This window comes from Thermoplasmata archaeon, assembly GCA_015063285.1.
Lineage (GTDB): Archaea > Thermoplasmatota > Thermoplasmata > Methanomassiliicoccales > Methanomethylophilaceae > Methanoprimaticola.
In genome coordinates, this window is record SUST01000006.1 from 1 (window position 1) to 57230 (window position 57230).

Here is a 57230-nt window from a genome sequence, read left to right on the forward strand (position 1 = left end):
CATGATTCATGCGGGGTCATCAAGGGAGAGGTCAGGAACACAGGGAAGCTCTCCAGATTCGGTTACATCACCGTGTCATCGGACGATCCCGGGTCAATTCTGAAGGATGGTCCAGTCAAGGGACATGAGTTCCACTATTGGGACAGCGACAACTGCGGATCCTCCTGGAAGGCCGTGAAGACCAATGGGAAGGAGTACACATGCATGCATGAGGAGGGGAATCTCATCGCAGGATATCCTCATCTGTACTTCTATTCGAATCCTAGTGCCGCTTATAATTTCCTTTTGAAAGTCGCGGACTACAAGAAGAAAGGAAAACCCTGAGACACTGGTTATCAGATACTTCACCCGTGTGTCTCAGGGAATGGGCGGATACTCTAACGGACGCAATGGTATGATCAGATGCCAAGCCGCCCTCTTGGCATTTGAGCGTTCAAGCAGTTTCTGTGGTAGGCATTTCGATGCTTACCCTGTTGGCAATGAAGACCATGATTGCCCAGATGGCCAAGATTATCAGAAGCATCGGTACTCCTATCTCTCCCATTTCGACAAGCATTTCTGCCGTGTCCTCAGGGTCTGACATGGCTGTCAGGAAGGGGGGCCAGGGCACAATCTCTCCATGCCAGATGTGCTCTACAAGAAGTGCTAGCACACCTCCCCAAATCATTACGTTCAACCAACCAATATGATATTTCTCAGGAATCTTATTCCTGAATGCTGTGGTAAAGACGCCGACTGTGGCGGCGACTAAGAAACATGCCATTACTGTGCCTCCTCTGTTGCATTCTTGTTTTTATTTTCTGTTTTAGTGATTTTTACTCTGTCCAGGATGACTGCAATCTCCCAGATCATGAAGACTGGAATTATCATGCATAGACTGAGCATGAACGGATCTACTCCAACCTCCAAGAAGTCTCCCTCAGCACCCTCTAGGAACCAACCGATCACATGATCCACGAATATCATGGCAGTGAGCGCCCAAAAAGCGAGTGCGAGATGACCATAACGGTTCACTCCCGGTTTATTGATCCAAGCGAAGGTTGCTACTAAAGCGCAAATCGCTGCTATAACTAGCCACATTTTTGCTTATTCCTCCATAGTGTTACTTTTTGTAAAAAAGTATGCAATATATAAAAATTTACCAAATAATAGCATTAAAAACTGAGTGTTTTAACATGTTTATTGCACTTTTTATCCAATAATATATAAATATATCTAATTCAACAGACAGCAAGAAAAAGGCAGATATGATGTCAAAAAATATGTCGGTATGTCGTGTCTTTCAAACGTTACTTTGATAATCCTCTTCTTCTTCCATATATTACGCGCACGTGAACCCGTAGATATCTTTATATTAAGGACCAGTATACAACGGCTTACCCAATGTCGGGAGAGTCAGAAATATGACAACAGCAAAGACAAACCCCCAGTTGGTTGCCACGATCGATAATCTGAAGGCAATCACAAGGGACAACAACGCTGCTATCTGGCGAGACATCGCGCTTAGGCTCGAGAAACCCAAGAGGAACTGGGCCGAAGCGAATCTCAGCAAAATCGAGAGGTATGCCAAGGACGGAGAGACAATCCTCGTCCCCGGTAAAGTTCTCGCAGCAGGTAGCATCAGCAAGAAGGTAACAGTAGCCGCATACAGCTTCAGCGATGCTGCCGCGAAAGCAATCGTAGCCGCTGGCGGAAAGACGCTGTCCATCGAGGATCTCGCAAAGGAGAACCCCAAGGGAACCGGTGTCAGGATCATGAGGTGATTTGGATGGTTACAGTTATCGACGGAAGGAACCTCATTCACGGAAGGCTTGCAGCCATTGTCGCGAAGAGGATCATGGACGGCGAGGAGATCGTTGTCCTCAACGCAGAGGCCATTGTCATCACCGGTAAGAAGGAGAACACCTTCGCCGACTTCAAGGCAAAGGTCGACCGCGGAGACACCACCAAGAGGAAAGGACCGTTCTACCCCCGCAGGGCAGACCTCCTGTTCAAGAGGTGCGTCAGAGGAATGATCCCCTGGACATCCACCAGCGGAAGGGACGCTTACAGGAGACTCCACGTCTTCGTCGGAACACCCAAACAGTTCCAGGACGTTGAGACGGAGAGGCCTGAGGGCGCAGTCAAGAAGATCGGCGGATACTACACAACCCTGGGAGCCGTATCCAAATACCTGGGTTCAAAAGTGAGATGATTCCATGGTTGAGTGCGTAAACACAAGTGGAAAGAGAAAGACCGCGATCGCAAGGGCTGTCGTCAAGGCAGGTACCGGAAAGGTCACCATCAACAAGGTCCCTATTGAGGTCTTCACGCCTGAACTTGCAAGGCTCAAGATCGAGGAGCCCCTCGGTCTCGTTCCTGAGAAGGCAGAGAAAGTCGACATCGCTGTCGTTGTGAACGGCGGAGGAGTCATGGGACAGGCAGCAGCCGCAAGGACTGCCATCGCCAGGGGACTCGTCCAGTTCTACAAGGACGACGAGCTCGAGGCTGTCTTCAGGGCTTACGACAGGACTCTTATCATCAACGATGACAGGAGAAAGCTGCCTAAGAACCCCCAGGGACCCGGAGCACGTGCAAAGAAGCAGAAGTCCTACCGTTGAAGTGATAGCATGATAATACCCGTGAGATGTTTCACATGCGGAAAGGTCGTCGGCTCAGCCTACCCCGAGTACGCGAAGCGCGTGAAGGCAGGCGAGAACCCCAAGGATGTCCTGGACGACCTCGGATTCGAGAGATACTGCTGCCGCAGGATGATCGTCTCCCATGCTGATCTGATCGGCGAGATCGCGCCTCTAGGATAAAACTATCAAAACCCGTCTGGACAGTACGTCCGGGCGGGTTCCTTAAACAATAAACTTTTTAATCAAAACAGATTACCCCGATTCTGTCGGGCCCGTGGGGTAGCTTGGTATCCTTCGTGCTTGGGGTGCACGTAACTCCAGTTCAAATCTGGGCGGGCCCACTTCGATTTATGTCATCTGACGTAAGTTTTGCACCCACTCAAACCTAGTCTGGATAGATACAAAATGCCCTCAAACCCCCTTAGGAAGACGGTGTTGTCGTGGCGTTCGACTGCGAGGCACCGGGACTGGACGGGACCTTCCTGAATCCTGAAGGGACCTGGTCATATTCGATAAATCCGTTGAACTGGAGGACCGACGGTACCGTTGCGGACAGATCGTTGAACATATGCTCACGCGTGTACGACCTCCTTGGAAATCCAAAGGAGGAGATACCCAACCATTGCGGCTGCTACATAGAACCTGGGAGAGGGGTCCTGAAGGTCACGGACGTGGAACCGGAAAATATCGAACAGCTGATCCCGGGACTTCCGAAGGAATGCTTCCATGTCCAGGACTACCAGTTCTTCTTCTACAATCTGAAGAAGAATGTCATGGATGGGAAGGCTGCATTCTTTGGGAAAAGACGAATCTGATCCGAAGTGCGATTTCATTAGGTCTTTTCTGATCGGAATGTGGCTCCGACCATTATCCAAATCAATTTGAAAAAACTGGTGTTCAGCCGGCATAAATGATGCCGACTTTACACCAAATTGGTTTATGCAGTTATGGTAAGTTTCACGGATGCATTATATTCAATTTTCTGCATAGTGACCTTACCTTCTTGTTTGAGGATCGTTCCCTTGTAGACATAGACGTTGACACCGTCGTAGATCTCTTTTTCTTCAGTCTCCCCAGTGATCGTATAGATGGTCACACTCTTTCCCTCGAAGGTGCCCGATTTCTCTGTGATTTTGCATTTTTTGTAGTCGTCAGGATCATAACCGAAGTTACCTTCTGTGTAGAAGTCTTTGACATCACAATCATCATCTTTGGTTGTCACAGAATCGAATGTGATTGTCAATTTCCCGCTGCTAGTACCTAAATGAAGAGTTGTGGTCATTGTACCAGATTCCGAGGTCATTTTCGATTCCAAGGATCCGCTGACCATAGTAACGTTCGTCCCATCATAAGTGATTGTTAGGTCGTAGACGTAATGCATACCATACAGTGTATCATACTTACCGGTAATTGTATAGTTGTTGCCATCATGTTTTACATTGACGCCCTGAGGAATCGTATCGGAAGTATAATCGAAACCGAACATTTCCTCGAAGGACTCAGGTGAAAATGAGTCAAGCTGATACGCATCGTACATAGGAGCTCCAATAATTTTAGTTGTTTCCGTGTAACTGACTTTTCCGTTCGAAACGGACTTCACTTCGTGAGTGGTCTCGAGCTTCATATCCCCGATTGTACCGGACAATTCCATTTTCATGCCCTTCTTTATGTTATCTGTAGAGTCCAAAAGGTCGTATTGCGAATCTTTAGAATCATTGTTGTTGTTCAAGACGAAGAATGCTGCGCATCCTCCGATGGCTACAACAGCGATGACCGCTATGGCGATAATCTTTGCATCCATAATGGAAGAGTTGATTTGATTGATTTAAAAGTATTGAGTTAGTCCAGCTTTACGCATGATTTCGACATAAAAACACATCTTAGAACAGCCAAAAAGACCGACGTTAGTGCTCACAAGGCATTGAATCTGCCTTCGACGGCCATAGTGAGGTTATCTCGTAGATCTTATCCTGAGCGAGGTTCTGAATAGATATTATGTTTGTTCATGTGGGGTCACAATAGAAACGATTCATTGTCGAAATGATATGCAGAACAATTATTATACGTAGAATCTGCCATACTACAGAGAGTTCTGTAGAAGCAGATTTGTTGGATTATATGAGGCCGAAAATTCCGCGATAGCGTAAAAAAGGAGAGGCAACCGTTGGGCCACCTCTTGTTGGGTTTCAGAGTTTTATGAGGCTGGTGCCCTTCAGGGTCATTTCCTGAGTCTCGTCCTGTGTGGTCTTGTAGAGGACGTCATTCGAACCGAAGTAGTATATCTGGACTACTTTGCCATCGATATCGTCGTTGTATGTCATCTGCTGGGCTGTGAGTTTCTTCTTTCCGAAGGTGGTATCGATAGTCTCGTAGTATTTTTCACCGTAGGCTACTTTGTATTGCGCTTCCATGACCTTCTTCGCATACTCGTATGAAACGAAGGCGAGGAACTGATCCTTGGTGAACTTGAGGCCTGATTCGGTCGTTATTTTGTCTCCATCGATGGATTTGATGACGAATTTTGCAGTCCTTGTCGAATCGGTCTTCACGACACTGGTTGCTGTGCATGTTTCGCCGTCGCAGTTGGAGACAGTGACAGTTTGCTCGTTGTCCTGTATAATGCTGTTCTTTGCTTTGACGAATGAGCCGTTGGTGACAACCTGCTCGTCAATAGTCTTCTTGACATCCAGGTTTGTATCTGTCAATTCCAAGGTACCGGTAGCCATAGCCGACTTAACGGTCATTTTGTAGTATACGCCTGAGGTCTGATCGATCCACATGGCAGAATCGTTGCCTGATTCGTAGCTGTACGTATAAACGTCGCAGATGACGTCTTGTCCTTTGAACTTGATCGTTTCGGTACCGGTTTTTCAAACATGCTGGCGTCACGGTAAAGGTAGCCGGTCAGGAATTCATAGATCGGCAGGTCGTCATAGATTGTTGTCGTCGTGTCGTGCTCCGACATCTCGACTTCGATGTAACCGCCTACTTTCAAATCCGTTCTGATGCTGTCATCCCGCTGTTGCCCGAAAGTAGGAAATATGCTCCTACTCCAGCCACAGCGATGATCGCTACTATGATAATCGCAATGTAAGTGGATTTTATGATGATTTAGTAGACCAACTCATTAAAAAAAGAATTTTCAAGTATGTCGGAGAATGTGCCTCATGAACCATAGCTGTGATGACATCCATCTTTTCCTTGAATGAGATGTTTCGCATCATTTGAGGTTACGGCGGATGTCTTTCTCATCGATCGACATCAGATGTTGGGGATGACGGTATAGGTCAGTACGAAATACACTAGGAAGACGACCCCGATCACCTTCATCACCGTAGGTATCTCCGATTTCTTACCTGTGAGAACCATTCCCCAAAGATATACCATGGAGCCGAGAGCTATCCCGTCCGTTATGGATCCGGCCAATCCCATCATGAAGATCGTTGTGAATGCTGTCGCCAAGGATATGGGGTTCATCCAGTTGATGTCCTTCACGGTCCTGATCATCATGAAACCCACGATCACGAGCGCCCCGACCGTGCATGCTGACGTGACGATCGAGAAGACTGGTGTGAAGAACAATGCCAAGAAGAACATGATGCCGACGACCACAGCCATCAGACCCGTCCTTGCACCGGCAGTTATCCCTGTTGTGGACTCGACAAAGGATGTCGTGGTGGATGTACCTGCAACCGCACCGAACACCGTGGCCAAGGAGTCCGTCATGAATACCTTCTCGTTCCCTTCGACGTTGCCCTCGTCGTCGATTACGCCTGCCGCATTTCCGGCAGCCACAAGGGTGCCGGTCGTGTCGAACACATCGACCACGAGCAATGATATCACAGAGACAATGAAAGCGGGCCACATCTTGATGTCGAACAGTTCGAAATGTGTGAAGACATCTCCGAAGAGACCGAAATTCGGTGTGGTGACTATAGCATCCACAGTAGCCGTTCCCACTCCCGGAATCAGGCTCATGCCGTTCACGGTGGTGTCCCACCCGAACAATTGGCCTCCGATGAATCCGACGATCACGGTCAGGATCGCCCCTATCAGGACCGCGGACCAATGATTTCTGTACCACAGGGCCAGTGTGGTCAGGATGCAGAACAGGCCAAGCAGCACGCCCGGGGATCCGAGTTCTCCAAGCGTGAGCGCGGAACCTTCCCCGTGGACGATGATTCCCGCATTGAACAATCCAACCATGACGATGAAGAACCCTATACCCCCAGAGATGGCGAGCTTGATGATCAGCGGGATCCCGTCCATGATCTTATGCCTTATACCGGTGACCGTGAGGATGAGGAAAAGCACTCCAGATATGAACACGGCCATCAGCGCAGAGTAGTAGTCGAATCCCATCGCGCCCACTATGGTGAATGCCACGAAGGCGTTGATCCCCATCCCGGGGGCTAAGGCCAGCGGGAATCTCGCATAGAGTCCCATGAGCAGACATGATACACATGCTGCCAGTGCCGTCGCGCCGACCAGATCTTGGAAGTCTATCCCCGTGGTGCTGGACAGGATGGATGGGTTGACCGCCAGTATGTACAGCATAGCGAGGAACGTGATTATTCCGCCTCTGATCTCCGTACGGATATCGGAGCCCCTCTCGGATATGTGGAAGAAATCATCGATTTTGGTCGACAGTTCAGACATGTTTCGCCTTTTGGTTAGTATTACATTGACTTTAAGGTATTTACTTATCCTATGGATGCTTCTTCAAACCTCGAGAATTTCCTCATTCCAGAATAGGGAACCTCTTGACGATGCCCAATTCCTTCCATTTGCTGTGGAGCGACAGGCGCTCATACCCTCCGAGGAAGTACGTCGCCGCCAATCCCGCTATGAGGATGATGCGATGGTCTATGAGGGGATTATCCTTCGGAGGGATGCATAACGAGTACATGATCAGAAGGAACGCGACCATGAAGACCGTAGTAAGTTTGGATGCTATCCCGAGGATCAATGTTATCCCCATGATCAGAAGGCCGGCCATCAACAGCAGGTCGACGAACTGATTGCCTCCTATCGAGTCGTAGAAGTCCTTGAATATCCCTCCGGTCACATAGGTGACGAAGGACGACGGGGATGCCCCGTCGATCAATCCGGATCCGCTGGGCGTCTGGAACCCCAGTCCCAATAATTTGTCGAAGAACGGCCAGAGCATTATCCATCCTACCAGTATCCTGAATGCAGCCAGGCAGTATTCCCCTTTCTCTTTGTTTTCCATGCCGGTGAATCCCGGTTCATGATAATTAGGATGTCTGTCAGCGCGTGAAGGCCATGAGGATTTTCTCGGGAAGAGTCTTCTTCTTCTCGGAATGGACATGCTCCACGCCGATGGCGCCCTCGTGGCGGGCGATGAGCCTCACGAGCTTCTCCTCGTATGCCCACTGGTCTCTGATGTGGTCGTTCATCAGATGGATGGACCACATGGTGGAGATGATCGAGAACAGACCGAATGTGAGGATCATGGGGATCACGAACTTCCACAGAGGTATCTTGGCGTCAAAGGCTTCGATCGTTCCGAGATTGGGGAAAATATCCGACATCTCCTCTGCGAACAGTTCCGTGAACCTGTGCTGCAGAACCGTATGCTTGGCGATGTGGCGGTAGATGTAGATGCTGGTGAACGAAAGCTGGACGATCATCACGAATATCAGGATGTTGATGGTCATCACGGCCATGTGCGGTTCCAAGTTGCGCAGGCTGATGAACAATGCCTGGAATACGCATACGGTTATCACGAACGCGAACCAGATGAGGAATCCCCTCGCTACGCGTCTGATCCTATCCAGATATATCTGGTTGCGTATCGATATCAACTCTTCGGTCCCGCGCCCGTATGATTCCATGTATGTTATCAGGGAATCCATCCAGACGACGTCGCGTTCGTTGTGTTCGAGATACGTCTTCAGGATCAGGTAGAGGATGAACGTCCCGATGGTGTATTCCATGAGATGGGCGCCCGCGAAATCGTCCATGTGGTCCAGTATGAAATTGGGCAGTTCAATCACATCGGTGGGGTCTGCAATGAACCTGTTGTAGACCCACAGGATGTCCAGAGTGAGAAGTATTGCAACGACCGGAGTGACGACCATGATCAGGAGCAGTGCTCCGATGCGGATTATGGAATCCTTGTCCGAGCGTCTGACGACGCACGTTAGGAATCTGTCGGCACCCGTGTCGGTCATAAAACAGCAATTATAATTACTGTTAATACAGTTTCCGTTCGCGCTCTTATGTTCTCAATTTGGAAGGATAGGAAAAAAATGAGGACCGACCTCAGAAGTATGCCCAGGGTTCTGATAATCGGAGAACTGTTGCTGGCCTTCGTCCTTCTGCGTTATCTGATGAACTTCACAAGCATGGTATCTCCTACCGAGGGGGATTGGATCCAAGTCTGGGCCAATCTTCAGTCCATCATCGTCTCCTTGGTCATGGCGGTCCTGACCGTGTACTCCATCGTGGGGATCCCCTCTGCCAAGCCCCAGTCGTGGCGCAGTGTCGTCCGCTCGGCGATCCTCTTGAACATCATCAACTGGTTTTACATCTTCCTGGAAAGGAGGGACCTCCTAATCTCAGGAGTGGTGTTCGATGCCAGGCTTGTCGCCCTCCTGATGGTCGCGGTCGTGGCGATCATGTTGCTCCCGACGGTCAGGAAATTCTATACGCCTCCGATGATGGATACACCCCCAATGAGGGTCTGGGTGCGCTACATCTTCAACATTCCCATGGATGTGGCCGACTCTTTCAAATTCAGATATCCGGAGAAGAACGAATCAGAAGAGAAGCTCAACGAGTGAAGACCATCCATGCCTTCTCTATGAATGTCTTCGGTTTGTCGGAGAATACCTTCTCGACGCCGATGGCGCCCTCGTGTGCCGCCATCGATCTCAGTAGCATCTCCTCGTACTCCCACTCGTCCCTTATATGGTCGTTCATCAGATGGATGGACCACAACGCGGAGATGATCGAGTAGAATCCAAGTGTGACCGCCATCAGGACCAGGAACTGCCACAGTTTGGCCTGATGCTCGAGCTCACCGACCGTCTCCAGTTTCGGAAATTCGTCCGACATCTGCTCCTTGAACGATTCCGCGAACTCATGCTGCAATTTGGTGTGCCTGTAAATGTGGATGTAGATGTAGATGCTCGTGAACGACAGCTGCAGGATCGTCACGAGGATCAGGATGTTGATCACCATCACCGCCAGATCGGGCTGCATGTCCCTCAGGCTGATGAACAGTGCCTGCATCATGCAGAGGAAGAGCACGATGATGAACCAAATCAGGAACCCCTTGGTCACGTTTCTCGTCCTGGTCACATCCGCTTCGTTGCGAATGCGCCTCATGACCGAAGTGTCGCGCCCGTAGGAGTCGACGTATTCTATCAGGGATTCCATCCATTCGTGGTCGCGCTTACAGTGGTTGAGATATGTATTGAAGACCAGGTACAGTATGAACGTTCCTATGGTGTACTCCATAAGATGGGCACCCACGAAATCGTCCATGTGCTCGATTATGAAGTTCGGGAGTTCGATGACATCAGTGGGGTCTGCGATGAACCTGTTGTAGACCCATAGGATGTCTAGAGTGAGGAGTATGGCGAACACCGGGACTACGATCATGATCAGTATTAATGCGCCAATGCGGATAATGGAATCACGTTCAGAACGCCTCACTACACATGTTAGAAAACGATCCATCCCCGGTCTGTCCATGGATGAGGATGAAGGTGCTTTTAGAAAATCGTTTGGATGATTAAACTTTCAGCTCTTTCTCCAGAACAGGAGCGGCACGGTCCATAGCTATCAGGGATTCAGTCGGCGCCGTATTGCTCCTTGACAGGTTCTGCGAATATGCGGGGGTAGTGGTCCTGAGCGGATTTAGAATTCTTTGAAGGACTCTGCTGTAGAAGACGTAACCGAGCACAAGCGCGATTGCCCCTACAGCTAACATCAACATAGGGCGGAAAAACTTAATCTAATATATAAACGGTTAATAGGGGCGCGGTCGCCCGCGCCTCCTAACATCAGCGTTTCGTGATCAGACCTTTGGCGGTCAGAAATTCGGCGCAGAGGACTGCTCCTCCGGCGGCTCCGCGCAGGGTGTTGTGGGAGAGCCCTACGAACTTCCAATCGTAGATGGAATCGGGTCTGAGCCTTCCGACGGTGACACCCATCCCGTGCTCGTAGTTGACGTCCATCAGGACCTGGGGCCTGTTGTCCTCCTCAAGGTACTTGATGAACTGTTTCGGAGCATTGGGCAGGTTGAGGTCCTGGGGCTCTCCCTTGAACTTCTCCATGGCCTCGATGAGCTGTTCCTTGGTCGCAGGCTTCTTAAGCTTGACGAAGACCGATGCGGTGTGTCCATACAGTACAGGCACACGAATGCATTGGCTGGTGATCTTTGGGGTGGTCGCGGGGACGATCTCTCCGTTCTCCACCTTACCCCAGATACGCATGGGCTCCCTTTCGCTCTTCTCCTCCTCTCCGGAGATGAAGGGGATGATGTTGCCGACCATCTCGGGCCAGGAATCGAAGTTCTTTCCGGCCCCAGATATGGCCTGGTAGGTGCTGACGACGACCTCGTACGGCTCGAACTCCTTCCATGCCTCCAACACAGGGGTGTAGCTCTGGATGGAGCAGTTGGGTTTCACCACGATGAATCCGCGCTTGGTGCCGAGACGCTTCTTCTGGGCTTCGATGACCTCCACGTGATGGGGGTTGATCTCGGGAAGGATCATGGGGACGTCGGGGGTCCATCTGTGGGCACTGTTGTTGGATACGACGGGGATCTCGCGTTTGGCGTAGTCCTCCTCGATCTTCTTGATCTCCTCCTTGGACATCGCAACGGCACTGAACACGAAGTCGACCTTGCTGCAGATGTCGTCGATGTCGGCTACATTCTGGACTATCATGCCTTTGACGTTCTCGGGGAGGGGGGTCTCGATGCTCCAGCGTCCGCCAAGAGCCTCTTCATAAGTCTTTCCTGCGGAGCGCTCGCTTGCAGCCAGAACAACGATCTCATACCAGGGGTGGTCCGCCAGAAGGGATACGAATCTCTGTCCCACCATACCGGTTGCCCCCAGAATACCTACCTTGAGTTTCTCAGACATGGTTATCAGCCCATAGATTGAATTGTAATCTGGGGTAACAGGCTGATTATATAATTAATTGGGGGACGGAGTCCCCCTAGAAGAATCAATTCGATTTCTTGCGCACTGCGATCGTTATCAGGTAAAGGACGACGATTGCGATTGCGAAGACCGCTGTGAATATGAGGTTATCAGCGTACTGGTAGACGATGATGGCCCCTCCCACTGCGATCAGGATGAATCCGTAGAGCGTGGCTGCTCCCGAATCGGATGTTCCGTAACGGTCGGGTTCGCTGCTCCTGAGGAATGCAGATAGCAGCTCGTAGACACCGAACACCAGTATCGGCAGACCGATAGCAGGTAACCAGAGTCCCGTGAAGTAGTAGTACAGCAGTCCGATGACAACTGCAATCAGAACGACCGCTGCCGTGATCGCTCCCCAATTTCTGTCGCCTCCTTCGCTCATTGTGTGTTCCTCCATATGGATTTTGCAAGATGCGAATGGCAGTGCTGATATTTACACAATGGCGCTTGGGAAGGCTCACTGTTCTTCGGTCTTCTGCTCTTCTTCCTTGTGCTCATAGGGCAGGTCGGGAAGTGCGGGACCCTTCTTCTTGAAGATCATCTTCCAGAGGTGATACATCACCAGCACGATGAGCACCAATATCGCAACGACCACGTGGTAGATCGTACCGAGGTTGTTCGGAACGACGATGATTATCAGGATGTCGAGAGCACCTGCGAGGATCATGGGGTTGATGAACTCATAGAACTTGCTCTCGTTCTCGCTCAGATTCATGGATTCGGCTGCTTTCCTCTTTCCGACGTCCATGATGTACAGGACCAGACGAAGGTTCGATATGAGCCCTTTGCAGGGTATCAGCAGAATGAGGAAGTTCACTGCAACTATGCCTGTTCTCCACCACACCTCTTGGCCTCCGAAGTGTGTGACCAGCCATTCTGTCAGGAAATCATATGAGAAGAAGAACAGGACCTCTATGATAATTATCAGGAATGCGTCGAAGTAGATGTTGGCGAGACCCTTGGAGAAAGCTTCCTTCGTTCCTGTTGCGACATTCTCGAGACTCGTGTAGACGTTGTCCCTGATCGCTGTGAGCTTGTGCCCTATGCCCTTGATAGGTGCGGGCGTATGCTTCTCCAATCCAGTGAATGTCCTGTCCGCATATCTTGTGAATATCGGCAATGTGATCATCGAGACCAATGCGGCACCGATGACCGATGAATAGAAGTTGATGTCGACGACTCCGTTGTCCAGAGCCTGCTTCGAGATGATGAACGCAAATTCTCCCATGGCGCATAGGCTGATCGCGGAAAGGAATCCGATACGGTTGTCCCCGTTGCCGATCCAGTAACCGAGATAGACTGTGGCGCTCTTGCATACCGCGAATACGGCGAAGATGATGAAGATAAGGCCTATGTTGTCGGCGAGACTGCTGAGCGTGACCTCCATTCCCACCGAGATGAAGAACATCGCCATGAACAGGCTCTTCAGAGGTTCTACGAAGTGCTCGACAGCATCCTTCGGACGGGATGTTCCCACGATTATTCCCATCAGGAATGCCCCGATAGCGACGGACAGGCCCATCTTTGTTCCTGCGTAGCACAGTGTGAACAATCCGCCGAGACAAAGAAGGGAAATCAGTTCGTCGTTGGATCTCTTGTACATCCAATCTATGACGCGGGGGACGATGAGCAGTCCTGCGGTGAAACAAGCGATCATGAAGATCGCAATCTGAATGATGAGAAGGGCCAGGTCATCTGCGCTCATCTCGCTTCCGACGAGCATAGGCGTCAGCATGGACAGCATGATGACCTGTCCGATGTCCTCCATGATTGTAATGAGGACGAGCGTCTCGATGTTCTCCTTATCCAATGTCCCCTGTGATTTCAGTACGGCCATCACGACGGCTGTACTGGAACCGGAGATGATACATCCCAAACAGATACTCTGGAGCATATTGAATCCTAGGAATGTACCGGCCAGTATTCCGCCTATGACCATCAGGGGCAATTGGACGAGTGCAACGACGATTGCGAATCTTCCCTGTTTCTTCAGTTTACGAAGGTCGATCTCCATACCGATGGAGAACATCAGCATGATCAAACCGAGCTCCGAGAAGACTTCCACGACATTCATACCGCTCTCGTCGATACTCAGATAGTTCGCGATGATGATACCTGCCGCCAGGAATCCGATCAGCGGCGGGAACTTCAGTCTGCTCATGACTATCGATAAGAAAGCGGCCAGAAGGACCAGGGTTGCCATTGACGCTATGAGCACGACTTCATCCATTTTATGCGTACCTCGGATTAGGGTGAGTTGTCGTAACGGCCCTTTTATTATATACTTTCGCACGACTGAACGATGCATGTTTTTGGTTTTTTCACTTCATTCGGACATGTTTTTCGGTTTTTAGGTTGGATGAATAATATAACCATGTTCAGACTTAACATCCCTTGGTTGTTTTCTGAAAAATCGATACTGGTACATATCAAAAAAAATGGTAAGAAATGCTTGATTTTTAGGAAAACACTATATATAGACTATGCGATTTCGAAGGCATGGCATTCTTTAGCGCTAAAAACGCGGGATTGGCATTCATGATTGTGGCAGTGCTGTCCATCATCTCAGCAATTGCCCTCATCGTCATGTCAATCATGGACGTGGATGTGGAGTCCATCAAGGCCCACGAGTTAACATATTTCATCATTCTTGCAATCGGAGAGGTCATCTGTGCATGCCTGTACTTCACATACGGACAGAAAGTCAGGAGTGGAGCAATTGACAAGAAGATCGATATTCTCGCCAACTATGTCAAGATCGTAGGAATCACAACAATCATCGGCGGACTCTTCTCTGCTGTTGCAGTGATCGTTGAGGGCGGAGATCTCGGATCTGCTCTTGTCGGAGCAATAATCGCAATCGTCCTCGGTCTTATCATCTTGTTCATCGCGAGCAAGATCAACGATGGAAAGCAGACCACCGGAGACAAGCTCATTTGGATCATTCTCCTCGTTGTGTTTGTCATCTGTCTGCTCTGGGCAATCCTGGAGATCATCGCAATCATCACCATCATCAGCGGTATCTGCGACCTGATCATCTTCTCCTTCATGATCCTCCTCCTCATTGACGAAGACGTTAAGAAAGAGATGGGAATCTGATTCTGTAAGACCAGATAAACTTTTCAAGGGGCTTCGGCCCCTATACCTTTCTTTTCCACTTTCGGACTTATTTTCGGGATGCTGGATTGCTCTCTTGTGCAAAGTTGTTCGGTCACCCCCCTGTGAGATTCTTAAACTGTTGCGGATGTAAGGCATTCCGTGACGCATAACGATGACATGAGAAGGCTGATGTCCAGAGCATTGGTGGAATTGGACCGCAGTTTCGGAAGGTACGACTCGGGCAGGGTGATATCGGGTAACAAGGTCCCGTCCTACAAGGATGTCATCGACAAGGAGGATCCGCTCAGGCTGACGCAGAGAGTCCTGGTGAACCCTGTGATGGAGTACCTCGGATACGCATCCATGTTCTCGGAGGATGTTTTCAGCGGTAAGGTCCCCGGTGTATCATTGGCGACCGTATCGATGAATTCGGTACTGTCATCTGCATCGTCCAGGGTGTTCTCGGCCATGAATGCGGACCATGCATCCCTTGGGATCGCCACCGATGGGTTCCGTTGGGCTTTGGCCGTCAGGAGGGGGTGTGTGAACAGGATCTGTGCAATGTCCGATCTGCGGCCCTATTACATCGAGATACTCGACAGGGATAGGTTCCGCGAGGCCTATACGGAGGATGACAGAGCGCTGTCGGAGTTTCTACAAACCTTTACTAAAAACCGCTAAGCTTTATCATCTGTTGCTCTTTTCCTTCAAATATGACGGGAAAGGCCATCGCACTCCTTCTGTTGGCAGCTATCGTAGCGGTAGCAGCCGTTGCAGTGGTGGCCATGTCGTCTGATGATGGGCCCGATCCGGTCGTAGATCCGGACGATCCCGTCTCAGATCCCCTTCCCAAGGGGATTTCCTTCGATGAGAAGACCGGTGTTCTGAAATCCAAGAGCGAGGTCACATGGAATGTCATCGACGAGCTGAAGGAGTTCTATAAGTTCGACAGAGGGAAGAGCACCCCACAGAGAGTCCTCGAACCCGTCACAAGCAAGAGCATAACACTTTCACCCGGACTGTATACGATCACGGTCGGAGAGGATACCTTCCAGCTGGTCGTGGATGGAACGCATACGAACACTGCATCATGGAAGTACTACTTCAACGGGGAGACATATGATGTGTCCGTGACATACGACATCAGCATATCGGAGCTCGCCAAGATAACCGTTGAGAACTGTGAGTACAACAGCAGTCTCAAACCTTCTCAGGCACATCCCTTCAAAGAGCTTCCCCAACAGGTATATGTCGGAGACACCGCGCGTTCGATAGTGAAGCAGCTGGAAACAAGGTTCGTCCAGATCGGAGGCGATATGGCCGACAGGCAGTCGTATGCCGATTTCCTTGTATCCTTTGCACAGTTGGGAATCAAATATCCCGATAGAGTCGACGACTCCACAGACAAGCTGGTCTGGGGACAGAGCGAATACTGGGCAAACAGCCTCGAGACGATGTTCTTTATGAAAGGGGACTGCGAGGATTCGGCGGCGGTCGCATGTTCTATCTTCAAAGCAGCAGGATACGATACCGCGATGGTCGGAATACCTGGACATGTGGCGGCAGGAGTCGTATTGACCGATTTCAGGGAAGTCACGCCTCAGGAGATTTCGAAGTACAACAAGTTCTACACCAGTTTCAAATTGGGAGCGTCAGCATCAGTGGTCGAGACGGATCCGCAGGATGTCATATACTACGGAGTGGACACAACCTGGGGGCAGCTTCCCGTCGGGTACATGCTCGGAGGATCCGTAGATACGATCAACAAATCCACCATGTGGTGGGGAATGGCAGGATTCTATCCCGTTTCCTCAAACTGACGACGGCGGGATCCATTCATCGTCGAACGTTTCCGCCTCTGAGAATTTCAATTCGTCACCGACATTCAACACCATCAGGTCATGGCCAGCAATGGTCCTGATCCCTGTTGCTTCCTGTGCTAATGCGGCTTCCTTATCCGGTCCTCTGCGGATTATCACGACCCCGAGATGGATGAAGATGGCGATCTCGGGTTTCACGATGTCTATGAACTTTATCGCATCGTCTGTGCATAGATGATACTTGATGCGGTTGCCCATGGGGGTGGTGACTGGAAGGATGAGCACGCGCGTACCGACGTATTGTTCAGCGATCTCCTCGGTGAATTCGGTGTCGCTAACGTATGAAACGAGACCTCCGCTGGTGTGGAAGACGAATCCTACATTGGTGGGATCGCTGTGCTTCGCATATTTGATGTCCACCTGCATGCCGTCGATATCTAGGACGTCGCCGGGCCGGAATACCTGATAGCCGTCAACGATGCCGAGATGGTATTTTGATATGCAAGGGCCGAGTCCCCCTTCGCCTTCCAGAACCGTGGGGGAGCCGTAGATGCGTCCTCCTCTTTTCCATCCTCCGCGGGACATTCCCTCGGCCACCGATTCCGCATCGGAATAATGGTCGGGATGGCAGTGGGAGACGATCATCGATGTGGTGTTGTTCACATCGTAATGGATCCGATGCATCTGCACGAGAGCCCCGGGCCCCGGGTCCACGTTCAGCATCTTCCCGTCATGCTCTATGAGCATCCCTCCGGTGGACCGGACCTGATACATGGTGGTGTGCCTGCCTCCACCTGTGCCGAGGAATGTGATGCGGAACGACATGATATGCCCCAGAACTATACATCGGTGTAGTCTGTGCATCAATATATCCGTTCCTAATCGGGGGACTTTCCAAATGATTTTGGTATACCGTAGGGAGTATAGTTACATTTTATATCGCACGTAAAGATGCGGAGAAACATGATAACAGCGATTCGTAACGCATGGATCGTCACACAGGACGCATCCAGGAGGATCATCAAAGGAGATGTGGTGATCGACGGCGAGAAGATCGTATCCGTCGGTCCGGAGTACAACGGTACAGCGGACAGGGAGATCGATGCCACCGGCGACATCGTCATGCCCGGTATGATCAACACCCACACCCATGTGGCCATGTCCGTCATGAAGGGCGTCGTCGACGACCTCACGTTCCCCGATTTCCTTGACAAGGTCTTTAAGATCGATTCCGACAGGACAGATGACGATCTTGACATCGGAACGAAGATCGGATGCATGGAGATGATCCGCAGCGGTACGACCACTTTCATGGACCTCTATTATTCTGAGGATGTCATCGCCAAAGCTACTCAGCAGGCGGGCATCAGGGGAGTCCTCTGCTGGTGTTGTCTCGATGAGGACAAGACCACGCAGAAAGGCAACCCCGTACAGAACTGCAAGAACTTCTACTCCAAGTTCAAGAACGAGAGGAAGATCGTCCCCGGAGTCGGTCTCCAGGGAGTGTACGTCTGCAACGAGGAGACATGCGTCAGTGCGGCTCAGTTCGCAGAGGAGGTCAACGCACCTCTGAACTTCCATCTCTCCGAGACTAGAGGGGAAGTTGCGGACCACAAGAAGAAGACCGGAATGAGGCCCGCGGAATGGCTGTCCGAGATCGGAGCTCTCAACTCTCACATGGTCGCAGCGCACTCCGCATGGCTGACCAAGAGGGAGGTCATGCTCATGGGCAAGGCGGGCATGTCCATCTCATCATGTCCTGTATCCAACATGAAGCTCGCTACCGGAGGCGTTGCACCCATCCCAGAGTTCATGGAGGCAGGTGTCAACGTATCTTTCGGAACAGACGGCAACACCACCAACAACACTCTCGACATGTTCGCGGAGATGAAGTCACTCGGACTCCTCCAGAAGTCCAGCAGATGGGATCCCGTCGTATGCAGCGCGCAGCAGCTCCTCGATTTCGCAACCATCAACGGAGCTAAAGCGGTCGGAATGCAGGACAAGATCGGTTCCATAGAGGTCGGGAAGTACGCCGACCTGATCATCCTCGACGGAAAGGCTCCCAACATGAGGCCCCTCCTCCCGGACAACATGATCGCGAACATCGTCTATTCCGGAAACGGGCTCAACACCAAGACAGTCTTCTGCCAGGGGGACATGGTCATGCAGGACGGTAACATCCTGACCCTGGACAAGGACAGGATCCTCGACCAGTCAGAGGACATCTGGAAGACCCTCTGTCTAAGATGAACAAAACTCCGGGAGCACTCCCGGGTCTTTTATCAATACCTTTTGTCGCCGGAATCTATTGCTACCGACTTCTGACTCTGACTTTCCTCTTCAATCTTCTTGGCGTATTTGGAATCCAGCAGTTTTCTGAATGAATCCTCGTCCATATAGTCCGGCCCATCCTCTTCGAAGGGGATCAGGTCCGTTCTCTTGGTGACGGTCCTTCTGTTGACGTACAGCAATATCAGCAGCGCAACGACTAGTACGACGATGTGTTCCCAGATGCTCAATCCGTTGGGGACCACGATCAGGATGACGATCGCTATCATGAGCGCGATAAGCCATGTGTTGGAGATCAGGAATCTGTCCAGGATGCTGTATTCCCTTCTGCTCCGCTGTCTGTTGGTTTGGATATCGGCCAGGATCATGATGTCTTTGACCGTGTCGACCAAACGGAACGTGGGGATGTAAAGCACGACCATGTTCAGTATGAGGAGCAGGAAGCTCCAGAGCCATTCGTCCCCTCCGAAGTATGCGATACCCCATTCCCTGAGCGGAGGCGTGATCAGGATGAAGATGAGTTCGACCGCGACCATACCGATCATGCTGAGGTATGCGCGGGTCATGGATCCGCTAACCTCTTTCCTGGTCTTCCTGGAGCTGAGGGCAATCCTCTCGTAGAACGTGACTTTCACATTGTCGATCGCCTTGAAGGTGCGCAGCAATGCACCCGGCATCTTTGATACGGTCTTGTCCCATCTCTCCGCTGCATCTTTGGACAGGATAGGGAGCGTGATCATGGAAAGAAGCGCGGCACCGACTATGGATGTGTAGATGTCCTCGGAGAAAACGTTGTAATCGAGGGCCTGTTTGGCGATGATGAATGCGAACTCTCCCATGGCGACGAAACTGATGGCGCTCGCAAAGCTTTCGCGGGACGTCTCGTTGGCCAGCCAGTATCCGGAGAACACGGCCAGGGTCTTCAGCACGATGAACATGATGAGGAATATGAGGGTCAGACCTAGGTTGTCTACTAGTGTGCCCAGACCTATCTCCATTCCGACGGAGATGAAGAACATCGCCATGAAGATGCTCTTCATGGGTTCTATGTCGTGAAGGATCTCCTTGTTCCTACGGCTGGGAGCGATCATCATACCCATCAGGAACGCTCCGATAGCGACGGACAGCCCCACATAGCTTGCCAGCAGAGCCATTCCGAACGCCAGTCCTACCGCGAATATGACAAGAATCTCAGAAGTGACGTTATCGGACACCCAGTTGATGATGCGCGGCATGAATCTCAGACCGACGACTATACTGACGACCATGAAGGCCAGGATGCTCATGATAAGGGCTGCCAATCCGCCCGCATCCAATTCGGAACCGGCCATCATGGGAGTGATCATCGACAGGATGACGACCTGCGCTATGTCCTCCATGATGATGATCAGGATGAGCGTGTCGACGCGGTCCTTATCCAAGCGGTTCTGCATCTTCAGGACGCCTAGCACCACAGCGGTGCTCGAACCTGCGATGACCGCTCCAAGACAGATGCTCTGGATGGAATCCAGTCCGAGAAGTCCGCCCACGATCGTACCTCCGAGGACCATGAAAGGTATCTCGACCAGTGCGACTCTCATCGCGAAGATTCCCTGTTTGCGTATCTTCTTCAGATTGATCTCCATACCGATGCAGAACATCAGCAGGATCAGACCCATGTTGGAGAGGATCTCGACCACTGCATCGGATTCCTCCGAGACATTCCAGATATTGGCCACTATGATTCCTGTGACGAGGTATCCAATCAGGGATGGCATCTTGATCTTGTTGAAAATGATGGAACATACCGCGGCCAGGAGCAGAAAAACTGCTATACTGGTCATTAACATGATCTCATCCAAGTGCATCCCCTCTTTGTTCACGCAGGTGTGCGCTTATATATCTTATATGTAAGGATGCCACGTAACTTACTATTTCCGGGAGAATTAAGGGGTGTAATTGTTGTTCGAGACCATCGGACAGGAGCGTGGAAACAACACCTTTCTGCCCGATTGACGCGTTCATCTCAAAAACCCCGAAAAATGTACGCGTTGACACGATAAAATATTGAGCACCAGTGCCACCGTGTTTGGAAGATGCGTCGCCATGAAACGGTTATATCGTAAAGCGGTATTGACAATCGATGAAGATCATACCGCGCATGTCGAAAAGGATGATGGGGTTAGTTTTCAACACCAGATACAGACTCGCGGCGTTCACCAGGAAATCGAAGACGTTCAACAGGATCGTCGGTAAGATGTTCTTCGAAGGCGACGATATGATAGTCGTACCCAAGGACAAAGTGGCGACAAGAACGATCGATGCGAACATCGAGATAGATGACGCGGGCGAATCAACGGTCCTGCCGAGCGATGTGGTGAAGAATCTCATCAACCGCGCAGATGACATCTTCATCATGAACTTCTGCATCTGCAGGAAATCTAACAAGTGTGAGGATTACCCCGTTGATCACGGCTGTGTGTTCATGGGCAAAGGGGTGTACAAGATCCCTCCGGAGTTTGGCCATCTGGCCACTCCTGAAGAGGCCTGTGCATACATAGACGAATGCGGGGAACAGGGTCTGGTCCACATCATCGGGAGGAACAAGCTCGACAGCATATGGCTGAGCACCGGTGACAAGAAGGATCTGATGACGATCTGCAACTGCTGTCCGTGCTGCTGTCTTTGGAACATGACCCGCAACATCTCGGACGAGATAGGGAGTCTTTTCAAACGCATGGAAGGCGTGACGGTCAAACTTGACGACGGCAAGTGTGTCCAGTGCGGTTCATGCAGCGAGATATGCTTCACGAAGGCGGTAAAGGTCGCCGACGGAAGATTCGAGATAGATCAGAACCTCTGCAGAGGCTGTGGAAGATGTGCAGAACAGTGTCCGGCAGATGCCATCACCGTGGTCTATGATGAAGGTGCTATTGACGGTATCGCTGACAGGATCGGATCCCTCGTCAGACTGAACGACAGGGATCAGGTAGCGGATTGAGAGAAGAAGGGGGCCTTTCGGCATCCCTTGGAAATTCAGAATGTGGCGATGAAATCGTCAATTGGTTTGGGATTCTCCTTGACGAGCTTCTTACCTTTGTTGAAGAAGACGTGGTTGGAGATACCGACCTCAGATGCAAGTGCGTCGCATTGCTTCTGGCCTTTGTCGTCGTTGTACATACAGCAGACGAAGAATGCAGATTTCTTCTGAGAGATGACATCCTTGTTCTTCTGGACGTAGCTGACCAGTTCCTTGGGGATGCCTCCTGCCCAGACCCTTCCGCCGATTACGACGGTGTCATAGGATGCGAGGTCCTTTGAATCTGCATCGGAGACGCTCACTGCCTCTCCGCCGGTCTTGCTGGCGATGTATTCGGCGACGGCCTTGGTGTTGCCGCCGGTTGACGCGTAAACGATGATTGTGCTCATGGAAAATCGCAGTTCGTTGTTGTATTTTAGGATATCCTATATGGTTACGAATTGTCCGCGATATCTGGCGATATGAGTTGATTCTGCCAACCTGATGCCGAAAACTGCGGGGCTTCAGCAGAAGAGATTCTTCTTGGTGATGATGTAGGGGTAGATGAAGAAGGACCAGATCATCATAAACGCTCCACCCAGACCGATGCCCCAATCCGGGAACGAAATCATGAAAACCAACAGGATAAGTGCACCTATGGTCATTCCGACAAAGAATCTGAGGGCGTGCTCTTTGATACCTGTCTGCGGCACCTCATATCTCAGGTAGAGACGGTCCATGGTCCTGCCTATGAGCATCCCGTAGAGGAATCCTGCATACAATGCAATCCTGTCCGCATCGGCACCCCAGCATACCAAGCTTATGATAAACAGTGCTGTGAAGAAGATGACGTAGGCCGCGTTTACGAAGAGATATGTGCGGTCATCCTCGTATGCGTATTCCATTGATTTCCATGCCACTACAATGGCAATGAGGCCAACAGCTATGCCCGATAATATGTCCAAGGGCGTGTGGACGCACAGCACCAGTCTCCCCACGGTTATCAGCACCATTACGGCAATCAGAACGGTCTTGAACAGACGGTTCCTGACGAATGAGGCCGCAGGCAGGAATGTGGAGATTGCGCTTGCAGCATGCCCGCTCGGTAGGGATAGTCCGTGAGCATTGACGCCATCGACCTTGATGATGCTCGGGTCCAGATCCCAAGGTCTTGGCTGATTGAATCCGTATTTGGAGACGACGGCGAACACCATCGCGGGAACGAACGATAGCGCCAGTATCTCTCCCTGCTTTTTGTTGATGCACCAGTAGAACAGAAGGGCCAGGGCTACAGGTACGGCCAGGTAGACGATCCTCGAGGACATCGCAGCGAAGAGATCCTCCAGGAATGGAAATTCCAGCCTGATGTCCTGAAGTGCATGAAGAAGCTCTACCCCTGTCCACATCGGGACCATAAATGCTTGTTATGGTTTTATGGATATTGCACAGATTCTTCCTTTACCGATTCTATATTGTTATTATTATGGAGTAAAAAACCAACAAGAAACGATTGATTATAGGTCTGTTTAAACACCCATCCATTTGGATGAAATCTGGCTATAATTGGATAATAAATCCAGTTAAATACATGGAGAATTCAACCAACTTATTAATATGAAATATTGATACATCATCGTAATCGGATAGTTAAACAAACTAAATTCGATACGGTGCCCGAGGAATACAGGTCCGGAGGCATCTACCATTGGATGGTGAAAAAAATGCACATAATGGAAGGATATTTAGATCCCATTTGGTGTGTAGTTTGGTTCGCGGTAATGGCGCCCTTCTTCATCGTCGGAGTAATCAAGCTCCGCAAGATCCTGAGGGACCACCCCGAGCAGAAGATGACAGTAGCTCTCTCTGGAGCATTCATCTTCCTGCTTTCCTCGCTCAAGTTGCCCTCGGTAACTGGATCATGCTCACACCCCACAGGAACAGGAATTGCAGTCGTATTCTACGGAGTCGGTGTTTGTGCCGTTCTCTCCACTATCGTTCTCGTTTTCCAGGCACTCTTGCTCGCACACGGTGGATTCACAACACTCGGTGCAAACTGCGTGTCCATGGGAATCATCGGACCTTTGATCGGTCTGGTCTTCTGGAAGATCCTCAGGGGAGCAAACGCACCTGTCTTCGTCAGCATGTTTGTCGCAGCATTCTTGGCTGACCTCATGACATATGTCGTAACTGCATTCCAGATGTCTCTGAACCTTATGACCTCAGTTGGAGCAGACTTCATGGACACACTCGTCGAGATGCTCTCCATCTACGCGGTCACCCAGATTCCCCTCGCAATCGTTGAGGGAATCGTCCTCGGAATGTTCGCACACTACCTGGCAACCTCCAGGGCAGACATCTTCGAGATCGCTGACAACAACAAGCTGAACCCCTTCTCCACGGAGGCATGAAAATGGCAAATGACAAGATGCTCTACATCGCAGGATTCGCAGTTGTCGCAATCATCGTCGTCGGAATCCTTGCATTCATCCCCGGAGACTTCGGCGGATCCGATGATTCCGGAGGAGAGGCTGCAGAAGACCACGGTTACGAGCCTTGGCTGACAGACTGGATCGATGCAATCTACGGAGAACTCCCTGGAGAGATCGAGTCCATGCTGTTCGCAGTACAGGCAGCTATTGGAGCAGTCCTTATCGGCTACTTCATTGGATTCAGTCGTTCCAAGAAGAAAGTAGAGATGGAATGATCTCAATAATCCGAGAGTGGCCGAGTGTCTGAACAAGTAGAGATGGACGAGCTGGCTTACAGCTCGCGTATGGTAAACTGGGCCCCTCTCGGAAAACTCCTTTTTGTTCTATCCCTTTTGATTATCGGGATAGTAACAAACAGTATTCTGGTGCCCATGATCACATTTTCGATAGGCATGATTATGATGGCCTATTCGACAAACCTTAAGGTACCTTTATTGATTTTCTTGGCAATCGGAGAAGCGATTCTGATCATGGTCCTGGGAAGCGGTATGATATCGATCCTGGGAGACCATTCTCAGCCTGCCCTTTGGCAGGATCAGATCCTCTGGTTCAACATCTACATGACGGAACAGAGTTTCAACCAGGCCTGGTTGATCTTCTTCCGTGCTATTGCCGGTGTCACACTCATGCTATCTTTCGCATGTTCGACACCTATCCCTTATCTTTCATTCGCAATCAAGAGTCTCCGCTGCCCCAACGAGATCACCGAACTCATCGTTCTGATCTACAGGTATGCATTCCTCCTTCTGGAGAGATTCCTTGTCATGATCGATGCGGCACAGTGCCGTCTCGGGTACAACGGCCCGATGACCGCTATGAAATCATACGGCGGGGCGATGGCAGGGACATTCATCTTCTCGATGGAATTGGCAGAGAAGTCCGAGGCCGCTTTGGCGTGCAGGAACTACAACGGAACCTTCCCAATATTCCGCGAGCCCAAGAAGCTCTCGATTAAATGGGTGGTCATCTCCGTCGGCGCGGTCGTCGCATTGTACTTCATCGGGGAGTACTCCAGCGATTGGGTCAACATGGCGCAGCTGTTCGCACCTCTCTTCGGGTGGGACATATGAGCGAGATATTCAGATTGGAGGACGTGACGTTCGCTCATCCTAACAGCACAAGGAACGTCCTCAATAACATGAGTCTCAGCATCGAAGAGGGTTCCCGCAATGCTATCCTGGGGGCCAACGGTGCAGGTAAGACAACGTTCTTCTACACTCTGACAGGCGTCTACAAGCCTCAGAGCGGTACTGTTTACAATCATGGTGAGCCCGTCGAATACACCAGGGAAGGGCTCCTTAATCTGAGGTCCGAAGTGGCTGTCATCCTGCAGAATCCGGATGAGCAGATATTCTGTTCACTGGTCGAGGAGGATGTAGCGTTCGGGCCACTCAACCTCGGTCTTGACAGAGATGAGGTCGGGGAAAGGGTCGCAAAGGCCCTCAGGGATGTCAGGATGACTCCTTACGCAAGGCGTCCTCTGCAGCAGCTGTCCGGAGGACAGAGGAAGAGGGTCGCTATCGCAGGTGCCCTTGCGATGCATCCCAAGATAATGATCATGGACGAGCCTACAGCGGGTCTCGACCCCCAGGCATCCATGGAGGTCATGGAATTGGCCGAGAAGCTCCACCTGCAGGGTGTCACGGTTCTGATATCCACTCACGACATCGATATCGTGTACAAGTGGGCGGACACCTCAGATATAATCTACAATGGCAAGTTCGAATACAGCGGGGCTGTGGAGGAGTTCTACAGTGATTCCGAGCGCGTATACAGATGCGGTCTGCTGACGCCATCAGTGTTCAACATGAACAGGGACATCTGCGCCATAGACGGATTGTCCGTTTCTCCGTATCCGCGCAACAGCTGCGAGTTCACGGCCAAGTTCGGTCAGCCGAATAAGTCGGGCAGACTGGTCTGTGTACCGGTCGAAGAAGAGACCGCAGTGGGAAGATACGAGGACGTCATGAAGGATCTCAGCAATGTATCCTCGGGAGTCTACGGCTCTGACGCCAGGTATGCTCTGACAGAGAAACATGTCGATTACCGCTTCGATGCCATCGACACATGTTTCACGGAAGCGGTCGAAGGCAAGGACTCCGTCCTGTTCTACGATTCGATCTACGCTCCAACGGTCCAAGCACAGTGCGATAGGCTGAAAGAATTCGGTTTCGAAGTTGATATGGAGGTGATCTGATGGGAACACTCTTAGAGGCAGATAAGGTCACTTACTCCTACAGCAGGAAGGGACCGAAGGTCCTGGATGAGCTGTGCATGAAGATCGAGGAAGGTAAGAAGACAGCGATTATGGGATGCAACGGTGCTGGTAAGTCCACACTGTTCAGCGTATTGAACGCGCTCTACAAGCCTGACCATGGCAAAGTCCTTTTCAGGGATAAGCCTCTGACATACAGGCATAAGGACATCATCAAGATGCGTTCCGAGGTGTCTATCCTATTCCAGAATCCGAACGATATGATGTTCAAACCTTATGTCGAGCAGGATGTGGCCTATGGGCCCGAGAACATGAGGCTCCCGAAGGAGGAAGTGGAGGAGAGGGTCCAGGAGGCACTCTTCGCCGTCGGAATGGAGGAGTACCGCAAGTCTCCGATCATGAAGCTGTCCTACGGACAGAGGAAGAGAGTCACGCTCGCCGGAGTCCTAGCGATGAGGCCTAGTGTCATCATTATGGATGAGCCTACCGCAGGATTGGATCCCCAGATGGCCTATGAGGTCATGGAGATCGCTGAGCAGATGCATTCGTCCGGTGTCACTGTCATCATGTCTTCGCACGATACCGATTTGACATACTCGTGGGCGGATGAGCTTCGTGTCCTTTACGGCGGTAAGTGCGCATACAGCGGAGAGCCTGAACCGTTCTATTCGGATTACGAGAGTGTTCAGAAGGCAGGATTGCTTCTGCCCACGGTATTCATGATGAACCGTACCCTGGCAAGTCTAGGAAAGATGGATCTGGAACCATATCCGAAGGCACAATCCCAGTTGGCACTCAAGACAGCACAGCACAAGGATGTCAACCTCGGTGCCTTGCATGTCATCAGGGCCGAGAGGGAAACCGATCTCAATGCGATAATCGAGGAATACGACCTCGGTAAGATGCCCAAAGGTGTGTATGGAATGAGCGCCAGATTCGCGGTCAGGAACACAGCACTGGATGTGGACTTCCTGTACAACGGTCCTGAGAATTGTACCATGAAGTGTCTGGACGGACAGGATTCCGTCCTGATCTGTGATCCCATGATGCTCGATAAGGCTGTATCCTCAGCCACGTTCATCAATGAGAACGGGTTCGGCAAGATCAATATCGATGTCATCTGAATAATAACACGACCTGAATAATAAAGCTATATTCGTGTTACTAGTGGAATTCCTTAGTAACACGAATTGATTATTTTTAGCATACTTTACCAATAATCCAGATATGATGTTACCAGAGTAGCAAGATTCCATAATTGGTGTTACTTTTGGTCATCATGATGCATACCCTATTAATCCTACCAATCGATGTAAATGATTCGATATGATGGATGCAGGCGAAGGTATTCTGAGTGATAACGTAAAACGCATCGTGTTACTGCTCATAGCGGTAATCTCGGTAGTCACATTCCTAATGAGAGATGACCCGGTCAGCGAATATCTGCCTTGGGCAGTCTATGTACTGTGCGGGCTGCTCGCACTTTGGTATATTCTGACCGGAGTAGCTGAGAAGGAGGAGATTGATCCCAACACGATGGTCGCTCTGATGCTGATCTACGTTATGTTCAACGGCCATTATCTCGTCGTAGGTCTTGTCCCGATCATTCTGCTCGTTCTCGATTTCATCAAAGATGAAGTGAAGAAAGGGTTGCTGGTCCTGATAATCGCAGGCATATCATTGATTCTGTCCCTCACCATCCCAGAAGCATTCCACGCCGATCCTGCATGGATCGCGATCGTGATATGCGGAGCACCCATCATATGGGATGCCGTAACCGGGCTGATCCTCCACCATGACATCAAAGCTGATGTCCTGGTCGCGATAGCGATCATCGCCGCCCTGTATCTAGGCGAATGGTTCGCTGCCGGAGAAGTCGCTCTGATCATGGAGATCGGAGGATTCCTCGAGGATTACTCGGCTGCAAAGGCCAACAAAGGAATCGAAGCCCTTCAGGACATGTCCCCCAAGACCGGAAGGGTTGTAGATGGAGATACCGAGCGCGAGGTACCTGTCGAGGAAATCCAGGTCGGGTCTATCGTGAGGGTACGTCCGGGAGAGGCCGTGCCTGTGGACGGAAAGGTCGTTTCGGGAGAGACATCGATCGACCAATCCGTCATCACAGGCGAATCCCTCCCTGTGGACAAGCTTGTTGGCGATACGGTTTTCAGCGGAACGATCAACCAGATGGGGTCCTTCGACATGGAGGTCACCAAGAATGCAGAGGATTCCTCGTTCCAGAGGATGGTCGGAATGGTCTCCTCCGTGGATGCGGACAAGACGCGTATGGTCAAGGTAGCGGACAAGTGGGCCACATGGCTGGTCGCCACCGTCATGGTGCTGGCGGTTGCCACATACTTCCTCACGGAAGACATCTATCGTGCCGTGACAGTATGTATCGTGTTCTGTCCCTGTGCATTCATCCTTGCGACCCCCACAGCTGTCGTAGCGACCATCGGTAACCTTGCAAAGCGCGGTGTGCTCGTCAGGGACGGAGACTCCCTGGAGAGGATGTCGCAGATCGATACTATAGCCTTCGATAAGACAGGCACCATAACGGAAGGAAGACCGAAGATCCAAGAGGTTTCATCAGTCAATGACAGGTTCGAGTTCGTATCACTCATCGCTTCGGCAGAATCTGCTTCAGAGCATCCTCTGGCCAAAGCATTCGTGTCCTTTGCAGACAAAGAAGGTGTCGAGCATGTAAAGGCTGATTCCTTCTCCATGTCCGTAGGCCGCGGTATCTCCGCAAAGGTAAGCGGAAAGGATGTCATGATAGGCAATTCAAAGATGATGGAGGAGAAGGGTATTTCGATTCCGGCAGAAGCCGCGGAACGCACCGCAAACTTGTATGCAGAGGGATGCACCGTCGTCTATGTATCGATCAATGGTAATTACGAAGGATTCGTAGCATTCTCGGATTCCATCCGTCAGACTTCCAAGGACACCGTATCCGAATTGTCCTCTCTAGGGGTGAACAGCATCCTCCTAACAGGTGACAACAGCCGTGCAGCATCGCATATGGCTGCGGAGGCAGGGATCAAGGATATCGTCTCTGACTGTACTCCTGAGGTCAAGGTCTCGTCAATAGAGGAGAGACAGGGTTCCGGTGGCAAGGTCTGTATGGTAGGAGACGGAGTGAACGATGCCCCGGCCCTCAGGAAGGCCTGGGTCGGTATCGCGATGGGATCCACAGGAACGGATATAGCCGCAGATGCTTCGGATATGGTCCTGGTCAAGGACGGTCTCGAGTCGCTTCCGCATCTGGTATCGATCTCCAGAAAGATGATGGGTAAGGTCAAGTTCAACATCACGTTCTCCCTGTGCTGGAATTGCTTGGCCGTAGCACTGTCTATGCTTGCGGTACTGGGGCCTGTGACCGGTGCCCTGGTGCATAACGTCGGTTCGGTGGCAGTGGTTGTGAACTCGGCACTGCTCCTCATGTACGGAAGAAAGAAATAAACAACAATTGGCGGGGGAGACCCCGCTCTAGTTTTTTTTAATTGTATTTCCATTTTTCAATAATAATTAAATTAATAATGAGAGAAATAAATATAATATTTGTAGAAATTAATTATTAAAAAATAATAAAAAATATTAATTTAAGAATAATAAATACAAAAATAATATAAATATACACGATAGTTGATCGTTTATGAGAAGGATGCAGGAATCTCTAGTTTTAGAAGCGAAATCCACTAAAGGAGGGTTACCCAAAAGTCTATGGGAGACTTATTCTGCATTCTGCAATACGAACGGCGGGAGGATAATTCTCGGCGCAATCGAGGATAAGGCGACTCACAAGATTTCCATCGAAGGGCTTGAAGATCCGAACAAGATGCTAAAACAGTTTTGGGATATCGTCAATGATAGCAGCAAGGTGAGTTATTGCTGTCTGAAGGATAGCGATGTACAAGTTTTGGAGTCGAACGGGAAGTGTTACATCGTCATAAACGTCCCCCAAGTACCTCGTGAATTCAGGCCTGTGTACATCAATGGCAATGTGAACAGCGGCACATTCAAACGCAATCATGAAGGAGACTATCACTGCACAAAATATGAGATAGGGAGTATGATCTCCGAATCGTCAGATAAATCGCCGGATAGTACCACCATCGATGCCGATTGGGAAGCAGTCATCAGTCAAGATACAATTAGGAGGTATTTGGATGCGCTAAGATCATTCAGACCAAATCACCCTCTGCTGAATACTGATACCGAGCAATTTCTCATAGAAACGGGTGCTGCCTTGAAGATGGGAGGCGTACTCAAACTGACGATGGCTGGATTACTGATGTTCGGAAGGAACATGAGCATAGTCCTGGAATGTCCTGATTATTTCTTGGACTATCGCGAAGTGTCATCATCCGCACGTTGGGATTATAGGTTATTCTCAGGTTCAGGCGACTGGAGCGGTAACATTTTCGATTTCCTGAATGAGGTTGAGGGGAGATTGATCAAACACTTTGGATCTAGATTCGAAATGGCGTCCATGAACCAGACGATGCCCAAATCCTATGGTCTTTCTAGAGAGGCGGTTGTCAACGCCGTTGTCCATGCCGACTACAGAGGGAGGTGCGGAATATCCATTGTCCTAGAGGGAGATCACTTAGAGATCACGAATCCAGGTAACATGAGGGTTCCGTTTTCCAAGGCCATACGCGGAGGTACATCTGACCCTCGTAATTCAATCATCGTACGGATGCTCATGCTGATAGGGTATGTGGAGCGTACGGGGTATGGTATCAGGGCGATGAGCGATGCAAATGATTCAGGCTTGCTGTATGATTTCATGATGGCGGAGGAGAACGATCCTCCTTTGGTCAGAACGTTATTGGGCTTCACAAAGTCCAAGGAGGATGGAACGGTCACCGATGCTGATATAATCATGTCCATGATGGAGAACGATTCCAAAGTTACCATAGCTAAGATCAGGGAAATCACCGGCATGTCTGCCACCAAGATATCTATTGAGATCGAGCATCTGAAAAGGAAGGGGATGATCGAGCGCGTAGGGGGGACCAGAGGCGAATGGGTAGTGCACAGATGATCGGCAGCAGGATCTGATCAGAGGCTCCTGAGAGATTCAGGAAGCTTCCTGTCCGCGGGCAGTTCCGATATGAGATCCGCTATTGTCGTTCTGGACAGGTCTTCGAGCATAGCGTCCATCGCTGATGTGAAATGGGAATCCAGCAGACTGTGGATCTCCTTCCCTATAGGGCACTGGAGATTGGCAGGGTACATGTTGAATGTCTCTTCAACGGATTCCTCCTGAGTAGCGATGAAGACATCCTTCAGTGTGATCCGGTCGGCCGGTTTCGCAAGAACGGTTCTGGCATTCCCTTTGCCGGGATTCAGAAGCCCGGCTTTGGATAGTTTGCTGAAGACCTTTCTGACTATCACTGGATTGCAGCCTATGCTCCTGGATACCGTCTCGCTAGTGACCTTATCCTCATTGAAGTAGGCGTAGATCAGCAGAGTATGGATGCCTACGGTGAATTCGGAGTCTACGTGCATGGTCAAGCTTGAAGGAAGGATTTGCACTTGCTGTAGATGTCATCGGTCGGCTGGAGATCCACCCATCCGGCCTCAGCCTCTTTGATCTTGAGATGTGTCCTCTCGGATACCTTCTGAAGATCTTTCTCGAAGTTCTCCCTGTCTCCGATGCCGGTGTCCAGCTTGAGGATGTATTCGTAATTGCCCAGCTGAAGGAGCCATCTCAGATATCCGTCGCGGCCAGGTTCTATCCCCAGGACCTCTCTCATCTCGGGAGTGAGGCTGGCCTCTGTGGCCGCAGATTCCGCCTGGTCAGCTTCCATGAAGTCGTCGAAGTTCGTAGCCATCGCTGGGAAGACATACAGGTGTCCCGTGTATTTCTGTTGCATCTGATTGTATTTGGGGCCTCCAGCGATGTTTATTCCGACGCAGTCGTGGCAGAGGTATCCGTTCTTGTCGCAGAACACCGCACCGGGTTTGAAATGCTTCTCCTCGCACCATTTGGGAATGTTCCATTCGTAGTTGCCGCAGGTCCCTAGATAGAAGCCTATGCCGTCCACGAAGGGCTGCATCTCGGTCGTTATCTCCTCGACAGTGGACTTGAGGACCTCCGGTCTCGAGTGAAGGCCCAGGTCCGTCATGTAGATCAGTAGTGTGAACTTATCCTTGGGCAGATCGTAATTGCGCGACAGTATATCGTTCCAGAATACCAGTTCGTATTTCATGCCGGCTTCTTCCAGTTTCCTTCTGATGGAACCGTTGTTCTTGTTCTGGACGACTATGATATTCTTCTCTTCGTCATCCTTCTTGAGACTGTAGATCAGATTATCGTCGACCATAGGACAGACAATCAGGCCCAGGACTCCGTGTGTCATAAAAATTGTTACAAACTAAAAGGATAAAAAGATGTTGCTCAGGCAGATGATCTCCTGCGGACCTCTTCCTTGATCAGTCTGACGGATCTGCTTGCTGAATTGGAGTAGATGTCGCATTCCGCCTTCTCCGCTATCTTGTCCGATATGGCGGCACCGCCGATGTTGAGCACTATGCGTTCCCTGATCCCTGCTTCTTTCAGCATCTCGGAGATGTCCAAGGCCTCCGGGCAGTCATAGGTGGTCTGTACCGACATGCATAGTACCGTGACCTCAGGATCCATGCATTCCTCTACGATATCCTTCAGTTCGGCATCACGGTCTACCACAATCACAGAGAACCCCTGCATGGTCAGGAGAGCGGCCATGAGGTCCCTTCCTTCGCTGTGCCTCCCGAAACATGTCACCACGGCTTTTCCCAGAGAAGGGTCGCAGATTATCACATCGCCCTCCTCGCGGAGACGGTTCACAGAACGTATGAATTCCAAAAGAGGGATCCTCCCTGATTCGAATCCTTCGAGCAGCTCGTTCACTCTGTGGTCCGACTCCATGATATCATCATAGAAAGACATGGCGAGAATATATCGTTTGATGCATTCACTGACAATTCTGAAAAAAATCCTTAATAATTCCCAATAGGTTTCGGATGTATGAGCGGAGTCTGTGATGCGGACCAGTCATATGATGCTACATCAGATGACCCTGTAGACGAATTCTCCGTTCAGTTCAGAGTGATGCTCGATAAACTGACCACCGTGCGCGCTCTGGGATTCATCCTTGTGTCGCTGGCGCTCACATTCATGATGTATCTGCTTACATACCTGCTAACAGAGTTCATCTCTAGCAGAGGATATCTTGTCCATGTCTCCGTAAGCACGATCCTCATGGAGCTCATACCGCTTCTGACAACAATCGGCGCAGCGTATGTAGCAACAGAGAAGGAAGGCCTTTTGAAGATATCAGGCAAACATGCCGTTGCAGGAAGATATCTGGGGGCGGTCGCGGTCTCATCCATCCTCATGATTCCGGTGTATGTGATGATAGTCGTCGCTCAGATCATGCATGGTACGGGAGATCTGGCCGCGTCTATGCAGTCATTCGCTCTAGCTGTGGTCTTTGCAGCGATAGTAATCGCAGTGGCCATGATTATAAACACCCGCTCGGAGCATGCCGTAGCGCTGACAATCCTGTCTGTGTTCATAGTTGTTCCCTTGGTAATATACATCCTCGGACCTGCGACGGGCCTGGTGGACTATGAGGCCATGTGTTCAGTAATACCGGTGCCCGATATGATAGCCGCAGTGAATGCCAGCGGTCACGGCGGGCTGACAACACTCAGCATAATGTCTGTAGTGAAGGCGTCATCCGGGCTCCCTTTGGATCCTCTGGCAAGCTTCATATTATTCCTCGGATGGGCTGTATTGATGTATTCGATACTTGTCTTGGTTATCGACAGGAGGCAGTCCGAATGAAGAAGGCGGCAATAGCAGTACTCATTATCGCTGTGCTTCTGGCCACAACAGCCGCGCCCATGGTGGATGCCGATTCATCATCATCTTCTTCGGAGTCCAAGAGCGATATCATCGACGTCGTGATCAGGGCAATCGCTGATACATCGGCTGTTATTGAGCTTACGGATGATTCGGACGAGAACAGGAAGATACTGATGGAAAGACTGAATGAGATCATCAAACCCATACTGCCTTCATTCACGATGGATGAGAGGAATTTCGAGGCCCTGGCAAGCATCCTTGCCGGTTTTGCTACATCAAAGCTTGTCGCATCGCATTTTCTGCCTCAAGGAAAACCCGAATTCTCGAAAGGACATCTGAGCGCCGGATTTGATCTTCCGCAACCTTTGAGGGATGCACTCAAGATCGAAGACAGGAAAGAGGGGTCTGACAGTCAGTACGGAGAGCTCGGAGTAGCTCTCTCAGATTCCATTTCAGTCAATGCTACCACATTCAAAGATATCGGCCATGTCGGAGGGATGTCCTGGGCAGGATCGTTCCTAAATGACTATGGGGGCGTCATCTTCAGACTCCTTAAGGTGGATGATACAAGCATCCTATACGGAAAGGATCTTGAGAACCCGATCCAGAAGGGTTCGGTGTATCACGTAGATACAACTCTCAATGTCTACATCTACATCGGTATGAATGCCTATTATGATGAAAAAGAGGATATATTGGACGTTAGGATGATATTCAAAGGAAAAGGTTCGATCCAAGAGGATATGGAACTGATTAGTGGTTCCGGACCTAAGAATATTAGCACCACCACCACAGCTAGGGAGATCCTACTCGATATCAATCTGACCATGATCAATCCCGGCAGTCCAGATAAGACGCTATATCTCGGTTTGAATGATTTCGATCTCGATTTCTATTATGGGATGAGCATCGATGGCGTTGAAGACAGTACCGAGATAAAGGGCAGCGGATTGGCAGCGGTCTTCAATGGTATCCTCATAAGACTGATTGGAGATGATGTTATCGATAAACAGAGGAAGCTGGATTATGACCAGTCGCTCATCAACATGGCTTCTGAAGGAAGAAGCAAGGATATGAACAAGCTTATAGAGGAAGCTAAGGAAAACACCTATTTCGAGGATGAATCCGACAGTACGTTTACAATTGTGACCGGTATCGTTCTGGCGTTAATCGGGGTAGCGATACTTTTCGTGCCCAGATATATCAAGCGCTCATGAAATGAGCGATACCGAATTCCTCTAGAAGCGCCAATATTCCGATAAATAACAGAAGGCAGCCTCCGGCAATTGTGGCGGCTTTCCCGTATCTTATACCGAACTTTCCGCCGAGGAACAGTCCGGCAGCACTTACGCATCCGGCGATTACTCCGAGCGCGATGATGCCTTCTATGACATCTGTCGCACTTGCTGAAATGAAAACTCCCGCAGCGAGCGCATCCAGACTTGTCGCTATCGCCAGAGGGAACATGGTCCTGACCGTGAGGTCCTTCGACAGTTTGCCATCATCCTCATTATCTTGGAGGCCTTCCCTGATGAACATGATTCCAAGGATGAGCATCACCAGGAACATAACCCAATTGTCATATATGTCAATGAATTCGTGGAAAGTTGTTCCTGCCAGCCACCCTATCAGAGGCATAATGGCATGGAACGCGCCGAACCATATGCTGACAGTTAGAACAGCTCTTTTATCGATTTTCTTCAGAGCTAGTCCTTTTCCAAGCGATACGACGAAAGCATCTGCTGAGATCGCTACGCACATCAGAAGCGTAGCCCAAGTGATCATTTCTTGACCTCTTTATTCCTCGGACGGTTACCCTTAGTTTTCTTTTCAGATTGTCTGCGATCGGTACGGGCTTTCCACTGTCTGACGGTATCTTTGGCATCTTTGTTTCCGCGTTCGGCAGCCATCACCATGTATCTGTGATACAGGTCCATGTTCTGTTCGACGCCCTTTCCGTCCTTGTACAGTAAGGCCATCTTGTACATGGCTCCGGCATCGCCATATTCCACAGCACTCCTGATGAGATCGAGCGACTCCTGCGGGAATTGTTCGGACTCATTCTTCGATTCGATCATCTCGGCCAGCTTCACACGGGGCGAACCTCCTGCAACGGATGCTTTCCTCATGAGTTCCATGGCGGCCTTCTCGTTCTTCTTGAATCCCTTTCCGGACTGGTATTTGAGGGCCAGAGTGGTCATGGACGGAGGCTGGTTGCTGCGTGACATGGCCTTCAGCATGTCGTTGGACAAGGCAATGTCCCCTTTGCGGGCCCTCAGTGTATCCATTGCTTTCTTGCGGGAATCGTTAACCATTGTGCTGGAGTATCTGGCGAACCATTGTTTGGCCAGATCTTCGTTCTTCTCCACCCCTTGTCCGGAGGCATACATCAGTCCTACCTGATACTGGGATCTGGCGTTGCCCACCGATGCTGACATCAGATACCATCTGAATGCCTGTTCATAGTCCTTTTTCTGGTATTTTCCGTCATAGAACAGGTCGCCCAGCATGTACATTGCCTTGTTGTTCCCATTCTCAGCCGCTTTGGTGAGGTATGAGATACATTTGTCAAGGTTCCTTTCACCGTTACTACCGTCGCGGTACATCTGTCCAAGGAGCAGATCCGCGTCGGTCCATCCCATTTCCGAGGCCCTTGTCAGGTATTCTTTGGCCTCTTCATAATCCTCAGCAGACAGGGCAGATCTGAGCATGAGTTCGCCGTAATTGCAATAATCATAGGGGTAGCCGGAGGAGCAGAGGTCCTTCAGGATGGAGCGCAACTCCCTGATCTCATCCATCGTCTCTCCCTGGAGTGTGGCGTATTTCCTTCTGGCTTCGATGCTGCCGTTCTCAGCCGCTCTTTGATAGAGGTCCATAGCCTCTTCCGTCTTTCCCTCAGACATCTTTATGTCGGCAAGATCGTTGAGCGCCATTGGGTGATCCCTCAATGCAGCCTCATTCAGCCAGTGCAACCACTCATCCTTGTTCTTCTCAACACCTACGCCGTCCCTGTAGAAGATGGCGATCCTGTATTGTGCGGAGGATGAGCCGTCGTTCGCAAGGCCCAGGGTCTCTTCGAACGAGTCGTTGATGGAACGCGAGTATTCGTCGACGACATCATCTGCCGGACCATCCATCTTTATCATGTGGTCCGAGATCCAAACCGCACGGCTGCATGTGCGTTTGATGGTGTTCATACTGTGGGATGTGAAAAGGACGGTCTTGCCGCTGCGGACAAGGTCCTTCAGATGCTCCGATGCTTTGGAGGCGAATGCAGCATCTCCGGTGCTCAGTGCCTCATCGATCAGGAATATGTCCGCATCGACGTTGACCATGACGGAGAATGCGAGACGGGACCTCATACCTGACGAGTACGTCCTGACAGGATTGTCGATGAACACTCCGAGGTCCGTATATTCGATTATCTTGTCCAGATGTTCCATGACCTCTTCCCTGGGGATGCCGTACAATTCGCTCCTGAGGATGATGTTGTCCCTTCCGGAAAGGTCCGCGTGGAATCCCATGCTCAGCTCGAGAATGCTGGCGACCTTGCCTTTGACCTCTACCGTCCCCTCGTCGGGTTCCAGGATGCCTGAGACCATCTTCAGGAATGTACTCTTTCCGCATCCGTTGCGTCCGAGGATACCGACGATATCGCCTCTTTTGATATCCAGGTCGATTCCGTCGAAGATCGGGTACTGTATCTTCTTCTTGAACAGGAATCTGCTGTCGTTAAGGTTGGGATCGATGATCGTATAGGACTTCTTCAGCCCTCTGATCCTGATGACAATATCGTCCTCCATCAGAGCACCTCCGGGAACTTCTTCTCATATGTGAAGAACACGAACGCTCCGAGCAGGTACATCCCTGCCGCCAATATCAGGCTCATCAGGAGATACTCCGTGTGCGGGAAGATTCCATAGTACAGGATGTCATGGAAAGTTTCCACATAATAAGTGAACGGATTATACCACACGATCGTTCCCAGAAGGCCCTTGGCCTCGCTGGCCAGGAAGAATGTGGGGGTTATCCAAATGACCAATCTCATCACTATGCTCATGATGTATCCCACGTCCTTGATGAAGACTGTGATCGTCGATACCAGATACGAGCTTCCCAATGAAAATACGAACATCAGGAACAATTCGACAGGGAGCATGGCCATACCGAACCAGTTGACATACTGTCCTGAAAGCAGGATCACGATGATTATGACCATGTAAGCGAAGACCACGCTCAGGAACTCTGTGATGACCGTTGAGAAGACGATGATCTCTCTGGGGATCTTCATTTTCGTGACGTAGCTAGCATTCGCTGTGATGGCTCTTCCCCTCAGACAGCTGGAGATGAAATAGACGGGGAATATTCCTGCACTCAAGTAGATCCAGAAATCTTCCATGGCACGCGGTCTGATGTAAGTGAACGTTATCGTCAGCACGACGATCATCAGGACGGGCAGAAGCAGATGCCATACGAATCCGACGTATGTGCTCTTGTAACGTCCGGCAGTGTTCCTTCTGATCATCGCCAGCAGGATCGTCTTGTTTGCACGGACGTCTCTGACGGACTGTGCTAATCTGGTAAAGATGTTGATCATTCTCGCACACCTCTGAACATTCTGACGATGAATAGTACGACAAGTATGCAGACCAGTACTCCGAGCAGATTCTCGTAGGGGTACGGGCGCTCTCCCAAGATGTGTATGTCCAATGTTGTGTTATCGCCATTCACATTTTCGGGGATGAAAAGGTCTTTGGGAACCGTCAGATTAAGGATGACGGGATCCTCTTCAGTTCCGATATCTAACGAGTATGAATTCAGAATCACGTCGGGGCTGTAGATTATGAATTCGGTAAGATTACAGGATTTGCAAAACGCAGTATAACCCACATCAACCCTGGAATTTTCAGGTATTGTGACTTTCTTAAGATTCTTGCAATCGTTGAATGCCGAAAGACCAATGGATGTTACGGAGCTCGGAACGACAAGCTCTTCCAGGCCTGTTCCTTTGAACGCCAGTAATCCGATCACCGTTATTTGTTCACCGAAAGTAATATTGGTCAAAGATTCGCATCCATTGAATGCGGCGTATTCAACGACCGAGACATTACTCAGATCGATTTCTTCAAGGGACCGACAGTTTTCGAACGCATCTTCGTTTATGACGGCCATGGTCTTGGGCAGGACTATCTTCTTCAAATTGGAGCATCCGGAGAATGCCATGGGTTCTATTTCCGTGACATTTTCATCCATGTATAGTTCGGTCCTCTCACTGGCTGCTGGATAGGCTATCAGTTTTTTGTTGTGGGATACATCGTACAGGATTCCCTCTTCCTCCTGATATTTGTAATTGTCAGATGTTATACTCTTTAGGTTGGGGCAATCGCTGAAAACCCTCTCGCCCATCGAATACAGTCCCGAAGGTATGTTGATCCGTTCTATGCCCGATTCCGCGAATACGCAGTCGCCCATCAGTTTCAGATCATCAGGCAGTTTGAGGTTGGTTAGTTTCTTGCATCCTTCGAACACTGAGGAGTCCAGAATGCTCACGGAGCTCGGCAACTCGTTAGCAATTCCAATGCCGTTGATCGATTCCAGATTCTCGCAGCAAGCGAACGCTTCGAATCTGATTTCTTTGAGTCCCACAGGCATAACCACGGCGACGAGATTTGTTCTGCAAAACGCACCTGTGTCGATCGTCGTTACATCTTTGGGAATGACATAAGCGCTGCCCTCTTTGCATGCAGGATATGCTATAAGCGTGCGCATATCCTTGGTAAAAATGACTCCGTCCACGCTGCAATAGTTCTTGTTATTCTCATCCACGGAGATGTAATACAAATCCGATGATGTGAACACCCAGACATCGATGAATTCCACCGTCGCGGGGATATGTACGGTCCTAACAGGTTCTTTAAACGTCGCATAGATCGATACGATGGTATACTCCTTGTCATCGTGCATCACGGTAGACGGTACGATCATATCTTCCGTAGTGGAATCTTCCAAAACTGTGATTATCGAGACAGTTGTGGAGGTTTCGACTGAGTATTCGAAATCCCCGTCCTCGAAGTAATCGTACCCGTCGACAGAACTAAACGCAAGCGGGAATAGGATGATAGAAGCGGTCAATATCAACAGGACGGAGAGACGAATTCCCATGCGGTCGTGTAGAGCGTTTTGATTAGTAAAAGTTTGTTTTTTTTAGGTGATATGCGGAAAGTCAAGAACCTTTTCTCAGAACGATCCCTTAGGTATCTTACCGGCTGTGACCAGCCTTCCGTGAAGGAAATAGTATAGGATAAGGGAGAACGTCGCAACGGCGGCCATGGCCATGTAGCTGTCGCGGTAGCCCATATCATCTATCAGCATTCCGATTACTATCGGGCCGATCACATAGGCCAGGTCCACGAAGATATTGAATGTGGAGATGGCGACCGCCACCCTGTCCCTTTTGGTGAGTTTGATCACCACTGCGTTGCCGATGGACAGCATTAGGGCCACATTGACACCCATCATTGCTCCTGATAGAAGGAGCAGCCATCCGTTGTCGGTGGTCGCGAAGATGGCCATTCCCAGAATGAAGAGGAGGAACGATGGTATCATGAGAGCATTCTCCCCCCGGGTGTCATACATCTTTCCGAGGAACATCCTGGATACCAATGTGCTGACCGACAGTGCAACGAAGAAGAATGTGGCGAATTCCGCAAGACCTATCTCGTTCCCGTAGGACGATATAAACGAGAGGACGCCCGAATACGAGAAGAAGAACACCAGCGCGACGACCGAGATGGGGATGGCGCTGCGCTCCACTAATCCCTTGGGCCTGTCATGACGTTCTGCGACCGGCACGTCTTTTGTCAGGAAAAGCGAGCACAGGAATCCCATAAGGCTCATCGCGAATCCCAGCAGGAACACGTCTGTGAACACTCCGTCCTCGGAAAGCATCATGCAGGCCATCGGACCCAATGCCGAGCCTATGCTGACGCTCATCATGAAGTATCCCATGCCCTCACCCATCCTTTCGGACGGTATTGTCAGTGAAACCTTGGTGTTCACCGCGGTTCCCATGGCGCCATAGGCCATTCCGTGCACCAATCTGAGGATGCACATCGAAGCCACATCCCACGCTGCCAGATACATTATGGAAAGGATGCTGCTGACCAAAAGGGATGCGACCACGGTCATCCTTAGACCTAATCTGTCGATGATCCTGTGGGAGAACAATCTGGCGATCAGGTCGCCGACTATGAAGATGCTCACCGCTATCGCTGCTATCATGCTGTCCGTCTGGAATTCGTCCCTGACGTATGCGGTCATCCCGGTATACGTCATGAAGAACATCATGATGTAGAAGAATGCGATCATCGAGCAGATGACGAAATCTCTGCTGAGGAGCGGTCTTTTCTCCATGGTCTTCAAGTCCCTGACGAAGTCCACGGTTGAAATAGATGATGTAGGCTATTCCGGAGAACTGGTTCAAAACAAGGCGGAATAAGACACATATTATCAACAAACACATTCATTCCAGGTGCATGAATAGATTCATCGCATACTGTGGATTGGATTGCGAGAAGTGCGAGGCACGCATCGCTACCCTGAATGACGATGACGATCTGCGCAGAAAGGTTTCTAAGGAATGGTCGGAACTGAATCAGGTGGAGATCACTCCAGATATGATCAACTGTACCGGATGCCGCATGGAAGGGGCCAAGACCGTTTACTGCGGCACCCTTTGCCCGATAAGGAAATGCGCCGTCTCTAAGGGATACGAGACGTGCGGATCCTGTCCAGAGTTGGAGACTTGCGGCAAGGTATCGATGATCATCGGCAACAACAAGGATGCTCTGAGCAATCTGAGGCAGCAGGGCCCGGCCTGATGATCACCTTCTTGTCTTCTCTGCCAGTTCCTTTGTACGTTCGGACATTCTGGCCAGTTCGTCATGGTCCATCTCGTGTAGCATCTCCAGTATTGCCAGGAAATTGAGTACTTCTTCGTTTCCCTTAGCCTTCACTACCTCTACGTAGAATCCCGCGATGATCCCGATGAATTTGGAATCAGGTCGTGTCCTCTCTAGGTGGTTTTTGTCATTGATAAATTATTAGGAATTCCTAAATTATTTTAATCTAAAGTAATATGACCTTGCATGAAAGAGAAAGTCTCAATCGAGAAAGGGAGCGTCCAGGAAACTCTGATGCTTCCTTTGTTCGGGAGATACAAGGCAAATCAGAGGTACCCTCGTCTGTTCAGGGACACGACGGCAAAAACGATCATCGATCGCATAGACTACGATATCGAGCAGGCGGATATGGGCAAGGGACCACAGTTGGTCTACGGTATGAGACAGGACATCACCGAGAGGGTGGCCAGAAAGTTCCTCAATGAACATCCGGATGCACTGATCATCAACATAGGTTGCGGTCTGGACACGATTTTCGACCACATAGACAACGGAAGATGCCGTTTTGCGAATGTGGACTTTCCTGAGGTAATAGAATTCAGAACCAGATTATTCGACCGCAAAGAGAGGACAGTGAACATAGGTATGGACGCCAATGATCATAATTGGATGGATTACGTCGGATACAACGAAGGGGACAGCGTCTTCATTATGAGCTGCGGCGTATTGTTCTATTTCCAAAGGGAAGATGTACAGAGGCTCATAGATGCGATCGGAAAGAGGTTCCCGGGCGCCGTGATGTGCTTCGACTATGAGAACGCAAAAATGCTGGCCCGCTCTAACAGAGCTGTCAGGAAGACAGGCAACAAGGGAGCATACATGCCATTCAGCATGGAGGACGGCAAGAAGGAGATCAAGGAATTTTCCGATACAGTGGAATCCGTGACGGTTCTTGATCGCCTTCCAGAGGATTACAACTGCATCCCGCTGTTCTTCAAGTGGTATTTCAAAAGGTGTCTCAGGACGGGGTCAATGACTTTCGCAGAAGTGAAGTTCAAAGGCTGAACGGTTGAATTAGGATAAGGAAACTGATTGAAATAACGCAGACATTATATTGTTCGGTTTGATTAGTGTCATCTAAGCACTCTGGCAACCCATCTGAGGGAATCGTGATGAACAAATCAATACCGAACATCATCTCATTTTCGAGGATAATCCTATCCTTATCGATGCTCCTGTTCGAACCTCTCACTCTGGAGTTCTTCATTGTGATCTGCCTATGCGGAATAACGGACTTCTTGGACGGATATCTCGCCAGAAAGTACAATCTGGTAAGCGAGTTCGGAAGTCATTTGGACAGTTTGGGAGATTTCGCCTTCATAGTATCGTTGGTGGTCAGTTTCCTGTTGTACTACGAACTCAAGCCATGGATGATAGCGTGGATCATCATCCTTGCAGCGATCCGTCTCTTGGCCATGATAATCGGCTACGTCAGATACAAGAAGTTCACATCCGTCCATTCATACATCAACAAGACCGCAGGATTCATCGTATACTTCCTGCCGTTCATGGTGTTGTTGTTGGGATTCGATCTGACGTTCATCCTGTTCTGTGCGCTCTATACCATTTCCGGTATCGAGTACGTCATCATCAACGCCTACAGCAAGGAATACAGGACGGATTTCACATGCATTCTGATCGAGCATCCATGACGATCGGGTGAGCCAATCGGATATCGATCTCTGACAACAATTAATGTAATCGAATATCCTTAGACTTGATATGGCAGACGGAACACCGGACCAGGAATTGAACGCATTGTTGGAAAGACTCAATGCCGGTCAGACGATAGGTCCCGACGGCAATGGTATGAGTGTTCTCAGGAAATATGCGAGAGAAGCACAGATGGTCACTGCCAGGATCAATACGGGATTCCATGAGGATAAGGAGCTCCGGGAGATGGTGTCCGAGCTCATTGGCAAGGATGTTCCCGATGATTTCTGTCTATTCCCTCCCATATATGCGGACTTCGGTAAGAACATCACGATCGGCAAAAGCGTGTTCATCAACTCAGGATGCTGTTTCCAGGACCAAGGAGGAATCAGGATAGGGGACGGTTGCTTCATCGGACACCAGGTGGTATTCGCTACCATAGACCACGATCTAGATCCGAATAGAAGGGCAGAGAATCATGTGGCCCCGATAGTCCTTGGGAAGAATGTATGGGTCGGTTCCCACGCGACCATCCTGAAAGGTGTGACCATCGGGGACGGTTCTGTGGTTGCTGCAGGCGCGGTCGTGACGAAGGATGTTCCCCCGATGACAGTGGTCGGAGGGGTGCCGGCCCGTGTGATTCGCAAGATCGAGTGATGCTCAGAACAGGATCGAGTCATCTACTTCGAAAGTGGCGAACAGAATCGCTTTGCCGCTCAGTTTAACCCTGTCTCCTATAATTTCAACGGTGAGCGTGCCTCCACGTTCTGATACCTGGCGTGCGACCATACGGTTCTTTCCAAGTTTCTTGCTCCAGAAATCGACCAGGCTGCAGTGCATAGAACCGCATACCGGGTCCTCATCCACATTCAATTTGGGCCAGAATGCTCTGGAGACGAAATCGAATCCATCATATCCGGGGGCTGTGACGAAAAGGCCGAGTCCATCCTTGAGTTCTTTCACTTTTCCCATATCAGGATCGAGGTCGATGACATCCTTTGCAGTCTTTAGCAGCAATATGGGGTCCCTGTAACCTATTGCTGCTTCTTCTATGTCGCACCCAATTGCATCGACGAAGTCCTCGGTGACATCTATAGGCTGGGTCTTGATAAGCGGGAAATCCATTGAATAGCAATCTCCTTCTCTGGTGACCCTCAGGATACCGCTCTTGGTGCTGAATTCTATCTGGGATGCATCAGGTTCGATATAGTTCAGAATTACAAATCCCGTCGCCAGGGTCGCGTGCCCGCATAGGTCGATCTCCCCGCCGGGGGTGAACCATCTAAGTTCATATCTCCCATCGCTTCCGACCGCGAAGGCCGTCTCAGAGAGGTTGTTCTCTATAGCTAGCTTCTGCATGACGTCGTCGCTCAGAGCTTTTTTCGAAACGCAAACAGCAGCAGGGTTTCCCGAGAACGGACGGTCAGTGAATGCATCGACTTGATACATCTTCATGCTTCTTGGATTACATTTTCCATATTTTACAGGGATGCATATTCTAGTTCGAAAAACATTCGAAGATGGATTAACTGACTGTAGCAAGGGAATCGATATAATTGATAGATGAGATTTCTTCCTGATGAACAGGTCTTACACAGTACTGTTGGCAATCACGGCAGTATTCACATTAGTGGTAGCTGCCCTGGTTCTGATAGTTCCGGACCACACAGGTGAGTTGAGAACGGATCTGGAGGTCGGGGACGACGTCATGACCATTGAACTGGACATGTCTGAGGTGCCGTACATCTCCTCAGCGGGACTGAGGGTCATACTGAACGCGGACGAGATCATGCAGGACAGGAACGGGATCAAGCTGATAGGCGTCAACAACGACGTCCGTGCGATCCTTGAGATGACCGGATTCTACGATACATTGGACATAGAATGATTCACTGTTTCATCACGGACTGCACCCCTCTTGAAGACCAACAGACGTATGACAGGGCATATGCGCTCCTGTCGGACGAAAGGAAGGGCAAGGCCGATTTCTACAGATTCCCCAAGGACAAGATGCTCAGTATCACCGCTGGATTGTTCATCAGATTGGTGGAACGGTCCTATGGGAAGGTGACCGCCGATGAGAACGGTAAGCTCCATGTAAAAGGGGTGGAATTCAATCTTTCTCATTCAGGACATTACGTAGCTTTTGCTGTATCGGATTCACCTGTCGGTATCGATATCGAATCTGTCGGTCGCAATATGGACATAGCCCGCAGAGTGATGACCGAAGAAGAATACGAAGATTACATCGATAAGGTGGAAGAGAAGGATCGCGAGGACGTCTTCATCAGGATGTGGACTGCCAAAGAGAGCTATATGAAGGCCTTGGGCCTAGGATTCAGATTGGCGCCGGAGACATTCAGAGTCCTTTACGGATACGAGCTTAGATCTCCGGATGGAACCATGAGGATACAGGAACTCGATGCGCCGGAGAACTATCAAGTTTCAGTATGTTCAGAGGATGGGGAATCTTCGATCAGAACCTTGGAGGTCGGGGATCTGATCAATGCCGATTCCTTGAAAGGGATTATAGGCAACGGTTCAACCGTTACACAGATGTGACGAAGGTAGTCGACCATTTGTTATCGATTATCAAAAAGCGAGAAAAACAAATGCTGAATATGCGGCCGTTACGGTCCTCATCATTATATATTGTTTAAGAGAGTGCGTATTGGATTATCAATCCAAGTGGCATCTGTGGAAAAGAGAGCGTTGGCTGTGATAGTGATAGCCGTTGTTATACTATCGACAGCGGTCTACATGTCGCTGAGCGGCGAAGATCATGAGAAAGGAAACAAGGATTATCTAGCTGATGCTCTGCGGGCGATGTATGAAAATGACAGCGATTATCCTGCTCGTCTACTCATCCTGGGCAATGCCGATCTAGATGACGACCTCGATGAAGATGATCTGGAGATCGTCAATCACATCGCAAGTTTGAGTTCATATGATTATGTTGATAATTTCATGTGCGATGCCAATTATGACGGAGTCATAGATGACGGCGATGTGGAACGCTTGGAGCAGATGATCGCCAAGGATTCGAACGGCCTATACACATACAATGATGTTGCCTATTATGTGGACTGCGATTTCGTGGTATCTAAATACCACATGGATTGGCCGCTCCATACATCGAACATCCTCACGCAGACTCTCCAGATGTTGATGATCCTGGATGTGGATTCAATCATCGCACTCGACGACAGGTGTGCCAATTCAGAAGTCAGTATAACCCCTGATAACGGGACATACTGGAAGGAGTTTGCAGGAGTTTTGGATTACTCTGAACTGGGGAGTACGGGGTCATATAGGCATATCAGTGCCGAGCAGTATCTGCAGGTCGCGAAGGAGTATGGTGACGGTTATCTCACGGCAGTGATGAATTCCAGGTATGCAAGGAACACCGGATATCTCGAGGAGCAGCTTGAGAATTGTACAGTTCAGCTGGTCCGTATACAGTCTTGGGAGAGGGGTGCCGTCTGCAATGGAATGCTCACGCTCGGATATCTCTTCCACAAGTATGACAGGGCATCGGAATGGGTTTCCTGGCATGACGGTTACTATAACGCGATAATGGAGAAGGTCGCAGCATTGACCGATGAGGAGAGGAAGGCAGTGGTCATCGCAGTGCTGAGCGATACCGACAACGTTTCCATGGACACCTTCGATATGCTCGGTGTAACATCCGGCGAGTATCAGAGCCTCAAGAAGATGGGCATAATAGATGTGACTCACGAGTATCTCGAGAGTATCGGTGCACCTGCTACGAGTTGGTCCGTTTCTGTTAATAAGGAGACTCTGGCGGAGATTTACAGGATATATCATTTCGACTTTTTCATCGGCACTTTTTCGGGACCATACAACATCGGCCCCATAAATCCGGACAGACCGGATGCGGATGTCATCTACAATCAGACGAAGCAATACCTGGACAAATACTGCGGAAAGGATGCAGTCACACTTCAGACATTCGGATGGGTCTACGCCACCGGACCCCATGAATTGGCCTACATAGCGGGTCTCGCGAATGTGCTTTACGGATGGACGGAGTTCGATGTCAAGAAGATCGTCAACGAAAGCCTTCAATGGATGGGGATATACGATGAGGACGGGTCCATGGGGGAGTATTTCTACAACTATGAGAGCCTGGAGGATTCCCTCTATTGGCCAAGGATCATGGTGATATGATGGGCGACGAATCATTGGGATCGAAAGGTTCCGCACTTCTGATGTGCGTGGTCCTGATAGCAGGATCGATGGTGATGTTCGCCCTTTACCAAGGTATGTCCAGTATGCACCCTGACCCCCATGAGGGGATTCAGAATCTTGCGGTCACCGGAACGCTGATGGGTGAGGAATGCTCTGGAGAATGCACCATCGAGTATGTTCCCGAGACCGGGATGTACCGTTTGTATCAGGGCAAATCGACCATCACTTCTGTCAGTTGCAGCAAAGACATAGAATTCGGTATTGTTTTCGGCAGCGACGATCTGCCCGTCAAGAGCTCATACAAATGCATAGGCAAGGAACTGATCGGCGATATCGAAACAACTGTCTGGACTCATTCGGAGGACAGAACGGATTATACATTTTACATAGGCGACCTCTGCAGGATGCTGCGTATGGTCGTCATCAACGAGGATTTCAGCATAACGGGGGATCTGAAGGGATGAGGGAGGCGGCCGAATGAAGATAAAGTACAAGAGCAAGATAGCCAACCTGGGCCTGAAGCTGCGTCTGTCCGAGAGTTCATCCAAGGTTGTGAAGAAGCAATCGGATGGTGCAGTGACCAATCAGGACATCATCAGACAATACAGCGCATACAAGTATGCCAAGTTCATGATGCTGTTGGTCGTGGCCGTACTGTGTCTGATAACATTCGGTATCGACATCGGTCTCGGAGCGTATTCCCTGAGTTTCATCGACGTATATGCAGCCATCTTCGAGAGGCTGATGGATTGGGACCAGGTCATGTCCACTGACATGATGGTTGTTTGGGAGCTTAGGATGCCCCGTGTCATAATGGGCCTATTGGCTGGAATGGGACTGGCAATAGCTGGAGCCGCTATGCAGAGCATGATGAAGAACCCGTTGGCCGATCCATACACCACAGGAATATCCTCAGGAGCTGCTCTAGGTGCCACCATAGCCATCACCTTGGGGATTGCCATCATAGGAGGCAGCTTCGGAACGGTCATCAACGCATTCGTGTTCGCACTTCTGCCCGCGGCGTTCATCATTCTCATATCCCTTTACAAGAAACCGTCCCCAGCCATGATAATCCTGTCAGGTATATCCCTGATGTACATCTTCAACGCGGTGCAGTCTTATCTCATGCTGGTCGCAGATCCGGACGCTGCCGCCAGCGTCATAGCGTGGACCATCGGGTCCCTGAATTCGGCCAGTTGGGAGACCGTTCCATATGTGTTCCTCATGACCTTGCTCGGAGGCATCGTACTGTTGTATATGGCGAGGGTGCTCAACACAATGAATGCCGGAGATTCATATTCGAAGAGCATAGGTGTGGATGTCAACAAGGCGCGCATAATAACGCTTGTCACCGTTTCGCTGCTCGCAGCCGGAATAGTATCGTTCACGGGAGTCATAGGGTTCATCGGACTGGTCGGACCGCACATAGCCCGTATCTTTGTCGGTTCAGATAACAAGATACTTATCCCGGCGGCCGGGCTCATGGGTGCAGGTTTGATGCTATTAGCTGACTGTGTCGTGCAGATTGTTCTTCCCACGCTGCCCATCGGAATCATCACGTCGATCATCGGAGGACCTGTGTTCATGATCCTATTGCTCAGACAGAAGAAGGAGGTGTGGTGATGTCATTGAAGATTGAGGCTCAGGATCTAGGGGTATCTTATGGTGACAACTTGATATGGGAGCATATCAACCTGACCATCGATCAGCCTGGTCTGATCAGTATCTTGGGGCCGAACGGAGTCGGTAAATCGACATTCATGTACACGATAAACAAGATCCTGGAGCCGACCTCAGGCCGTGTCTTGCTTGACGGAAAGGATGTCATGGAGCTTTCCTACAAGGATATAGCGAAAAGGGTCGCGTATGTCCCTCAGGCATCCGGAGAGACTTTCGCCATGACTGTCATGGATACCGTACTGATGGGAAGGTATCCCCATTCAGGATATACCGTGACCAAAGAGGATATGGAAATCGCCGCAGACAGTCTTCAGAAGATGCATATGGGCGAGTTCGCGATGAGGAACTTCAACGAACTCTCAGCCGGACAGCACCAGAGGGTCATGATCGCAAGAGGGCTTGCGCAGATGCCCGATCTCCTTATGCTCGATGAACCTACTTCCAATCTAGACATCTATCATCAACTGTACACGATGAAGTTATTGCGCGACCTGGCGCATGAGAGGAACATAACGGTTCTCGTGATTTGTCATGATCTAAATGTTGCTGCGAAATTCTCCGATCGCGTTATCATGTTCTGTAAGGGAAAGGTCTACTCGGACGGACCGGCTGACGAGACACTCACCGCAGACACGATCAAAGATGTTTACGGAGTCACCTCTGACATCATAACGGTGGATGAGCATCCGTATGTCATCTATCATTCGGACGATATCGATACAGGAATGGCGCCATCGCAGAAGACTACCACTGTGCCGAAGGGCGAGAAGGGCAACGATGATGTGGAGAACTGAATACCGATAATAGAAGATCGTGTCCCTCATAGCCCCTATTCTCTTGTTTCATTACACTAGTAGTCGACAGTAGCTGGGATGAGGATTAGATTAATGCCGTTTATGGTAGATGCTACAGACAAATATCAACACATATCGAGACGATAGGAATAATCATTCATAATTGACTGTTTATTGGATCATTTATGATGGTCTTTATGAACTGAACCAGTATCAATATAAAGTCAGGTTAAAATATGCTTATGTCGTACTCAGTTAAGAACAAGCAGGGGCATCAATACTATCAGGCTTGCTGTAATCTTTAACTTTGTTTAGAGACAGAATGATGGTGATGGAGTGTATTACGCGGCGATAATAAGTGATGCAAAGATTACTATCAGTCTGACTGAGAAATTCTTACATCATTTCAACAAGGACATCAAATCCGTAGTCGTCGGCGATGTTAACCAATTGATGAGCTTGATTAACGCTGCAGAGCTTATTGATGTTATCATCATAGAGCAGACTGAAACGCTAAGGTTTGTGGAAATCATGAAGGCGTTGAATCGTTTCAACGTGGATTTGCCCCTTATTCTGATGTCCAAAGAATGCGATCCTGAGCTGATGTCTTCTGCAGTGAATGAGCATGTGGACAATTATCTTTGTATTGCCGACAAAGAACCTGCGGACTACTACAAGGAACTCGTGGATCTGATAATCTTCGCCGTTGAGAGATACCGTGTCAAGAGACAGCACATGCTGGACACTAAGAGATATTCCTCATTGGTCGAATTGGCGAAGCAGGATCAATATGATTTCCAAGCGATCATCAATTATGCTCTTGAGAATGCCATGTATCTGACGGACAGTAAGATAGGATACGTTGCTTTTGTGAATATCCCGGAGAACAAGCTGACGATGCTGGCTTGGTCCCAGTCAGCGATGAATGAATGCCGTGTGCAGAATAAGCAGATGGATTTCAAACTGAATGAAGCAGGCCTGTGGGCAGCACCGGTCCGTACAGGCAAAACTGTGATCATTGATGACTATAAGACGACGAATCATGTCATGAAACACGGAGCACCGATGGGCCATGTGGAGATGAAGACCCTGATGATGGTCCCGATCAAGTTGAATGGAGAGATCATCGGTACAGTGGGTGTCGGGAACAAGGCAAGGGAATACAACACGTCCGATGAGTACAATGTCCAGCAGCTGTTCCAAGAGGCTTTCAAGATACAGCAGTCCGTCATCACCAAGAACAGGTACGAGAGCGAGCTGGCGATCTACAGGAAGATACTTGATAGGAGTCCGTTCGGCGTAATGTATGTGACGCGTGAAGGTTTCAAAGCAATCTATAACAATAACGCTGCATCAATTCTAGGTTTGAAACCTACCACAGAAATGGTGGACCTTTCTAAGAATAGGGGGGAGATCGTCGATTACATAATCGCGCGTATCGCCAATTATACTGATTTGGATGACGGTATTGTTTTCGATGTCGGGAATGTGAAATGGTCACTCACTATCAATAAATTCAGTGAGGAAGGCCTCGACGGCTACGGTGTGATCTTCACTGAGGTGACCAACATCTTGGAGTACAAGAGCAAGATCAGCAGTGATGAGGCCACTTTGAGATTGATGCAGGGTCTGGTCAGTAACGAATTGATGTCTGTGGTGGCGATTCTGAAAACCATCAAGGATTCTGATGAGAAGTTCGTGACCATCAAGTACAAACTGGAGGATATTTCGAGATTCTTGAAATCGGTGACTATGATGGACTTCAGCAATCTGTCATGGGTAGATTTGGACGAGGTCATCGACAAAGGATTCGACGATTATATCGGTTCGTCATTGGACATCAAAATCAAATTGGCAAGCATCAAGGTGTTCGCCAGTAATTCTTTGTCCCGCGTATTCTACGAATACAGACACATGGTCTCCAACAGATGCATAAACATCACTTCCATAGAGGTAAAGTTCAGCGTTGAGGACGGGAATCTTAAACTGACCCTCATGGACGACGGTGTGCATCCGTTATCCTATGGGAATAATCAATCAGGAATGTTCTATCTCGACCCGTTACCAACGGTCCTGATCACTCAGATTTGCAAGGGCAACGGTATGGATGTAAAATGGATTCCGAAGGGACATAGTTATGTGGCTGAGATCACGATACCGCCTGAGAGATACAAGATCGGTTCGTGATTCAGCCTTATCGGTTTATTGACCATCCAGGACGATCTCGTTGTTGTGTGCGAGGTTGCATAGGTTAGGAGATAGAAGCCCTATCTCGAGCCATGCGGCATCGAATACCGCATTAGGAACCAGACACGGCAAGGACAGCGTCGCTCTAACTTCGGGATCCACCACTTTGCTTCCAGCAAATGTAGTAACATCATCCATGGTTATCACGGTAAGTTTCTTCGCATATTCCTTGACATGAGGACAGTTGGATGTTATTATCACATCCAGATTCCCTTCATCATTCAGTTTCACCTCGACTACATGCTGCTTCGAGCATGTATTCATGTTCACTACTACTTTGGCCATTTTCCTTCCTTCTTTACACACTTGCTAATCCTTTCGCTTCAGTAAGCGCTTTTTTGATCCTATCTATATCGCATTTTCTGCAATCATGTTTTAGATTGAGTTCATTAGCAAATTTCTCTGAGAGCTCGCGATATTCATCCTCGTTGCCGATCCCTGTGTCCAGGAAAAGTACCCTTTGATAAGAATCGAAGATGATGTCGAAGAAGAATTCAGGTTCGAAGTCCTCAAGCATATCTAGGTGCAACTCTTTAATCAGTCCCTGTGTGCCTTCCAGGGCCCATCCGGGTGTATTGAACCATGTTCCTGTGCAGTCTTTCTTCTCCGCTTTGTATTCATCAGGGCCAAGTATCGCTTCGATGCAGTCACAACCTTTCAGCATCACAGATGGTATGGGAATCTCATCGGTTATTCTCTCCAAGGAGTTGCAAACCGCATATCCTAGGAAGAGGACGTCCACCTTTCCTTCGAATTCTTTTGCTTCCTCGAGTATGACCTCCTTCATATGCGGGGGGTCTTCGTGCAGTGCGAATTCGAGATACTTCTTCATCACGATGTCCTCATCGCCGGCTGTAAGGTATTCCAATTCCGGCTTCAGAATGTCGCATGCGAGAATGCCTATCCTCATCACATTCACCTGAATTGCTTGGGCTTACCCGCAGCCCTTATCGTCATGTGGATTTCGACCAGAGGATTGTCCTCTCCGTAATCCTTCGAGTTACCGTACTTGAACGTGCTGCGATCAGTTTCAACGCTGATTGAAATGTCTTCAGCACCGCTTCTGTCTATGGCGTCCTGAACATATCTGCGTCCGTCTTCTTCGGCATGCTTGAGGGCTTCCTCCATGGAATCGTATTTTACATTGCCCATCTTGGAGAATACCTCTACTTTGCTCTCGGTAGCACCGATTGTTTCCGGTTTTATCAGAATCTCCAGGACTTCGGAGATGGAGGAAGTAATGGCGCCGATTGCATTTCCTACTCCGGAGTATTCGTGGATGAGAACAGGGGTATTGAACGCCTCTCCCACCCATTTGATGTATACTCCTGACGGGGCACCGATGCCTATGATCGGTTGTTTTATCGTAATGCTGCAGCTGTAGTCATTGTTACCTTCATGGAAGACTGCTTTCTTGAGCATATTTTGAGCCACATCGCTGATGGTGTGCCCCCCTTCCTCATGGTAGATGACCTTCATCAGTTCCAAGCATAGTTTGTATTTTATGCGGTCCTTCGCTTCCTTGATGAAGGATTCGGTGTTCGATCCCATTCTGTCTGCAAGATAGTTTACTGCGGCCAGAGAAGCTTCTGCATCGAATTCGGAATATGTGCCCTCAGCATGGAGGATATCTGTAGGCGTTACACCTATCCTTTGTATGTAACCGAGGGATTCGAGTTTGTATATGTTGAAGTTCATGGGATGTATTCCCAGAATCTCGCCTGCCTCGTTCAGGCTGTACGGATGATCTTTAAGAAGCTCCAGCAGACTCATGTCTGTTGGTGTGATAATACGGCCTTCCTCAGGTATCCTGAGGGTGCGGAACATCTCGCAATCGAGTATGATGTTGTCCTCGCCTAACGCAGGTGGGGAAGGCCTTGATGCGATATTCGTTAATCTTCTGTAGTAATCGTGAACAAATTCCCACTCGGTGCTGGCAAGACACACAGGCATTACTCTCAGAGATGAAAGTATCATATTCGGGCCGTTCACCAATATACGGCTGTCCCCTCCAATACCAGAAGTCTCGATGTCAGCAGCCATCACCCTCGTGCGTTTTCCACCGATGATCGCACCTTCGGGGTCAAGGCGCGGTCTTCCGTTACGAAGGATTCCGATGTCTGTCGTAGTTCCTCCCATATCCATAACGATGGCGTTCTTTTGTCCGGTCAGCACCATAGCTCCTATAAGACTCGCAGCTGGTCCGGATATGATTGTTTCCACTGGACGTTCTTTTGCGATGTCCTCGCCCATCATGGATCCGTCTCCGCGTACTATCATCAGAGGGGCATGAATGGACAGCTCTTCCATGACTTTCTTAACTGATTTGATGAGGTCGTCGATGATCGGGATGAGGCGCGCATTCATTATGGATGTGGACGTCCTCTCGTTAAAGCCGAGTCCGGAAGATAATTCATGTCCGCATATCACAGGCACATTCAGAATGGACTTGGCCAAAGCCTTGATTTTGTTCTCGTGGTCAGGATTGCGGACTGACAGGAAACTGTTGATTGACAGTCCATCTACCTTCCCTTTGATCTCTTCCAGGAATTTTGTAGCGGCATCGATGTCAAGCGGTTTCGCCTCATTTCCATGCAGGTCATGGCCTCCAGAAATCACTATGGAAAAGTCAGACCTAACTGAATTGTCGTAATCATTGCCGATGCATATGAGTCCTACTCTGCATCCTTTTCCCTCCACTACTGAGTTGGTTGCTAGAGTAGATGAGAGGGATACGACGCCAATCTTTGGTAGATACTCTTGTGGGATTTTCATCATTACATTGCGCAATCCGATACTCAAATCCTCTCTAGTTGTGTGAGACTTAGTGCAGTAAAGGACATCGTTATTGTCCAAATTAATTATGGCTGCATCTGTGTATGTGCCCCCGGTATCGAGGCCTAATCCCAGTGTCATGATTCTTGAATCCCGTCCTAGTGATGTCGGTGTTAAGAGGTTGTAAGAAGGTGTGGAGAATAGGGGTCGCCCTATTCTGGTATTGATTATTCATTTGTTGAATGATGATATGCCACGATCCGTGCCACGGTTGTACATGAAATTACTCATGTGGTCTGACAGTATCCTTTGCTGATCTTTGTTATGGATGTCAGTCGAGTTCAGTATAGGGAATTCGTAATCGCATTTGTTGCAACGTACTTTGTTGCAACCGCGAACGGCTTCCGAGCATCCTTGGCAAGCGAATGCCCTGGCGTAAACCAGTGAGAAATTGAATCCGCATCTGGGGCACGTAAGGGTTTTGCGTACCGATGCGGTCTCAGTATCTTTGAAGCCATGGTCGTTCATGGCTTTGAAGAACGTAGTAGTCATGGGAATCACTCAATTGTGGATTCCACCGCCCTGCTGGAAGAAAAACAAGGGGCAGGAGCAGGATGGTGGAATCCCCGCCCGAAGGCGGGTTAGAATGTTTCTCAGAATGCTCCGTACTTGTGGGTCGCGTCCATAACTCCCTGGACAACTTCCCACTTGGTCTCAAGGTCCGGAGGGACCTCACATCCGGATGCGATGCACACGTGCGAGTTGAGCCCTGCTTTGCACATTGCGGTCTTACAGTCCTGGCAGAGTTCCTTGGTCACCTGTACAGCCTCATCGTAAGTGCCTCTCATGAAGAGCTGGGGGTCGATTGTTCCCATGATTGTACACTTCTCGCCGTATCCTCTCTCGATGACGCTTGCCATCGTAGGGGACTCAGGGATCTGAGGGTAATATGCCATAGAGTATCCGTCAACACCGAACAGTTTGATCTGGGTGTCGAGGTGAGGCATATCAGCACAGTTGTGGATTGCGAGACCGATTCCTGCCTTCCTGGTTGCTTCGTTGGTCCTCTTGGCGTATTTCTCTCCCTCGAATTCCATGTATTCAGGGTCTCCGAGACAGGAGTAGTTACCCCAAAGGTAATCCCAACACATTGCTTCTACGCCGGTCTGTGCGATCTCTGTTACTGCTTCGCAACAGAACTGTGTCGTGGATTCTAGTGCCTTGTGGACTGCATCGGGATCAGTGTACATGTCCATCATGACCTGCTCCGCTCCTCCTGCTTGGGTGAGAGTTAGGAGAGGTCCCTCGAGGAATGACATGAGGAATGA

The 57230-nt window shown here is 49.8% G+C and carries 62 protein-coding genes and 1 tRNA gene (1 of these 63 running past the window's edge); 33 read left to right on the top strand and 30 right to left on the bottom strand.

Annotated features, from left to right (window positions below):
- Nucleotides 1-324 (top strand): cobyrinic acid a,c-diamide synthase (locus E7Z62_04875; protein MBE6522443.1); only part of this gene is annotated, 324 nt, incomplete at its 5' end.
- 109 nt (nucleotides 325-433) lie between these two features.
- Here E7Z62_04875 and E7Z62_04880 read toward each other — a convergent pair.
- A complete protein-coding gene (locus E7Z62_04880) occupies nucleotides 434-763 on the bottom strand; it encodes a hypothetical protein (GenBank protein MBE6522444.1) in 330 nt (109 codons plus the stop codon).
- Nucleotides 763-1080 carry a hypothetical protein gene (locus E7Z62_04885; GenBank protein MBE6522445.1) on the bottom strand — a complete coding sequence of 106 codons (318 nt, stop codon included), beginning with the start codon at nucleotides 1078-1080 and terminating at the stop codon, nucleotides 763-765. Before E7Z62_04885 ends, E7Z62_04880 begins: the two co-directional genes overlap by 1 nt.
- Before the next feature lie 323 nt (nucleotides 1081-1403).
- Between E7Z62_04885 and E7Z62_04890 the strand changes: the two genes are divergently transcribed.
- The 6 genes from E7Z62_04890 (at nucleotide 1404) to E7Z62_04915 (ending at nucleotide 3436) form a co-directional block, all read left to right on the top strand.
- Complete coding sequence (locus E7Z62_04890) at nucleotides 1404-1763, top strand: 50S ribosomal protein L18e (GenBank protein MBE6522446.1); 360 nt, start codon at nucleotides 1404-1406, stop codon at nucleotides 1761-1763.
- 5 nt (nucleotides 1764-1768) lie between these two features.
- Nucleotides 1769-2194, top strand: a complete 426-nt coding sequence (rplM, locus tag E7Z62_04895) for a 50S ribosomal protein L13 (GenBank protein ID MBE6522447.1) — start codon at nucleotides 1769-1771, stop codon at nucleotides 2192-2194.
- Between the two features lie 4 nt (nucleotides 2195-2198).
- Entirely contained in the window at nucleotides 2199-2600 is a 402-nt protein-coding gene (locus tag E7Z62_04900; GenBank protein ID MBE6522448.1) for a 30S ribosomal protein S9, read from the top strand.
- 9 nt (nucleotides 2601-2609) lie between these two features.
- Complete coding sequence (locus E7Z62_04905) at nucleotides 2610-2801, top strand: DNA-directed RNA polymerase subunit N (GenBank protein MBE6522449.1); 192 nt, start codon at nucleotides 2610-2612, stop codon at nucleotides 2799-2801.
- 88 nt (nucleotides 2802-2889) lie between these two features.
- Nucleotides 2890-2962: transfer RNA gene (locus E7Z62_04910), tRNA-Pro, on the top strand.
- 99 nt (nucleotides 2963-3061) lie between these two features.
- Entirely contained in the window at nucleotides 3062-3436 is a 375-nt protein-coding gene (locus E7Z62_04915) for a hypothetical protein (protein ID MBE6522450.1), read from the top strand.
- A gap of 122 nt (nucleotides 3437-3558) precedes the next feature.
- On the opposite strand, the gene E7Z62_04920 is transcribed toward E7Z62_04915, so the two are convergent.
- The 5 genes from E7Z62_04920 to E7Z62_04940 all read right to left on the bottom strand — a co-directional run bounded on the left by E7Z62_04920 (nucleotide 3559) and on the right by E7Z62_04940 (nucleotide 8818).
- On the bottom strand, nucleotides 3559-4422 hold the full coding sequence (locus E7Z62_04920; protein MBE6522451.1) for a hypothetical protein: 864 nt from the start codon (nucleotides 4420-4422) through the stop codon (nucleotides 3559-3561).
- A 385-nt stretch (nucleotides 4423-4807) separates the two neighbouring features.
- Entirely contained in the window at nucleotides 4808-5401 is a 594-nt protein-coding gene (locus tag E7Z62_04925) for a hypothetical protein (protein MBE6522452.1), read from the bottom strand.
- A gap of 481 nt (nucleotides 5402-5882) precedes the next feature.
- Complete coding sequence (locus E7Z62_04930) at nucleotides 5883-7280, bottom strand: NCS2 family permease (protein ID MBE6522453.1); 1398 nt, start codon at nucleotides 7278-7280, stop codon at nucleotides 5883-5885.
- 82 nt (nucleotides 7281-7362) lie between these two features.
- A complete protein-coding gene (locus E7Z62_04935) occupies nucleotides 7363-7854 on the bottom strand; it encodes a hypothetical protein (protein MBE6522454.1) in 492 nt (163 codons plus the stop codon).
- A gap of 37 nt (nucleotides 7855-7891) precedes the next feature.
- Nucleotides 7892-8818: a hypothetical protein gene (locus E7Z62_04940; protein ID MBE6522455.1), complete on the bottom strand. Its 927-nt coding sequence runs from the start codon at nucleotides 8816-8818 to the stop codon at nucleotides 7892-7894.
- 78 nt (nucleotides 8819-8896) lie between these two features.
- Here E7Z62_04940 and E7Z62_04945 point away from each other — a divergent pair, with 78 nt between their 5' ends.
- The gene (locus tag E7Z62_04945; GenBank protein ID MBE6522456.1) at nucleotides 8897-9430 is read left to right on the top strand and encodes a hypothetical protein; all 534 of its coding nucleotides are present in this window, start codon (nucleotides 8897-8899) and stop codon (nucleotides 9428-9430) included.
- On the opposite strand, the gene E7Z62_04950 is transcribed toward E7Z62_04945, so the two are convergent.
- The 5 genes from E7Z62_04950 to E7Z62_04970 all read right to left on the bottom strand — a co-directional run bounded on the left by E7Z62_04950 (nucleotide 9420) and on the right by E7Z62_04970 (nucleotide 14114).
- Nucleotides 9420-10253: a hypothetical protein gene (locus E7Z62_04950; GenBank protein MBE6522457.1), complete on the bottom strand. Its 834-nt coding sequence runs from the start codon at nucleotides 10251-10253 to the stop codon at nucleotides 9420-9422. The genes E7Z62_04945 and E7Z62_04950 overlap by 11 nt on opposite strands.
- A 133-nt stretch (nucleotides 10254-10386) precedes the next feature.
- Entirely contained in the window at nucleotides 10387-10590 is a 204-nt protein-coding gene (locus E7Z62_04955; GenBank protein ID MBE6522458.1) for a hypothetical protein, read from the bottom strand.
- A 67-nt stretch (nucleotides 10591-10657) separates the two neighbouring features.
- Complete coding sequence (gene asd, locus E7Z62_04960; protein MBE6522459.1) at nucleotides 10658-11743, bottom strand: aspartate-semialdehyde dehydrogenase; 1086 nt, start codon at nucleotides 11741-11743, stop codon at nucleotides 10658-10660.
- Between the two features lie 85 nt (nucleotides 11744-11828).
- Nucleotides 11829-12203: a hypothetical protein gene (locus E7Z62_04965; GenBank protein MBE6522460.1), complete on the bottom strand. Its 375-nt coding sequence runs from the start codon at nucleotides 12201-12203 to the stop codon at nucleotides 11829-11831.
- Nucleotides 12204-12263: 60 nt separating this feature from the next.
- The gene (locus E7Z62_04970) at nucleotides 12264-14114 is read right to left on the bottom strand and encodes a cation:proton antiporter (protein MBE6522461.1); all 1851 of its coding nucleotides are present in this window, start codon (nucleotides 14112-14114) and stop codon (nucleotides 12264-12266) included.
- Between the two features lie 191 nt (nucleotides 14115-14305).
- On the opposite strand from E7Z62_04970, the gene E7Z62_04975 reads away from it, so the two are divergent.
- The 3 genes from E7Z62_04975 (at nucleotide 14306) to E7Z62_04985 (ending at nucleotide 16725) form a co-directional block, all read left to right on the top strand.
- Nucleotides 14306-14905, top strand: coding sequence for a hypothetical protein (locus tag E7Z62_04975; protein ID MBE6522462.1), 600 nt, complete (start codon nucleotides 14306-14308; stop codon nucleotides 14903-14905).
- Between the two features lie 159 nt (nucleotides 14906-15064).
- Nucleotides 15065-15586 carry a hypothetical protein gene (locus E7Z62_04980; protein ID MBE6522463.1) on the top strand — a complete coding sequence of 174 codons (522 nt, stop codon included), beginning with the start codon at nucleotides 15065-15067 and terminating at the stop codon, nucleotides 15584-15586.
- A gap of 32 nt (nucleotides 15587-15618) precedes the next feature.
- The gene (locus E7Z62_04985; protein ID MBE6522464.1) at nucleotides 15619-16725 is read left to right on the top strand and encodes a hypothetical protein; all 1107 of its coding nucleotides are present in this window, start codon (nucleotides 15619-15621) and stop codon (nucleotides 16723-16725) included.
- Here E7Z62_04985 and E7Z62_04990 read toward each other — a convergent pair.
- Nucleotides 16717-17550, bottom strand: coding sequence for an MBL fold metallo-hydrolase (locus E7Z62_04990; GenBank protein MBE6522465.1), 834 nt, complete (start codon nucleotides 17548-17550; stop codon nucleotides 16717-16719). The two genes, E7Z62_04985 and E7Z62_04990, sit on opposite strands and share 9 nt — an antisense overlap.
- Nucleotides 17551-17688: 138 nt before the next feature.
- On the opposite strand from E7Z62_04990, the gene E7Z62_04995 reads away from it, so the two are divergent.
- Nucleotides 17689-18978, top strand: a complete 1290-nt coding sequence (locus tag E7Z62_04995) for a metal-dependent hydrolase (protein MBE6522466.1) — start codon at nucleotides 17689-17691, stop codon at nucleotides 18976-18978.
- A 32-nt stretch (nucleotides 18979-19010) separates the two neighbouring features.
- On the opposite strand, the gene E7Z62_05000 is transcribed toward E7Z62_04995, so the two are convergent.
- Nucleotides 19011-20879 (bottom strand): cation:proton antiporter, encoded by a 1869-nt coding sequence (locus tag E7Z62_05000; GenBank protein MBE6522467.1) that lies wholly within the window; start codon nucleotides 20877-20879, stop codon nucleotides 19011-19013.
- Nucleotides 20880-21139: 260 nt separating this feature from the next.
- Between E7Z62_05000 and E7Z62_05005 the strand changes: the two genes are divergently transcribed.
- Nucleotides 21140-21997 (top strand): 4Fe-4S dicluster domain-containing protein, encoded by an 858-nt coding sequence (locus E7Z62_05005; GenBank protein MBE6522468.1) that lies wholly within the window; start codon nucleotides 21140-21142, stop codon nucleotides 21995-21997.
- Between the two features lie 35 nt (nucleotides 21998-22032).
- Here E7Z62_05005 and E7Z62_05010 read toward each other — a convergent pair whose 3' ends face one another.
- Complete coding sequence (locus E7Z62_05010; GenBank protein MBE6522469.1) at nucleotides 22033-22425, bottom strand: hypothetical protein; 393 nt, start codon at nucleotides 22423-22425, stop codon at nucleotides 22033-22035.
- Nucleotides 22426-22539: 114 nt separating this feature from the next.
- Complete coding sequence (locus E7Z62_05015; protein ID MBE6522470.1) at nucleotides 22540-23430, bottom strand: phosphatase PAP2 family protein; 891 nt, start codon at nucleotides 23428-23430, stop codon at nucleotides 22540-22542.
- A 306-nt stretch (nucleotides 23431-23736) separates the two neighbouring features.
- Here E7Z62_05015 and E7Z62_05020 point away from each other — a divergent pair, with 306 nt between their 5' ends.
- From E7Z62_05020 to E7Z62_05050, 7 genes are all read left to right on the top strand, one after another.
- Nucleotides 23737-24423 carry an energy-coupling factor ABC transporter permease gene (locus E7Z62_05020; protein MBE6522471.1) on the top strand — a complete coding sequence of 229 codons (687 nt, stop codon included), beginning with the start codon at nucleotides 23737-23739 and terminating at the stop codon, nucleotides 24421-24423.
- Between the two features lie 2 nt (nucleotides 24424-24425).
- Nucleotides 24426-24719 (top strand): hypothetical protein, encoded by a 294-nt coding sequence (locus tag E7Z62_05025; GenBank protein MBE6522472.1) that lies wholly within the window; start codon nucleotides 24426-24428, stop codon nucleotides 24717-24719.
- 24 nt (nucleotides 24720-24743) lie between these two features.
- Complete coding sequence (locus E7Z62_05030) at nucleotides 24744-25574, top strand: hypothetical protein (GenBank protein ID MBE6522473.1); 831 nt, start codon at nucleotides 24744-24746, stop codon at nucleotides 25572-25574.
- Nucleotides 25571-26701 carry an ATP-binding cassette domain-containing protein gene (locus E7Z62_05035; protein ID MBE6522474.1) on the top strand — a complete coding sequence of 377 codons (1131 nt, stop codon included), beginning with the start codon at nucleotides 25571-25573 and terminating at the stop codon, nucleotides 26699-26701. Before E7Z62_05030 ends, E7Z62_05035 begins: the two co-directional genes overlap by 4 nt.
- A complete protein-coding gene (locus tag E7Z62_05040; GenBank protein MBE6522475.1) occupies nucleotides 26698-27843 on the top strand; it encodes an ATP-binding cassette domain-containing protein in 1146 nt (381 codons plus the stop codon). Before E7Z62_05035 ends, E7Z62_05040 begins: the two co-directional genes overlap by 4 nt.
- A 481-nt stretch (nucleotides 27844-28324) precedes the next feature.
- Nucleotides 28325-30181, top strand: coding sequence for a cation-translocating P-type ATPase (locus tag E7Z62_05045; GenBank protein ID MBE6522476.1), 1857 nt, complete (start codon nucleotides 28325-28327; stop codon nucleotides 30179-30181).
- A gap of 193 nt (nucleotides 30182-30374) precedes the next feature.
- Nucleotides 30375-31769, top strand: coding sequence for a transcriptional regulator (locus E7Z62_05050; GenBank protein ID MBE6522477.1), 1395 nt, complete (start codon nucleotides 30375-30377; stop codon nucleotides 31767-31769).
- A gap of 17 nt (nucleotides 31770-31786) precedes the next feature.
- On the opposite strand, the gene E7Z62_05055 is transcribed toward E7Z62_05050, so the two are convergent.
- From E7Z62_05055 to E7Z62_05065, 3 genes are read right to left on the bottom strand one after another with little or no spacing between them, the layout of a single operon-like run.
- A complete protein-coding gene (locus E7Z62_05055; protein ID MBE6522478.1) occupies nucleotides 31787-32242 on the bottom strand; it encodes an Rrf2 family transcriptional regulator in 456 nt (151 codons plus the stop codon).
- Complete coding sequence (locus E7Z62_05060) at nucleotides 32239-33090, bottom strand: DUF1638 domain-containing protein (GenBank protein ID MBE6522479.1); 852 nt, start codon at nucleotides 33088-33090, stop codon at nucleotides 32239-32241. Before E7Z62_05060 ends, E7Z62_05055 begins: the two co-directional genes overlap by 4 nt.
- Nucleotides 33091-33128: 38 nt before the next feature.
- Nucleotides 33129-33659, bottom strand: a complete 531-nt coding sequence (locus E7Z62_05065) for a hypothetical protein (protein ID MBE6522480.1) — start codon at nucleotides 33657-33659, stop codon at nucleotides 33129-33131.
- Nucleotides 33660-33737: 78 nt separating this feature from the next.
- Between E7Z62_05065 and E7Z62_05070 the strand changes: the two genes are divergently transcribed.
- Nucleotides 33738-34559 (top strand): hypothetical protein, encoded by an 822-nt coding sequence (locus E7Z62_05070; GenBank protein MBE6522481.1) that lies wholly within the window; start codon nucleotides 33738-33740, stop codon nucleotides 34557-34559.
- Nucleotides 34556-35797, top strand: coding sequence for a hypothetical protein (locus E7Z62_05075; GenBank protein ID MBE6522482.1), 1242 nt, complete (start codon nucleotides 34556-34558; stop codon nucleotides 35795-35797). Before E7Z62_05070 ends, E7Z62_05075 begins: the two co-directional genes overlap by 4 nt.
- Here E7Z62_05075 and E7Z62_05080 read toward each other — a convergent pair.
- From E7Z62_05080 to E7Z62_05100, 5 genes are all read right to left on the bottom strand, one after another.
- Nucleotides 35784-36365, bottom strand: a complete 582-nt coding sequence (locus tag E7Z62_05080) for a manganese efflux pump (GenBank protein ID MBE6522483.1) — start codon at nucleotides 36363-36365, stop codon at nucleotides 35784-35786. The genes E7Z62_05075 and E7Z62_05080 overlap by 14 nt on opposite strands.
- On the bottom strand, nucleotides 36362-38383 hold the full coding sequence (locus E7Z62_05085; GenBank protein ID MBE6522484.1) for an ATP-binding cassette domain-containing protein: 2022 nt from the start codon (nucleotides 38381-38383) through the stop codon (nucleotides 36362-36364). The genes E7Z62_05080 and E7Z62_05085 overlap by 4 nt, the downstream gene beginning before the upstream one ends.
- A complete protein-coding gene (locus tag E7Z62_05090; GenBank protein ID MBE6522485.1) occupies nucleotides 38383-39177 on the bottom strand; it encodes a hypothetical protein in 795 nt (264 codons plus the stop codon). Before E7Z62_05090 ends, E7Z62_05085 begins: the two co-directional genes overlap by 1 nt.
- A complete protein-coding gene (locus E7Z62_05095; GenBank protein MBE6522486.1) occupies nucleotides 39174-40742 on the bottom strand; it encodes a hypothetical protein in 1569 nt (522 codons plus the stop codon). Before E7Z62_05095 ends, E7Z62_05090 begins: the two co-directional genes overlap by 4 nt.
- A gap of 75 nt (nucleotides 40743-40817) precedes the next feature.
- The gene (locus E7Z62_05100) at nucleotides 40818-42002 is read right to left on the bottom strand and encodes an MFS transporter (GenBank protein MBE6522487.1); all 1185 of its coding nucleotides are present in this window, start codon (nucleotides 42000-42002) and stop codon (nucleotides 40818-40820) included.
- 113 nt (nucleotides 42003-42115) lie between these two features.
- Between E7Z62_05100 and E7Z62_05105 the strand changes: the two genes are divergently transcribed.
- The 4 genes from E7Z62_05105 to E7Z62_05120 all read left to right on the top strand — a co-directional run bounded on the left by E7Z62_05105 (nucleotide 42116) and on the right by E7Z62_05120 (nucleotide 44851).
- Nucleotides 42116-42460 (top strand): DUF3795 domain-containing protein, encoded by a 345-nt coding sequence (locus E7Z62_05105; protein MBE6522488.1) that lies wholly within the window; start codon nucleotides 42116-42118, stop codon nucleotides 42458-42460.
- 267 nt (nucleotides 42461-42727) lie between these two features.
- Nucleotides 42728-43546 (top strand): class I SAM-dependent methyltransferase, encoded by an 819-nt coding sequence (locus E7Z62_05110; protein MBE6522489.1) that lies wholly within the window; start codon nucleotides 42728-42730, stop codon nucleotides 43544-43546.
- A 107-nt stretch (nucleotides 43547-43653) separates the two neighbouring features.
- Nucleotides 43654-44193, top strand: coding sequence for a CDP-alcohol phosphatidyltransferase family protein (locus tag E7Z62_05115; GenBank protein ID MBE6522490.1), 540 nt, complete (start codon nucleotides 43654-43656; stop codon nucleotides 44191-44193).
- A 70-nt stretch (nucleotides 44194-44263) separates the two neighbouring features.
- Complete coding sequence (locus E7Z62_05120) at nucleotides 44264-44851, top strand: sugar O-acetyltransferase (protein MBE6522491.1); 588 nt, start codon at nucleotides 44264-44266, stop codon at nucleotides 44849-44851.
- 3 nt (nucleotides 44852-44854) lie between these two features.
- Here E7Z62_05120 and E7Z62_05125 read toward each other — a convergent pair whose 3' ends face one another.
- Complete coding sequence (locus tag E7Z62_05125) at nucleotides 44855-45649, bottom strand: PhzF family phenazine biosynthesis protein (protein ID MBE6522492.1); 795 nt, start codon at nucleotides 45647-45649, stop codon at nucleotides 44855-44857.
- Between the two features lie 124 nt (nucleotides 45650-45773).
- On the opposite strand from E7Z62_05125, the gene E7Z62_05130 reads away from it, so the two are divergent.
- The 7 genes from E7Z62_05130 (at nucleotide 45774) to E7Z62_05160 (ending at nucleotide 53067) form a co-directional block, all read left to right on the top strand.
- On the top strand, nucleotides 45774-46082 hold the full coding sequence (locus E7Z62_05130; GenBank protein MBE6522493.1) for an STAS domain-containing protein: 309 nt from the start codon (nucleotides 45774-45776) through the stop codon (nucleotides 46080-46082).
- Nucleotides 46079-46756, top strand: coding sequence for a 4'-phosphopantetheinyl transferase superfamily protein (locus E7Z62_05135; GenBank protein ID MBE6522494.1), 678 nt, complete (start codon nucleotides 46079-46081; stop codon nucleotides 46754-46756). Before E7Z62_05130 ends, E7Z62_05135 begins: the two co-directional genes overlap by 4 nt.
- Before the next feature lie 135 nt (nucleotides 46757-46891).
- Entirely contained in the window at nucleotides 46892-48385 is a 1494-nt protein-coding gene (locus E7Z62_05140) for a hypothetical protein (GenBank protein MBE6522495.1), read from the top strand.
- Complete coding sequence (locus E7Z62_05145; protein MBE6522496.1) at nucleotides 48385-48870, top strand: hypothetical protein; 486 nt, start codon at nucleotides 48385-48387, stop codon at nucleotides 48868-48870. Before E7Z62_05140 ends, E7Z62_05145 begins: the two co-directional genes overlap by 1 nt.
- A 13-nt stretch (nucleotides 48871-48883) precedes the next feature.
- Nucleotides 48884-50029 (top strand): iron ABC transporter permease, encoded by a 1146-nt coding sequence (locus tag E7Z62_05150; protein MBE6522497.1) that lies wholly within the window; start codon nucleotides 48884-48886, stop codon nucleotides 50027-50029.
- Nucleotides 50029-50880, top strand: coding sequence for an ABC transporter ATP-binding protein (locus E7Z62_05155; GenBank protein ID MBE6522498.1), 852 nt, complete (start codon nucleotides 50029-50031; stop codon nucleotides 50878-50880). The genes E7Z62_05150 and E7Z62_05155 overlap by 1 nt, the downstream gene beginning before the upstream one ends.
- A gap of 336 nt (nucleotides 50881-51216) precedes the next feature.
- Complete coding sequence (locus tag E7Z62_05160; protein ID MBE6522499.1) at nucleotides 51217-53067, top strand: GAF domain-containing protein; 1851 nt, start codon at nucleotides 51217-51219, stop codon at nucleotides 53065-53067.
- Between the two features lie 15 nt (nucleotides 53068-53082).
- Here E7Z62_05160 and E7Z62_05165 read toward each other — a convergent pair whose 3' ends face one another.
- The 5 genes from E7Z62_05165 to E7Z62_05185 form a co-directional block, all read right to left on the bottom strand.
- Entirely contained in the window at nucleotides 53083-53412 is a 330-nt protein-coding gene (locus tag E7Z62_05165; GenBank protein ID MBE6522500.1) for a hypothetical protein, read from the bottom strand.
- 13 nt (nucleotides 53413-53425) lie between these two features.
- On the bottom strand, nucleotides 53426-54037 hold the full coding sequence (locus E7Z62_05170) for a DUF1638 domain-containing protein (GenBank protein ID MBE6522501.1): 612 nt from the start codon (nucleotides 54035-54037) through the stop codon (nucleotides 53426-53428).
- 5 nt (nucleotides 54038-54042) lie between these two features.
- Complete coding sequence (locus E7Z62_05175; protein ID MBE6522502.1) at nucleotides 54043-56043, bottom strand: hydantoinase/oxoprolinase family protein; 2001 nt, start codon at nucleotides 56041-56043, stop codon at nucleotides 54043-54045.
- 90 nt (nucleotides 56044-56133) lie between these two features.
- The gene (locus E7Z62_05180; GenBank protein MBE6522503.1) at nucleotides 56134-56454 is read right to left on the bottom strand and encodes a hypothetical protein; all 321 of its coding nucleotides are present in this window, start codon (nucleotides 56452-56454) and stop codon (nucleotides 56134-56136) included.
- A 101-nt stretch (nucleotides 56455-56555) separates the two neighbouring features.
- A protein-coding gene (locus E7Z62_05185) for a hypothetical protein (protein MBE6522504.1) crosses the window boundary here: on the bottom strand, nucleotides 56556-57230 show its 3' portion. 420 nt of this gene lie beyond the right edge of the window; only the last 675 of its 1095 coding nucleotides appear in the window; the start codon falls outside the window, past its right edge; it ends in the stop codon at nucleotides 56556-56558.

Excerpts from the sequence above, each read along its gene's own strand:
- E7Z62_05145 (MBE6522496.1), top strand. The coding sequence starts at position 48,385 with ATGGGCGACGAATCATTGGGATCGAAAGGTTCCGCACTTCTGATGTGC.
- E7Z62_05180 (MBE6522503.1), bottom strand. The coding sequence starts at position 56,454 with ATGACTACTACGTTCTTCAAAGCCATGAACGACCATGGCTTCAAAGAT.
- E7Z62_04905 (MBE6522449.1), top strand. The coding sequence starts at position 2,610 with ATGATAATACCCGTGAGATGTTTCACATGCGGAAAGGTCGTCGGCTCA.
- E7Z62_04955 (MBE6522458.1), bottom strand. The coding sequence starts at position 10,590 with ATGTTGATGTTAGCTGTAGGGGCAATCGCGCTTGTGCTCGGTTACGTC.
- E7Z62_05155 (MBE6522498.1), top strand. The coding sequence starts at position 50,029 with ATGTCATTGAAGATTGAGGCTCAGGATCTAGGGGTATCTTATGGTGAC.
- E7Z62_05170 (MBE6522501.1), bottom strand. The coding sequence starts at position 54,037 with ATGAGGATAGGCATTCTCGCATGCGACATTCTGAAGCCGGAATTGGAA.
- E7Z62_05095 (MBE6522486.1), bottom strand. The coding sequence starts at position 40,742 with ATGGGAATTCGTCTCTCCGTCCTGTTGATATTGACCGCTTCTATCATC.
- E7Z62_05035 (MBE6522474.1), top strand. The coding sequence starts at position 25,571 with ATGAGCGAGATATTCAGATTGGAGGACGTGACGTTCGCTCATCCTAAC.
- E7Z62_05075 (MBE6522482.1), top strand. The coding sequence starts at position 34,556 with ATGAAGAAGGCGGCAATAGCAGTACTCATTATCGCTGTGCTTCTGGCC.
- E7Z62_04930 (MBE6522453.1), bottom strand. The coding sequence starts at position 7,280 with ATGTCTGAACTGTCGACCAAAATCGATGATTTCTTCCACATATCCGAG.
- E7Z62_04920 (MBE6522451.1), bottom strand. The coding sequence starts at position 4,422 with ATGGATGCAAAGATTATCGCCATAGCGGTCATCGCTGTTGTAGCCATC.
- E7Z62_05110 (MBE6522489.1), top strand. The coding sequence starts at position 42,728 with ATGAAAGAGAAAGTCTCAATCGAGAAAGGGAGCGTCCAGGAAACTCTG.
- E7Z62_04970 (MBE6522461.1), bottom strand. The coding sequence starts at position 14,114 with ATGCATCGTTCAGTCGTGCGAAAGTATATAATAAAAGGGCCGTTACGA.
- E7Z62_04940 (MBE6522455.1), bottom strand. The coding sequence starts at position 8,818 with ATGACCGACACGGGTGCCGACAGATTCCTAACGTGCGTCGTCAGACGC.
- E7Z62_05025 (MBE6522472.1), top strand. The coding sequence starts at position 24,426 with ATGGCAAATGACAAGATGCTCTACATCGCAGGATTCGCAGTTGTCGCA.
- E7Z62_05165 (MBE6522500.1), bottom strand. The coding sequence starts at position 53,412 with ATGGCCAAAGTAGTAGTGAACATGAATACATGCTCGAAGCAGCATGTA.
- E7Z62_04950 (MBE6522457.1), bottom strand. The coding sequence starts at position 10,253 with ATGATCGTAGTCCCGGTGTTCGCCATACTCCTCACTCTAGACATCCTA.
- E7Z62_05150 (MBE6522497.1), top strand. The coding sequence starts at position 48,884 with ATGAAGATAAAGTACAAGAGCAAGATAGCCAACCTGGGCCTGAAGCTG.
- E7Z62_05020 (MBE6522471.1), top strand. The coding sequence starts at position 23,737 with ATGCACATAATGGAAGGATATTTAGATCCCATTTGGTGTGTAGTTTGG.
- E7Z62_05105 (MBE6522488.1), top strand. The coding sequence starts at position 42,116 with ATGAATAGATTCATCGCATACTGTGGATTGGATTGCGAGAAGTGCGAG.
- E7Z62_04935 (MBE6522454.1), bottom strand. The coding sequence starts at position 7,854 with ATGGAAAACAAAGAGAAAGGGGAATACTGCCTGGCTGCATTCAGGATA.
- E7Z62_05175 (MBE6522502.1), bottom strand. The coding sequence starts at position 56,043 with ATGACACTGGGATTAGGCCTCGATACCGGGGGCACATACACAGATGCA.
- asd (MBE6522459.1), bottom strand. The coding sequence starts at position 11,743 with ATGTCTGAGAAACTCAAGGTAGGTATTCTGGGGGCAACCGGTATGGTG.
- E7Z62_05115 (MBE6522490.1), top strand. The coding sequence starts at position 43,654 with ATGAACAAATCAATACCGAACATCATCTCATTTTCGAGGATAATCCTA.
- E7Z62_05125 (MBE6522492.1), bottom strand. The coding sequence starts at position 45,649 with ATGAAGATGTATCAAGTCGATGCATTCACTGACCGTCCGTTCTCGGGA.
- E7Z62_04900 (MBE6522448.1), top strand. The coding sequence starts at position 2,199 with ATGGTTGAGTGCGTAAACACAAGTGGAAAGAGAAAGACCGCGATCGCA.
- E7Z62_05135 (MBE6522494.1), top strand. The coding sequence starts at position 46,079 with ATGATTCACTGTTTCATCACGGACTGCACCCCTCTTGAAGACCAACAG.
- E7Z62_05085 (MBE6522484.1), bottom strand. The coding sequence starts at position 38,383 with ATGGAGGACGATATTGTCATCAGGATCAGAGGGCTGAAGAAGTCCTAT.
- E7Z62_05005 (MBE6522468.1), top strand. The coding sequence starts at position 21,140 with ATGAAGATCATACCGCGCATGTCGAAAAGGATGATGGGGTTAGTTTTC.
- E7Z62_05080 (MBE6522483.1), bottom strand. The coding sequence starts at position 36,365 with ATGATCACTTGGGCTACGCTTCTGATGTGCGTAGCGATCTCAGCAGAT.
- E7Z62_05120 (MBE6522491.1), top strand. The coding sequence starts at position 44,264 with ATGGCAGACGGAACACCGGACCAGGAATTGAACGCATTGTTGGAAAGA.
- E7Z62_04965 (MBE6522460.1), bottom strand. The coding sequence starts at position 12,203 with ATGGAGGAACACACAATGAGCGAAGGAGGCGACAGAAATTGGGGAGCG.
- E7Z62_05065 (MBE6522480.1), bottom strand. The coding sequence starts at position 33,659 with ATGTCTTTCTATGATGATATCATGGAGTCGGACCACAGAGTGAACGAG.
- rplM (MBE6522447.1), top strand. The coding sequence starts at position 1,769 with ATGGTTACAGTTATCGACGGAAGGAACCTCATTCACGGAAGGCTTGCA.
- E7Z62_05090 (MBE6522485.1), bottom strand. The coding sequence starts at position 39,177 with ATGATCAACATCTTTACCAGATTAGCACAGTCCGTCAGAGACGTCCGT.
- E7Z62_05130 (MBE6522493.1), top strand. The coding sequence starts at position 45,774 with ATGAACAGGTCTTACACAGTACTGTTGGCAATCACGGCAGTATTCACA.
- E7Z62_05010 (MBE6522469.1), bottom strand. The coding sequence starts at position 22,425 with ATGAGCACAATCATCGTTTACGCGTCAACCGGCGGCAACACCAAGGCC.
- E7Z62_04885 (MBE6522445.1), bottom strand. The coding sequence starts at position 1,080 with ATGTGGCTAGTTATAGCAGCGATTTGCGCTTTAGTAGCAACCTTCGCT.
- E7Z62_04975 (MBE6522462.1), top strand. The coding sequence starts at position 14,306 with ATGGCATTCTTTAGCGCTAAAAACGCGGGATTGGCATTCATGATTGTG.
- E7Z62_04995 (MBE6522466.1), top strand. The coding sequence starts at position 17,689 with ATGATAACAGCGATTCGTAACGCATGGATCGTCACACAGGACGCATCC.
- E7Z62_05050 (MBE6522477.1), top strand. The coding sequence starts at position 30,375 with ATGAGAAGGATGCAGGAATCTCTAGTTTTAGAAGCGAAATCCACTAAA.
- E7Z62_04890 (MBE6522446.1), top strand. The coding sequence starts at position 1,404 with ATGACAACAGCAAAGACAAACCCCCAGTTGGTTGCCACGATCGATAAT.
- E7Z62_04985 (MBE6522464.1), top strand. The coding sequence starts at position 15,619 with ATGACGGGAAAGGCCATCGCACTCCTTCTGTTGGCAGCTATCGTAGCG.
- E7Z62_04880 (MBE6522444.1), bottom strand. The coding sequence starts at position 763 with ATGGCATGTTTCTTAGTCGCCGCCACAGTCGGCGTCTTTACCACAGCA.
- E7Z62_05060 (MBE6522479.1), bottom strand. The coding sequence starts at position 33,090 with ATGACACACGGAGTCCTGGGCCTGATTGTCTGTCCTATGGTCGACGAT.
- E7Z62_05015 (MBE6522470.1), bottom strand. The coding sequence starts at position 23,430 with ATGGTCCCGATGTGGACAGGGGTAGAGCTTCTTCATGCACTTCAGGAC.
- E7Z62_04990 (MBE6522465.1), bottom strand. The coding sequence starts at position 17,550 with ATGTCGTTCCGCATCACATTCCTCGGCACAGGTGGAGGCAGGCACACC.
- E7Z62_04925 (MBE6522452.1), bottom strand. The coding sequence starts at position 5,401 with ATGTGGATCGATCAGACCTCAGGCGTATACTACAAAATGACCGTTAAG.
- E7Z62_05070 (MBE6522481.1), top strand. The coding sequence starts at position 33,738 with ATGAGCGGAGTCTGTGATGCGGACCAGTCATATGATGCTACATCAGAT.
- E7Z62_04945 (MBE6522456.1), top strand. The coding sequence starts at position 8,897 with ATGAGGACCGACCTCAGAAGTATGCCCAGGGTTCTGATAATCGGAGAA.